The 56,147-nt window shown below is 71.3% G+C and carries 52 protein-coding genes and 2 tRNA genes (2 of these 54 cut by a window edge); 18 read left to right on the top strand and 36 right to left on the bottom strand.

From position 1 onward, the window contains the following. Positions 1 to 275 carry the 5' end (the start) of a PASTA domain-containing protein gene (locus IW249_RS09560; RefSeq protein ID WP_196920409.1) on the bottom strand. The gene continues 412 nt to the left of window position 1, outside the view, so the window shows 275 of its 687 coding nt (coding positions 1–275); the start codon lies at positions 273 to 275; its stop codon lies beyond the left edge, outside the window. Between the two features lie 123 nt (positions 276 to 398). On the opposite strand from IW249_RS09560, the gene IW249_RS09555 reads away from it, so the two are divergent. Then, positions 399 to 1,850, top strand: coding sequence for a hypothetical protein (locus tag IW249_RS09555; protein ID WP_196920408.1), 1,452 nt, complete (start codon positions 399 to 401; stop codon positions 1,848 to 1,850). Positions 1,851 to 1,903: 53 nt separating this feature from the next. Here the strand turns inward: IW249_RS09555 and IW249_RS09550 are convergent, their stop codons facing one another. Both IW249_RS09550 and IW249_RS09545 read right to left on the bottom strand, forming a co-directional pair. Next, positions 1,904 to 3,382 carry a glutamate-cysteine ligase family protein gene (locus tag IW249_RS09550; RefSeq protein ID WP_196920407.1) on the bottom strand — a complete coding sequence of 493 codons (1,479 nt, stop codon included), beginning with the start codon at positions 3,380 to 3,382 and terminating at the stop codon, positions 1,904 to 1,906. A 310-nt stretch (positions 3,383 to 3,692) separates the two neighbouring features. Then, entirely contained in the window at positions 3,693 to 4,274 is a 582-nt protein-coding gene (locus IW249_RS09545; protein WP_091396394.1) for a YceI family protein, read from the bottom strand. A 99-nt stretch (positions 4,275 to 4,373) separates the two neighbouring features. Between IW249_RS09545 and IW249_RS09540 the strand changes: the two genes are divergently transcribed. Continuing rightward, on the top strand, positions 4,374 to 4,892 hold the full coding sequence (locus tag IW249_RS09540; protein ID WP_196920406.1) for a MarR family winged helix-turn-helix transcriptional regulator: 519 nt from the start codon (positions 4,374 to 4,376) through the stop codon (positions 4,890 to 4,892). 224 nt (positions 4,893 to 5,116) lie between these two features. On the opposite strand, the gene IW249_RS09535 is transcribed toward IW249_RS09540, so the two are convergent. The 3 genes from IW249_RS09535 to IW249_RS09525 all read right to left on the bottom strand — a co-directional run bounded on the left by IW249_RS09535 (position 5,117) and on the right by IW249_RS09525 (position 10,664). Beyond that, positions 5,117 to 7,771: an ATP-binding protein gene (locus IW249_RS09535; RefSeq protein WP_196920405.1), complete on the bottom strand. Its 2,655-nt coding sequence runs from the start codon at positions 7,769 to 7,771 to the stop codon at positions 5,117 to 5,119. A 133-nt stretch (positions 7,772 to 7,904) separates the two neighbouring features. Then, the gene (locus IW249_RS09530) at positions 7,905 to 9,053 is read right to left on the bottom strand and encodes an acyl-CoA dehydrogenase family protein (RefSeq protein ID WP_196920404.1); all 1,149 of its coding nucleotides are present in this window, start codon (positions 9,051 to 9,053) and stop codon (positions 7,905 to 7,907) included. 78 nt (positions 9,054 to 9,131) lie between these two features. After that, positions 9,132 to 10,664, bottom strand: coding sequence for an acyl-CoA carboxylase subunit beta (locus IW249_RS09525; RefSeq protein ID WP_196920403.1), 1,533 nt, complete (start codon positions 10,662 to 10,664; stop codon positions 9,132 to 9,134). Positions 10,665 to 10,831: 167 nt separating this feature from the next. On the opposite strand from IW249_RS09525, the gene IW249_RS09520 reads away from it, so the two are divergent. Beyond that, positions 10,832 to 11,392 (top strand): snapalysin family zinc-dependent metalloprotease, encoded by a 561-nt coding sequence (locus IW249_RS09520; protein WP_196920402.1) that lies wholly within the window; start codon positions 10,832 to 10,834, stop codon positions 11,390 to 11,392. Between the two features lie 54 nt (positions 11,393 to 11,446). Here the strand turns inward: IW249_RS09520 and IW249_RS09515 are convergent, their stop codons facing one another. From IW249_RS09515 to IW249_RS09495, 5 genes are all read right to left on the bottom strand, one after another. Then, complete coding sequence (locus IW249_RS09515) at positions 11,447 to 12,367, bottom strand: hydroxymethylglutaryl-CoA lyase (RefSeq protein ID WP_196920401.1); 921 nt, start codon at positions 12,365 to 12,367, stop codon at positions 11,447 to 11,449. A gap of 179 nt (positions 12,368 to 12,546) precedes the next feature. Then, on the bottom strand, positions 12,547 to 13,884 hold the full coding sequence (locus IW249_RS09510; RefSeq protein ID WP_196920400.1) for an acetyl-CoA carboxylase biotin carboxylase subunit: 1,338 nt from the start codon (positions 13,882 to 13,884) through the stop codon (positions 12,547 to 12,549). A gap of 71 nt (positions 13,885 to 13,955) precedes the next feature. Beyond that, entirely contained in the window at positions 13,956 to 14,555 is a 600-nt protein-coding gene (locus IW249_RS09505) for a TetR/AcrR family transcriptional regulator (RefSeq protein WP_030331931.1), read from the bottom strand. A 101-nt stretch (positions 14,556 to 14,656) separates the two neighbouring features. After that, positions 14,657 to 17,533 (bottom strand): hypothetical protein, encoded by a 2,877-nt coding sequence (locus IW249_RS09500; protein WP_196920399.1) that lies wholly within the window; start codon positions 17,531 to 17,533, stop codon positions 14,657 to 14,659. Positions 17,534 to 17,535: 2 nt separating this feature from the next. Then, positions 17,536 to 19,323, bottom strand: a complete 1,788-nt coding sequence (locus IW249_RS09495) for an HSP90 family protein (protein ID WP_196920398.1) — start codon at positions 19,321 to 19,323, stop codon at positions 17,536 to 17,538. 121 nt (positions 19,324 to 19,444) lie between these two features. Here IW249_RS09495 and IW249_RS09490 point away from each other — a divergent pair, with 121 nt between their 5' ends. Then, positions 19,445 to 20,668, top strand: coding sequence for an MFS transporter (locus tag IW249_RS09490; protein ID WP_196920397.1), 1,224 nt, complete (start codon positions 19,445 to 19,447; stop codon positions 20,666 to 20,668). Here IW249_RS09490 and IW249_RS09485 read toward each other — a convergent pair. Next, positions 20,665 to 21,861, bottom strand: a complete 1,197-nt coding sequence (locus tag IW249_RS09485; protein WP_231392464.1) for an FAD-dependent oxidoreductase — start codon at positions 21,859 to 21,861, stop codon at positions 20,665 to 20,667. The two genes, IW249_RS09490 and IW249_RS09485, sit on opposite strands and share 4 nt — an antisense overlap. 67 nt (positions 21,862 to 21,928) lie before the next feature. On the opposite strand from IW249_RS09485, the gene IW249_RS09480 reads away from it, so the two are divergent. The 3 genes from IW249_RS09480 to IW249_RS09470 all read left to right on the top strand — a co-directional run bounded on the left by IW249_RS09480 (position 21,929) and on the right by IW249_RS09470 (position 24,319). Next, on the top strand, positions 21,929 to 22,510 hold the full coding sequence (locus IW249_RS09480; protein ID WP_196920396.1) for a TetR/AcrR family transcriptional regulator: 582 nt from the start codon (positions 21,929 to 21,931) through the stop codon (positions 22,508 to 22,510). A 70-nt stretch (positions 22,511 to 22,580) separates the two neighbouring features. Next, positions 22,581 to 23,129 (top strand): SigE family RNA polymerase sigma factor, encoded by a 549-nt coding sequence (locus tag IW249_RS09475; RefSeq protein WP_145791953.1) that lies wholly within the window; start codon positions 22,581 to 22,583, stop codon positions 23,127 to 23,129. Beyond that, positions 23,126 to 24,319, top strand: coding sequence for a hypothetical protein (locus IW249_RS09470; RefSeq protein WP_196920395.1), 1,194 nt, complete (start codon positions 23,126 to 23,128; stop codon positions 24,317 to 24,319). The genes IW249_RS09475 and IW249_RS09470 overlap by 4 nt, the downstream gene beginning before the upstream one ends. 98 nt (positions 24,320 to 24,417) lie before the next feature. On the opposite strand, the gene IW249_RS09465 is transcribed toward IW249_RS09470, so the two are convergent. The 4 genes from IW249_RS09465 to IW249_RS09450 all read right to left on the bottom strand — a co-directional run bounded on the left by IW249_RS09465 (position 24,418) and on the right by IW249_RS09450 (position 28,133). Next, positions 24,418 to 25,320, bottom strand: a complete 903-nt coding sequence (locus IW249_RS09465) for a sulfurtransferase (protein ID WP_196920394.1) — start codon at positions 25,318 to 25,320, stop codon at positions 24,418 to 24,420. Between the two features lie 96 nt (positions 25,321 to 25,416). Then, positions 25,417 to 26,787, bottom strand: coding sequence for a gluzincin family metallopeptidase (locus tag IW249_RS09460; RefSeq protein ID WP_196920393.1), 1,371 nt, complete (start codon positions 26,785 to 26,787; stop codon positions 25,417 to 25,419). Between the two features lie 129 nt (positions 26,788 to 26,916). Beyond that, positions 26,917 to 27,363 carry an imidazolonepropionase-like domain-containing protein gene (locus tag IW249_RS09455; protein ID WP_196920392.1) on the bottom strand — a complete coding sequence of 149 codons (447 nt, stop codon included), beginning with the start codon at positions 27,361 to 27,363 and terminating at the stop codon, positions 26,917 to 26,919. Positions 27,364 to 27,365: 2 nt separating this feature from the next. Beyond that, entirely contained in the window at positions 27,366 to 28,133 is a 768-nt protein-coding gene (locus IW249_RS09450; RefSeq protein ID WP_196924711.1) for an SGNH/GDSL hydrolase family protein, read from the bottom strand. 241 nt (positions 28,134 to 28,374) lie between these two features. On the opposite strand from IW249_RS09450, the gene IW249_RS09445 reads away from it, so the two are divergent. From IW249_RS09445 to IW249_RS09430, 4 genes are read left to right on the top strand one after another with little or no spacing between them, the layout of a single operon-like run. Beyond that, positions 28,375 to 30,144, top strand: a complete 1,770-nt coding sequence (locus IW249_RS09445) for a proline--tRNA ligase (RefSeq protein WP_196920391.1) — start codon at positions 28,375 to 28,377, stop codon at positions 30,142 to 30,144. Positions 30,145 to 30,201: 57 nt separating this feature from the next. Beyond that, positions 30,202 to 30,627 carry a CBS domain-containing protein gene (locus IW249_RS09440; protein WP_196920390.1) on the top strand — a complete coding sequence of 142 codons (426 nt, stop codon included), beginning with the start codon at positions 30,202 to 30,204 and terminating at the stop codon, positions 30,625 to 30,627. A gap of 35 nt (positions 30,628 to 30,662) precedes the next feature. After that, entirely contained in the window at positions 30,663 to 31,091 is a 429-nt protein-coding gene (locus IW249_RS09435) for a SufE family protein (RefSeq protein ID WP_112678084.1), read from the top strand. Between the two features lie 20 nt (positions 31,092 to 31,111). Beyond that, entirely contained in the window at positions 31,112 to 31,753 is a 642-nt protein-coding gene (locus tag IW249_RS09430; protein WP_196920389.1) for a DsbA family oxidoreductase, read from the top strand. 74 nt (positions 31,754 to 31,827) lie between these two features. Here IW249_RS09430 and IW249_RS09425 read toward each other — a convergent pair whose 3' ends face one another. The 6 genes from IW249_RS09425 to IW249_RS09400 form a co-directional block, all read right to left on the bottom strand. Then, positions 31,828 to 32,376: a YbaK/EbsC family protein gene (locus tag IW249_RS09425; protein ID WP_196920388.1), complete on the bottom strand. Its 549-nt coding sequence runs from the start codon at positions 32,374 to 32,376 to the stop codon at positions 31,828 to 31,830. Between the two features lie 95 nt (positions 32,377 to 32,471). Beyond that, complete coding sequence (locus IW249_RS09420) at positions 32,472 to 32,666, bottom strand: hypothetical protein (RefSeq protein WP_030331904.1); 195 nt, start codon at positions 32,664 to 32,666, stop codon at positions 32,472 to 32,474. 37 nt (positions 32,667 to 32,703) lie between these two features. Beyond that, positions 32,704 to 33,486, bottom strand: coding sequence for an SDR family oxidoreductase (locus tag IW249_RS09415; RefSeq protein WP_196920387.1), 783 nt, complete (start codon positions 33,484 to 33,486; stop codon positions 32,704 to 32,706). 69 nt (positions 33,487 to 33,555) lie between these two features. Beyond that, entirely contained in the window at positions 33,556 to 34,209 is a 654-nt protein-coding gene (locus IW249_RS09410; RefSeq protein ID WP_196920386.1) for a GAP family protein, read from the bottom strand. Between the two features lie 51 nt (positions 34,210 to 34,260). Continuing rightward, the gene (locus IW249_RS09405; protein ID WP_196920385.1) at positions 34,261 to 35,649 is read right to left on the bottom strand and encodes an MFS transporter; all 1,389 of its coding nucleotides are present in this window, start codon (positions 35,647 to 35,649) and stop codon (positions 34,261 to 34,263) included. 59 nt (positions 35,650 to 35,708) lie between these two features. Beyond that, positions 35,709 to 36,032 (bottom strand): hypothetical protein, encoded by a 324-nt coding sequence (locus IW249_RS09400; protein ID WP_372433034.1) that lies wholly within the window; start codon positions 36,030 to 36,032, stop codon positions 35,709 to 35,711. Positions 36,033 to 36,187: 155 nt separating this feature from the next. Here IW249_RS09400 and IW249_RS09395 point away from each other — a divergent pair, with 155 nt between their 5' ends. After that, positions 36,188 to 40,660, top strand: coding sequence for a cation-translocating P-type ATPase (locus tag IW249_RS09395; RefSeq protein ID WP_196920383.1), 4,473 nt, complete (start codon positions 36,188 to 36,190; stop codon positions 40,658 to 40,660). 12 nt (positions 40,661 to 40,672) lie between these two features. Here the strand turns inward: IW249_RS09395 and IW249_RS09390 are convergent, their stop codons facing one another. Both IW249_RS09390 and IW249_RS09385 read right to left on the bottom strand, forming a co-directional pair. Then, complete coding sequence (locus tag IW249_RS09390) at positions 40,673 to 40,975, bottom strand: hypothetical protein (protein WP_196920382.1); 303 nt, start codon at positions 40,973 to 40,975, stop codon at positions 40,673 to 40,675. A gap of 100 nt (positions 40,976 to 41,075) precedes the next feature. Continuing rightward, a complete protein-coding gene (locus IW249_RS09385) occupies positions 41,076 to 42,275 on the bottom strand; it encodes a DUF418 domain-containing protein (RefSeq protein ID WP_196920381.1) in 1,200 nt (399 codons plus the stop codon). A gap of 108 nt (positions 42,276 to 42,383) precedes the next feature. Between IW249_RS09385 and IW249_RS09380 the strand changes: the two genes are divergently transcribed. Next, the gene (locus tag IW249_RS09380; RefSeq protein WP_196920380.1) at positions 42,384 to 43,142 is read left to right on the top strand and encodes a TetR/AcrR family transcriptional regulator; all 759 of its coding nucleotides are present in this window, start codon (positions 42,384 to 42,386) and stop codon (positions 43,140 to 43,142) included. A gap of 99 nt (positions 43,143 to 43,241) precedes the next feature. Then, the gene (locus IW249_RS09375; protein ID WP_196920379.1) at positions 43,242 to 43,898 is read left to right on the top strand and encodes an MBL fold metallo-hydrolase; all 657 of its coding nucleotides are present in this window, start codon (positions 43,242 to 43,244) and stop codon (positions 43,896 to 43,898) included. A 138-nt stretch (positions 43,899 to 44,036) separates the two neighbouring features. Here the strand turns inward: IW249_RS09375 and IW249_RS09370 are convergent, their stop codons facing one another. Further along, positions 44,037 to 44,456: a CBS domain-containing protein gene (locus IW249_RS09370; RefSeq protein WP_196920378.1), complete on the bottom strand. Its 420-nt coding sequence runs from the start codon at positions 44,454 to 44,456 to the stop codon at positions 44,037 to 44,039. Positions 44,457 to 44,554: 98 nt separating this feature from the next. Here IW249_RS09370 and IW249_RS09365 point away from each other — a divergent pair, with 98 nt between their 5' ends. Further along, the gene (locus tag IW249_RS09365; protein WP_307788554.1) at positions 44,555 to 45,262 is read left to right on the top strand and encodes an SMI1/KNR4 family protein; all 708 of its coding nucleotides are present in this window, start codon (positions 44,555 to 44,557) and stop codon (positions 45,260 to 45,262) included. A gap of 7 nt (positions 45,263 to 45,269) precedes the next feature. Continuing rightward, positions 45,270 to 45,668 (top strand): hypothetical protein, encoded by a 399-nt coding sequence (locus IW249_RS09360; RefSeq protein WP_196920376.1) that lies wholly within the window; start codon positions 45,270 to 45,272, stop codon positions 45,666 to 45,668. Between the two features lie 74 nt (positions 45,669 to 45,742). Here the strand turns inward: IW249_RS09360 and IW249_RS09355 are convergent, their stop codons facing one another. The 7 genes from IW249_RS09355 to gyrB form a co-directional block, all read right to left on the bottom strand. After that, on the bottom strand, positions 45,743 to 46,213 hold the full coding sequence (locus IW249_RS09355; protein WP_196920375.1) for a hypothetical protein: 471 nt from the start codon (positions 46,211 to 46,213) through the stop codon (positions 45,743 to 45,745). Between the two features lie 158 nt (positions 46,214 to 46,371). Next, positions 46,372 to 46,447: transfer RNA gene (locus IW249_RS09350), tRNA-Ala, on the bottom strand. 42 nt (positions 46,448 to 46,489) lie between these two features. Continuing rightward, positions 46,490 to 46,618, bottom strand: a complete 129-nt coding sequence (locus IW249_RS34200) for a DLW-39 family protein (RefSeq protein WP_209444550.1) — start codon at positions 46,616 to 46,618, stop codon at positions 46,490 to 46,492. Positions 46,619 to 46,660: 42 nt separating this feature from the next. Next, positions 46,661 to 46,734, bottom strand: a tRNA-Ile gene (locus IW249_RS09345). Between the two features lie 151 nt (positions 46,735 to 46,885). Continuing rightward, on the bottom strand, positions 46,886 to 47,791 hold the full coding sequence (locus tag IW249_RS09340; protein WP_196920374.1) for a DUF3566 domain-containing protein: 906 nt from the start codon (positions 47,789 to 47,791) through the stop codon (positions 46,886 to 46,888). Between the two features lie 4 nt (positions 47,792 to 47,795). Further along, on the bottom strand, positions 47,796 to 50,318 hold the full coding sequence (gyrA, locus tag IW249_RS09335; protein WP_196920373.1) for a DNA gyrase subunit A: 2,523 nt from the start codon (positions 50,316 to 50,318) through the stop codon (positions 47,796 to 47,798). Between the two features lie 130 nt (positions 50,319 to 50,448). After that, positions 50,449 to 52,395 (bottom strand): DNA topoisomerase (ATP-hydrolyzing) subunit B, encoded by a 1,947-nt coding sequence (gyrB, locus tag IW249_RS09330; RefSeq protein ID WP_112583938.1) that lies wholly within the window; start codon positions 52,393 to 52,395, stop codon positions 50,449 to 50,451. A gap of 521 nt (positions 52,396 to 52,916) precedes the next feature. Between gyrB and IW249_RS09325 the strand changes: the two genes are divergently transcribed. Beyond that, complete coding sequence (locus IW249_RS09325; protein WP_196920372.1) at positions 52,917 to 53,471, top strand: hypothetical protein; 555 nt, start codon at positions 52,917 to 52,919, stop codon at positions 53,469 to 53,471. On the opposite strand, the gene IW249_RS09320 is transcribed toward IW249_RS09325, so the two are convergent. Then, on the bottom strand, positions 53,456 to 53,944 hold the full coding sequence (locus IW249_RS09320) for a MarR family winged helix-turn-helix transcriptional regulator (protein WP_196920371.1): 489 nt from the start codon (positions 53,942 to 53,944) through the stop codon (positions 53,456 to 53,458). The two genes, IW249_RS09325 and IW249_RS09320, sit on opposite strands and share 16 nt — an antisense overlap. Positions 53,945 to 54,070: 126 nt before the next feature. Here IW249_RS09320 and IW249_RS09315 point away from each other — a divergent pair, with 126 nt between their 5' ends. After that, on the top strand, positions 54,071 to 54,298 hold the full coding sequence (locus IW249_RS09315; RefSeq protein ID WP_091396532.1) for a hypothetical protein: 228 nt from the start codon (positions 54,071 to 54,073) through the stop codon (positions 54,296 to 54,298). A 9-nt stretch (positions 54,299 to 54,307) separates the two neighbouring features. Here the strand turns inward: IW249_RS09315 and IW249_RS09310 are convergent, their stop codons facing one another. The 3 genes in view from IW249_RS09310 to gnd are tightly spaced (at most 16 nt apart) and all read right to left on the bottom strand, a layout consistent with a single transcriptional unit that may run on beyond the window. Further along, entirely contained in the window at positions 54,308 to 54,913 is a 606-nt protein-coding gene (locus IW249_RS09310) for a DciA family protein (RefSeq protein ID WP_196920370.1), read from the bottom strand. Next, a complete protein-coding gene (gene recF, locus IW249_RS09305) occupies positions 54,903 to 56,036 on the bottom strand; it encodes a DNA replication/repair protein RecF (RefSeq protein ID WP_196920369.1) in 1,134 nt (377 codons plus the stop codon). The genes IW249_RS09310 and recF overlap by 11 nt, the downstream gene beginning before the upstream one ends. A gap of 16 nt (positions 56,037 to 56,052) precedes the next feature. Continuing rightward, positions 56,053 to 56,147, bottom strand: the final stretch of a protein-coding gene (gnd, locus tag IW249_RS09300) for a phosphogluconate dehydrogenase (NAD(+)-dependent, decarboxylating) (RefSeq protein ID WP_196920368.1). It continues 778 nt past the right edge of the window; 95 of the gene's 873 nt are visible here — the last part of the coding sequence; its start codon lies off the right edge, out of view — the gene reads right to left on this strand; the stop codon is at positions 56,053 to 56,055.

Below are 56,147 nucleotides of genomic sequence, written 5' to 3'. Positions count from 1 at the left end.
CCTTTCGTCGAGGTGGCGGAGGTCTGGACCGCCGACGGTGTCGGCCGTCCGCTGCTCGGTCGGGGTGCGGTGGCCCGGCTGGTCGCCGCGCCAGCCGTGGTCGCGACGGCCAGCGGATCACCGGAGGGTGTGTCATCCCCGCCAGCCAGTAACCAGCCACCGGTCGCACCGACGGCGGCGAGCAGCACCGCCGCCAACCCACCACCGAGCACGACGCTGGCCCGGCCCGCACCGCCACCGGCGGCATTCTGCTGGCCCGTGTTCGTGTCCGTCATAACGCCCACCGCCTCATCACCGGCGACCGTACCGCCCGCCGCCCAATCCGCCCGCACCGGCGGTCCACACCGGCGGGTCGTTGCGACTCGCCGCGCCGACGACGGGACGTTACGCTGCCCCGCATGGCCAGACAGGGCTGGGGAGTGTCGATCGCAACGGCGATCGGGGTCGCTGCCGGTGCGGGTGCGGCACAACTGGGCTTCGGCTACGGGCTCGGCGTCATCACCTGGACGCCAACCGATGCCGGTGCGACCGACACGGCCTGGGCGGACGGCCTCGCCTGGGCCACCTGGCTCGCCGCCAGCTCGACGGTGCTCGGCGCGGTCTGCGCGCAACGGCTGCACCAGCGGAACGCCCCGGCGAGGACCGCGACCTCTCCGGCGACCGCGACCGACGGTGTTTCCCGCCACGAGGGCCCGCAGCTCGGCGACCGGGCCCCGGAGCACGAAACCCCGGATGAGGGGGATGCACCGGCCGTCGAAGCGACCCGGCCGGGGGTGGCGGCAACACCACCACCGGTGGCCGAACCGCCCGTCCACGACGCGGGCAGCCTGCTGCGGCGGGTGACCCTGGCGCTCGGCGCCGGGTTGGGCGGGCTGGTCACGGTGCTGTTGATCGCCGTACCCGCCCGGGTCGCCGCTGGCGGGGACACCGACGCACCGCAACGGACGGCCGCCGTGCAGGCCACGCTGGGCATCCTGATCGGCGTCCTCGTCGCCATCTGGGCACTTCGCTCCCGAGCCGCCGCGGCCAACGTGACAACGACGGCCGCCTGGCTCTGGCTGCTCGCGGTGGTCTCGGTGATCGACGGGGTACGAGTCGGACGAGGGTTGACCGGCGCGCAACTCGGCACCTGGCAGTTCGACCCGGACCACGCCCGGTACTGGATCGGGGGCCAGCTCTACTGGCCCGGCGCGCTGCTGGCACTGGTGCCCGCGCTGCTGATCGGTGTGCTGGCCGCCCGTCGGTCCGCCCGCTCGGGCGGGCACCGCGTGGGTGCGGCGGCCTCCGGTGCGGCTGGCCCGGTGCTCGTCGCGCTCGCCTACCTGACCACCCTGCCGCACTGGTCGACGCTGGGCCCCGCGCAGCTGTCCACCCAGCTCGTCGCCCCGTACGCAGTGCTCGCCGGTGTCGGCGGTTCGGTGCTGGCCGCCCTCCTCGCCGAGCGGGCCGAGCGGAACCACGCGGCCGACCGAAGCCGCCCGGCCGACCGGAGTGCGGTCGGTCGGGACACGGTGGCCGATCCGGCCCCGGTCGCCGAGACCGACCCCCGGTCAGCGGTCGGCGGCTCGGCGGCCGGAACCCCAGCCCCGACGGCCGGCTCCACGGCCTCGACGACCTCGACGGCCGGAACCGCAGCGCGGCGCCGGAGAGCCGACGCCTCACCGCAGACGCCTCGGACGGGACCCCTGCCGGGCGAGGCCACCGCCGCACCGCAGGTGCCCGCCCCGCGCAAGGACCCGGACCTCACTGACAAGGACCGTCCCACCGAAGCGGCAACAGCGGAGAACCCGGCCCCAACCAGCCGGCCCACCCGAGCATCCCGCCGCGCCCCCCGCCCCACCACCGACTAACCCCCAGGGCCACCCCCACCCCGGATGGGGACGCGGTGCGCGAGTGGGGTGGGTCAGGTGGTTGGCCAGGTGTGGACGGGTTCGTTGGTGCGCTGGAGTTCGGCGTAGCGCGTGACCATGTGGTGCAGCGCGTCCGCCCGGTCCATGCCGTGGTGCCGCTCCGCCGCCCAGACCGCCTCGGTCTGCCAGACGGCACCGTTACGGCCGGTACGGCAGCGCTGCTCGATGATGCCGAGCAGCCGGTCCCGCTGCGCCGAGGCGACACCGAACCCGTCCAGGCCGGCGGCGGCGGTCGGCAGCAGTTGCTCCAGGACCAGTTTGGTGACCGGCACGTCGCCGAGCCCGGGCCAGTGCAGCGCGGCGTCGAGGCCACGTCGGGCGGCGGCGTGGAAGTTCTCCTCGGCGGAGCTGAAGGTGAGTTGGCTCCAGATCGGTCGATCGGCCTCGGCCAGACCGCGTACCAGCCCGAAGTAGAAGGCCGCGTTGGCCAGCATGTCCACCACCGTCGGACCGGCCGGCAGCACCCGGTTCTCCACCCGCAGATGGGGGCGGCCGTTCATGATGTCGTAGACCGGACGGTTCCACCGGTAGACAGTGCCGTTGTGCAGTCGCAGCTCCCCGAGCTGTGGCACACCGCCGGCGTGCAGCACCTCCACCGGGTCCTCGTCCTCGCAGATCGGCAGCAGCGGCGGGAAGTACCTGACGTTCTCCTCGAAGAGGTCGAAGATCGAGGTGATCCACCGTTCGCCGAACCACACCCGCGGCCGTACCCCCTGGGCCTTGAGCTCGTCCGGACGGGTGTCGGTGGCCTGCTGGAACAGGGCGATCCGCGTCTCGGCCCACAGTTGGCGGCCGTACAGGAAGGGGCTGTTCGCCCCGACCGCGACCTGCACCCCGGCGATGGCCTGGGATGCGTTCCAGTAGTCGGCGAAGCTGTCCGGGGCGACCTGGAGGTGGAACTGGAGGCTCGTGCAGGCGGCCTCGGGGGCGATCGAGTCGGTGTGTGTCCGCAACTGCTCGACGCCGCGGATGTCCAGCTCGATGTCCTCGCCCCGGGCGCCGACGATCTGGTCGTTGAGAACCCGGTAGCGCTCGTTGGTGGAGAGATTGTCCTCGACCAGGTGCCCCTCGGTGAGGGTGGGCAGGATGCCGACCAGGACGATCTTCGCGTCGGATCTGGCGGCACGTTCGTCGGCCCGGGAGAGGCTGCCGCGCAGGTCGTGCTCGTAGTCGGCGAAGCCGGTGCCCTCGATCAGTCGGGGCTCGGCGTTGAGTTCCAGGTTGAACTGCCCCAACTCGGTCTGGAAGAGGGGGTCCGCGATGTCGGCGAGGATCTCCTCGTTGCGCATCGCCGGCTCGGCGGCCGAGTCGACCAGGTTGAGTTCGATCTCCAGGCCGGTCATCGGCCGGTCGGCGTCGAAGCCGAAGTCGTCCAACATCAGGGCGAAGACGTCCAGACACCGCCGCACCTTCTGCCGATATCGGACGCGATCATCCCGGGTGAAGGCGCCCTCTGAGACGTCCCTGCCCATGTGTCCTCCCGACGGCCGGCGCGGTCGGGATCATGCCGTCCCGGAAGCGCTTTGTGAAGCATCCACGGTAAGAGCGCCCACCTGACCGGGGCCAGAGGCCGGCGGCGGTGATCCGGTGTCGGCCGGCGCGGACGCGCTCGTGGCGCCATCTGTACCCCGTCGGCGACCGGCTGGACCCAATGGCGGTGCGAACAACCCGTGACAATTACCACGAGTGGGAACGGCGAAGGGCCCGCGCCGACGTACGGCGCGGGCCCTTCGTACCGGATCACCGGGAGGATCCCCCTGACCCTCCGGCGATCCTCGAAGATCAGGCCTGACGGACGGCCTCGCCCTCGATCTCAATCTTGATCTTGCGGCTGACCAGCACGCCCCCGGTCTCCAGGGCGACGTTCCAGGTCAGGCCGAACTCCTCGCGGTCGATCTCGGTGCTCGCGGAGAAGCCGAAGATGTCCTGGCCGAACGGGCTGCGGCCGACACCCTCGAACTCCACCTCCAGCTCGACCGGGCGGGTGACGTCCTTGATGGTCAGCTCACCGGTGAGGACGAACTCGCCGCCGCGACGGGACTTGACCCCGGTGCTGCGGAACTCGAGCGTCGGGAACTTCTCGGCGTCCAGGAACTCGGGGCTGCGCAGGTGCGCGTCCCGGTCGGCCTGGGTGGTGTCGACGCTGGCGGCCTGAATGGTGGCGACGACCGACGACTGCAGCGGGTCCTCGGCGACGGTGATGGTGGCGGTCGCCTCGTTGAACTCACCGCGGACCTTGCTCACCATCATGTGCCGGGCAACGAAGCCGACCCGCTTGTGCGCCACGTCGAGCGCGTAGGTGCCGGCCGCCGGGATGGTGAGGCCGTCCCAGTCGCGGGTAACCGCATCGATGCTGCTGGTCATGCTGCTGTCCTCCAGGAGATTGTTTAGTAGCCCAACGACTGCTTGAGCAACTATAACTGCAACAACATTCCCCGTGTCAAGCACTGGTATGATGAACCAGTGACCAACGTCTTCGACGATCCCCGGATCACCGCCGTCGGCCTGCTCTTCGAGGCACACGCCGGGCTGTCAGCCCGGTTCAACGCCCAACTCGAGGAGCACGGGCTCTCCGCGGTCGAGTTCGAGGTCATCACCCGACTGGCCCGCTCGCCGGGCAACCAACTACGCATGACCGACCTCGCGGCGCAGACCTCCCTGTCGACCAGTGGAGTGACCCGGGTGGTGGACCGGATGGAGCGCGACGGGCTGCTCACCCGCCGGGCCTGCCCGAACGACCGGCGCAGCTCGTACGCGGTGGTCACCGCCGCCGGAATGCAACGCCTGAACGAGACGCTGCCCGGGCACCTGCAGATGATCGAGCAGTGGTTCACCGGGCAACTCGACCCCGAGGCGCTGGCGGCCCTCCTCGACGGGTTGCGCCGCGTCCGCGACGCCGCGCATCCGTGCGCCACCGCCGGCAGTGACGACGTCAGTCCGGAGCAGGTCGCGGCCACCGACGGCGCCACCCGTCGGCCCTGAGCAGCACCCGCCGCCGAGCGATGGCAGCGGCAGAAAGACCGGCAGAACTGGCCCGGCCAAGCTGGATTATTGGGTCCAAACCGACTTTCTGCCACCACACCCCTGGCAGGCTTCCTGCACCGGGGATCACCGGGGGGTGACGGCGCGGGCGATCAGCGAGGGGTAGCACCAAAGGGGGCTCTTCGCCCGCGCCACTCTCCCGTCGCGATCGGCGCGGGAGCAGGCTACTGAGCCGGTCCGCCCTGGGCGGCGATCAGCGCGTAGAGCAGGCCCGACTCCTGTGGCAACAGCCGGATGCCGTGCTCCGCACAGACCCGGTCCAGTCGATCGAGCACCGCCGGGTCCGCGGTGCTCGCGGCCAGTCCCACCAGCGCCTCCACCGCGTCGCGGCGATCCTGCCCCGCATTGTCGGCGGAGGCGGCGAACCACTCGGCAGCCAACTCCCGGTCACCCCGGTGCAGCGCCAGGTTCCCCTCGATCAGTGCACAGAGCCCGACCTCCGGCCCGCCCCAGGCCAGCGCCGCGTCGTCCCCGCGCGGTCGCGGCACTGTCGGCCGCGCCGGCACGGCCTCCCCGCCGCCGGCGCGCAGCTCGGTCAGCACCTCGGTCGCCTCCGCGACCCGCCCGTCCTGGGCGAGCGCCAGCCCGACGGTCCCGAGCACCCGACGGCGACGCCCGGGGTCACCCAGCTCGGACAGGGCGGCGATGGCCCGCCGGCCACGGTCGATGGCGTCCGCGTACCAGCCCTCCAGGCGGGCGACCTCGGCGCGATTGGCCCAGCCCAGCACCCGCAGTCGCTGCTCCCCACTCTCTGCGGCCAGCCGGTCCACCGCAGCGAGCCGCCGACGGGCCGCGGCCAGGTCGCCCGTGCGGATCTCGTGCCAGGCGAGGCTGTTCTGCGCCACCGCCAGGTCCCGGGTCCGACCGTTACGGGCGGCCAACCGCAGCAGCGCCTCGGCCTGTTCGCGAGCCTCGTCCTGCTGCCCGACCGAGATCAGCAGGGCGCCGAGCACGTTCCGCGCCTGCAACTCCCCTGTGACGTCGCCGGCCTGCCGGAAGGTGTCCAATGCCGCGCGGGCCGTCGACAGCTCTTCGGCGCCCGCACCGTGCTCAGCCGCGAGCCGGGCGACCCCGAGGGCGGCCCAGCCTCGCAGGAGAGGATCGGCATCGGCGGTCCTCGGGTCCGCCAGCAGCCGCCGCAGCCACTGCCGCCCGACCACATCACGTCCACGGAACCGCCACCAGCGGGTCAGGCAGGCCGCCAACCGCAGCGCGGTCAACGGGTCGTCGGTCGCCGCGTGGGCCAACGACGAGCTGATGTCACTGCTCATCTCGTCCAGCCGGTGCACCGCGTCGGGCAACCGTGGGCCGACCAGGTCGCTGGCGGTCCGGGCCACCAGGCGCGCGATGACCTCGGCATGTCGACGCCGGATGCAGGTCAGCTCACCCCCACCGGCTGCCTGCTCGATGGCGTAGTCACGAACCGCGTCGAGCAGCCGGAACCGGAACGACCCGGTTCCGCGTACGCTCAGCAGCCCCAACTCGACGAAGCGGTCCAACAGCGGAACCGGGTCGATCGCCACAGTGCCGTCCCGGTCGGCCTCGTCGGCGAGCATCTCCTCGGCCAACTCGACCGACCAGCGGTTACCGAAGACCGCCAACTGCCGCAGCGCGGCCTGCTCATCCGACGCCAACAGGCGGTAGCTGAACGCCACCGCGTCCCGCAGGGTGACCGCTACCGAGACCGCCGCACGGGTGTCGGGTCCGTTCGCGCGGCCGGTGAGCGCCTCCGGTGCGTCCCAGCCCGGGTGGGCGGACGCGTCGGCGGGGGTGGCCAGGTCGAGCACCCGGTCGCCGTACCGGTCGAGCAGTTCGGTGAGGTCGAGGAGCCGGCCGCGGGCGGCCATCAGCTCGATGGCCAACGGCAGCCCGCCCAACCGGCGCACCAACGCGGCGAGCGCCGGCAGCTCAGCGGGGGTGGGCGGCTCCCGGCGGACCTGCGCGAGCCGGGCGGTGAACAACGCGACAGCCGGCCACGCGTCGAGCTCGGAGTGCTCGGCCTCCGGTGGTGGCACGTCGAGCGGCGCTACCGGCCAGACCCGCTCACCGGGCAACCCGACCGGATGCCGCCCGGTGACCAGCACCCGCAGCGAGGGCAGTGCGCCGATCAACCGGTGCACTGTCGCGGCCACCGGGCCCGGGGCGCGCTCCACAGCGTCCACCACCAGCAACGTCGGCCGCCCGGCGAGCAGCGCCACGAGTTCGGACAGGCGCGCCACGCCGAGCACGGACATCGAGGCGGCGAGCACGTCCGGGCCGTCTGAGCCCTCGCCGACCAGCACCCCGGCGACGCCGGCCGGGTGGGCCGAGGCCACCAGGTGCGCCACCGACGTGGCCAGGGCGGTCTTGCCGACGCCGGCCAGCCCGACGAGGCTCACCAACCGGGGCCCCCGCTCCGCGGTCAGCATCCCGGCCAGTTCGGTGAGGTCGCGCTCCCGGCCGATCAACGCGACCGGCGGCGGGAGCGCGACCGACGGGTCGGCGGGTGCGGCCGCCGAGGTGGCGTTGCCGCCGACCCCGAACGTCGTCGAGGTGGCGTCTGGCGGGGCCGGTTCGGCACCGACGCCACGGGCCGCAGCAAGGAACGCCGCCCGGCTGGTGCCGGTCAGCGCCAGCGCCCCGGCGAGCAGTTCGACAGTGGTGCGTTGGGGCCGGATCGACCGGCCACGCTCCAGGTCACGCACCGTCCGCACACCCACCCCGGCCCGGGACGCCAACTCGGCCTGGGTGAGGCCGGCGGCGCGTCGATGCCCGCGGAGCAGCTCCGGCAGCGTGGTCCGTCCAGCCGGGCTCCGCGACCGGTCATGATCCGGAGTCATGGGCACGAAGAGTACGGATTGACTCCGACCGTCGGCAGTCGAACGTCGGGCTACTGACGCCCGCTCGCCGAAACCCGACAGCCGTACGGACAGTCCATCCGGGACGACCGGCCGATCAGTCCGGCTGGACCAGTCAGAGACCCAGATCCCGAGCGATGATCATGCGCTGCACCTCACTGGTGCCCTCACCGATCTCCAGGATCTTGGAGTCCCGCCAGAACCGGGCCACCGGGTACTCGTTCATGAAGCCGTACCCGCCGTGGATCTGGGTGGCCTCCCGGGCGTTGTCCACAGCGATGGTGCTGGCGTGCAGTTTCGCGATGGCGGCCTGCCGCTTGAACGGCTCGCCGGCCAGCATCCGCGCGGCGGCGTCGTAGTAGGCCAGGCGAGCGGTGTGGGCCTTCAGCTCCATGTCGGCGATCTTGAACTGGATCGCCTGGTTGGCGCCGATCGGCTGGCCGAAGGCGTGCCGCTCCTTCGCGTACTTGATCGACTCGTCGACACAACCCTGGGCGAGACCGACGGCCAGCGCGGCGATGGCGATCCGGCCCTCGTCGAGGATCCGCAGGAACTGCGCGAAACCCCGACCTCGGGCGCCGAGCAGGTTGGCGGCCGGCACCCGGCAGTCGTCGAAGGTCAGCTCGTGGGTGTCCGAGGCGGTCCAGCCCACCTTGGAGTAGCCGGGCGCGACGGTGAACCCGGGCGTGCCGGTCGGCACGATGATCGTCGACAGCTCCTTGGAGCCGTCCGCGTTCGTGCCGGTCACCGCGGTGACAGTGACCATGGCCGTGATGTCGGTCCCCGAGTTGGTGATGAACGCCTTCGAACCGTTGATCACCCACTCGTCGCCGTCCAGCACCGCCCGGGTCTGCGTGCCGGCGGCGTCCGAGCCGGTGCCCGGCTCGGTCAGACCGAAGCCGGCCAGCGCCTCACCGCTGAGCAGCCGGGGCAGCCAGGTCGCCTTCTGCTCCTCGGTGCCGAAGCGGTAGATCGGCATCGCGCCCAGCGAGACCGCCGCCTCCAGCGTGATGGCCACGCTGGAGTCGACCCGGGCCAACTCCTCCAGGGCCAGGCAGAGCGCGAAGTAGTCGCCGCCCATGCCGCCGTGCTCCTCGTCGAAGGGCAGGCCGAACAGACCCATCTTGCCCATCTGCCGGATCACCTCGTACGGGAAGGTGTGCTTCTCGTAGTGCTCGGCTATGACCGGGGCGACCACCTCGCGGGCGAATTCCCGCACGCTCTCGCGCAGCGCCGCTTGTTCGTCGGTGAGCCGGAAGTCCATCTCATCCTCCTGTAAGGACGGTCCGCCTCGGCGCTCGTGACGCCGGGAGCGGGTCGCTGTGCGGGCCTGAGTCGATGATCAGACCGGGGTGACGCCGTGCCGACGGCGGGAGAAGTGCCGATCCTTGGTACGCGCCGCCGCGAAACGACGGACCAGCTCGGTACGCAGGTCGTGCGGCTCGACGATGGCGTCCACTACCAGTTCGCTGGCGAGCCGGACGACGTCGATGTCCTGCTCGTACTCGGCGCGCTTGGCGGCGACGAAGGCGGCCCGCTCGTCCTCGTCGGCGATGGCGGCGATCTTGTTGGCGTAGACAGCGTTCACGGCGGCCTCGGCGCCCATCACGGCGATCTTCGCGGTCGGCAGCGCGATCGTGGCGTCCGGCTCGAACCCGGGGCCCGCCATCGCGTAGAGGCCGGCGCCGTACGCCTTGCGGACCACCACGCAGATCTTCGGCACGGTCGCCTCGGAGATCGCGGTGATCATCTTGGCGCCGTGCCGGATGATGCCCTGCTTCTCCACCACGCTGCCGACCATGAATCCGGGGACGTCGCTGAGGAACAGCAGCGGCACGTTGAACGCGTCGCAGAGCTGCACGAACCGGGTGGCCTTGTCGGCCGAGTCGACGAAGAGCACGCCGCCCTTGAACATCGAGTTGTTGCCGACCACGCCGACGACCTGACCGTCGAGACGGCCGAAGCCGATGGTCAGCTCCTTGGCCCAGAGCGCCTGGATCTCGAAGAACGAACCCTCGTCGAGCAGGCCCTTGACGTACCGCCGCATGTCGAACGCCTGCCGCTCGCTGGCCGGCACCAGCGCGGCCAGGTCGGCCTTCGCGGGCGCGGCGACCGCCGGCGCGGTCGGCGGCGCCTGCGTCCAGTTCGCCGGCAGGTACGACAGGTAGGTCTTCACGACGTCGAGCGCGTCGGCCTCGGTCTTGCAGAGGAAGTGCCCCACACCGGACTCGGTGGTGTGCACCTTGGCCCCGCCCATCGCCTCCAGGGTCGTCTTCTCACCGGTGACCATCTCGACCATCCGGTCGGAGCCGAGATACATGCTGGCGTTGCCGTCCACCAGCGCAACCACGTCGCAGAACGCCGGAATGTACGCCCCACCGGCGGCGCTCGGGCCGAACAGCGCACAGACCTGCGGGATCGAACCCGAGGCGCGGACCTGGTTCCAGAAGATCTTGCCGGCGCCGCGCCGGCCGGGGAAGAGGTCGACCTGGTCGGTGATCCGGGCACCGGCCGAGTCGACCAGGTAGACCATCGGCACGCCGGCGCCGTACGCCCGCTCGATGATCCTGATGATCTTCTCGACGGTGCGGGCGCCCCAGCTGCCGGCCTTGACGGTGGAGTCGTTGGCCATCAGACAGACCTGTCGACCGTCGATCGTGGCGGTGCCGGTCACCACGCCGTCGGCGGGCAACCCCTCGGCGAGCGCGTTGGCGTAGAGGCCGTCCTCGACGAACGAGCCCTCGTCGACCAGGAGCGCGACCCGCTCACGGGCGAAGAGCTTGCCCTTGGCCGCGTTGGCCGCGTGGTACTTGTCCGCGCCGCCGGACCGGGCCCGCTTGCGCAGCTGCTCCAGTGCCTCACCGTCGAGCGTCACGCCGACTCCTCCGCCATATGACCTGAACGATCGTTAGGCTAGCGCATGAGTACGACTGTCGGCGACCTACGAGCGAACCAGACGGTCGAGCCGAGAGCAAGACATTGAAAAACATGAATACTCATCGCTAGGCTCCTGGCACCCCTCCTCCCGGAATGGAGTCAGCGATGACCTCACGACTCAATCGGCTCGCGGTCGCGTTCCTCGCGACGGCACTCGCCACCCTCGGCGTCACGGTCGCCAACCCCGCGCCCGCGTCCGCCGCCATGACCATCTGCTACAACACCAGCCAGGCGGGCAGCTACGCCAGCGTCGCCAACCAGGCCGCCTCGATCTGGAACAACGCCACGGTCAACCTGACGCTCTCCGCCAACTGCGGCTCCAACCTGCGGATCTACCGGATCACCGGCGGCGGCTCGTACGCCGTGCGAACCAGCCTCGGCAACGGCCGGGTCTACATCGACACCCAGCAGGCCGCCCAGTACAGCGTGCTACGGATCATGACGCACGAGATCGGGCACATCCTCGGCCTGCCGGACAACTACAACGGAAACTGCGCGCTGCTGATGTCCGGCGGCAGCGCCGGCACCAGCTGCACCAACCCGTACCCGAGCACCGCCGAGGCGAGCCGGGTCAGCAACCTCTTCGCCGGCACGTTCAGCGCCACCGACCGCAGCGCGGACGTCTTCCGCGACAGCTGGCCGAGCGCGCTCACCCCGGTGAGCTGACCGACCTGGCAGGTGGAAGGGGCCGGCGCACGCGCCGGCCCCTTCGTCGCGTCCTCAGCTCGGCAACGGCGTCAACCGGGTACGCGGGCCGGCCCGCAGCACACCGGACGGCAGCTTCTTGCCGAGCAACTCCTCCGCCAACTCCGCCACCTCGATGAGCGCCGCCAGGTCGATGCCGGTGTCGATGCCCATGTCGTGCAGCATGTGCACGGCCTCCTCGGTAGCCAGGTTGCCGCTCGCCCCCGGCGCGTACGGGCAGCCACCCAGGCCGCCAACGCTGGCGTCGAACTCGGTCACCCCCAGCTCCAGCGCGGTCAACAGGTTGGCCAGCGCCGTACCCCGGGTGTTGTGGAAGTGCAGCAGCACCGGCACGTGCGCGTTGCGGTCGCGTACCGCTGTCAACAGCTCGCGGACCCGGCGTGGGGTGCCCATGCCGGTGGTGTCGCCGAACGCGACCCGGTCCGCGCCGTCGCGGACCACCCGGTCCACGATCCCCGCCACCCGCTGCGGGTCGATGTCCCCCTCGTACGGGCAGCCGAAGCTGGTCGCCACGATCACCTCGACCCGCGCCGACGCACCGTGCAGCAGGTCGATCAGCTCGGCGATGTCGTCAAGCGACTCGTCGGTGGACCGGTTGACGTTGCGCCGGTTGTGCGTGTCGCTGGCCGAGACCACCACCTCGATCTCGGTGAATCCGGCGGCGAGGGCCCGCTGGGCGCCCCGGGTGTTCGGCACCAGCGCGGAGTACCGCACCCCGTCGGCCTTCACCGCCCGCTGCCACACCTCGTCGGCGTCGGCCATCTGCGGAATCGCCCTGGGGTGCACGAACGACACCGCCTCGATGCGCCGTACGCCGGTGCCGGAGAGGGCGTCGAGCAGCCGCACCTTGGCGTCGGTCGGGATCGGGTCCTCGTTCTGCAACCCGTCCCGCGGCCCAACCTCACGAATGGAGACGGAATCTGGCAGTTGACTCATCGGTCACCTCGCTGTGACGTCGGATCGGGACAGCATGTCGGCCGCTTTGCTCTGCTGCCCTATGCGCGACGGTAACTGTCCGTCACCGAATAACCGCTGGCGCGTATAGGTAAGCAGAGCAAAGGGCGCGCGAACCAGTCTTGCCTCCCCGCCGGCACGACTGTCGACGGCCTGGCCGGTCAGCGCATGCGGGAGACGATTCCCGTGTCGTAGGCACCGGAGAGGAACTCGTCGTTGGTCAGCAGCTCGGCGAAGAAGGGGACGTTGTTCTTCGGGCCCTCGATCTGGAAGGCCGCGACGGCTGCCTTCGCGCGATCGAGCGCCTCGTCGCGGGTCGCGCCGCTGACGATCAGCTTGGCCAGCAGGCTGTCGTAGAACGGAGTGACCGTGTTGCCGTCGGTGTAGCCGGAGTCCACCCGGACACCCTCGCCCGTCGGCTCGACCCACGTCCTGATCACACCGGGACCGGGCAGGAAGCGCTTCGGGTCCTCCGCGTTGATCCGCATCTCGATGGCGTGTCCACGCGGAGTCAACGCGTCCGGGTCGAACGTCGGCGCCAACCCGGAGGCCACCCGCAACTGCTCCTCGACCAGGTCGACGCCGTAGACGTACTCGGTCACCGGGTGCTCCACCTGCAACCGCGTGTTCATCTCCAGGAAGAAGAACTCGTTCGTCTCAGGTTCGAGCAGGCACTCCACGGTGCCCGCGTTGCGGTAGTCGACCGCCTCGCCGGCCCGCACCGCCGCGGCCAGGAGCCGGGACCGCAGCTCCGGCGAGACCGCCGGCGACGGGGACTCCTCCACCAGCTTCTGGTTGCGCCGCTGCACCGAGCACTCCCGCTCGCCGAGCGCCACCACCCGGCCATCGGCCAGGCCGAGGATCTGCACCTCGACGTGCCGTACCCGGGGAAAGTACCGCTCGATCAACACCGAACCGTCGCCGAACATCCGCTCGGCGAACGCGCGCACCTTGTCGTACTCGGTGCGCAGCGCGGCCTCGTCGGCGGCCACGCCCATGCCCATGCCGCCACCGCCAGCGGCGGCCTTGACCATCACCGGGTAGCCGATCTCGGCGGCGGCCGTCACCGCCGCGCCCAGGTCGGCGGCCGGGTCGGTGGTGCCGGGCGCGACCGGAACACCGGCCGCCGCCATCAGGTTCCGGGCGTTGATCTTGTCGCCCATCGCGGTGATCGCGTCCGCGCCCGGTCCGACCCAGATCAGGCCGCTCGCCTCGACGGTGCGGGCGAAGTCGGCGTTCTCCGACAGAAAGCCGTACCCGGGGTGGATGGCCTGCGCACCGGTCTTCTTCGCGGCGGCGAGGATCGCCTCGGTGTTGCGGTAGCTCAGCGCCGGGTTCGGCGGGCCGATGAGGACCGCCTCGTCCGCCTCCGCGACGAACGGCAGGTCGGCGTCGGCCTCCGAGTGCACAGCGATCGCGCGGATGCCGAGCCGCTTGGCGGTCCGGATGATCCGGCGGGCGATCTCGCCCCGATTGGCGACCAGCAGAGACTCGATCATGTTTCCTCCCGGCGTCCGGATGGTGGGACGATGTCAGGGAATCATGACCGACACGGTTCTGACGAGTCGGCTCAGGCGAGCAGCGCGGCCAGGGTCGCGCCGCGCAGCAACTCGGCCCGGCGTCGCCGGTCCACCTCACCACCGAGGAACGGCGTCGAGTTCATCAGACCGAACGCGGCGTGCGCCAGCACCCGCGCCTCACCGTCGGGCATCCCCGGGTGCAGCGCGGTGAGCACCGTCACCCACTCCTCGACGTAGAGCCGTTGCAGGCGACGGATCCGCCGCCGCGGCTCCTCGGGCAGGCGGTCCAGCTCGTGCAGGTGCAACGCGATCACCGCCGGGTTGGCCAGCGCGAACTCGACGTGGAAGTCGATCAGCGACTCCAGCACTCCGCGCGGGTCGTCCGAGCGCCCGGCGGCGCGTTCCCGCCCGCCGGCCAGCAACCCCTCACTGACCGGGATCAGCGCGGCGGCCAGCATCGCCTCCTTGCCGGCGAAGTGGTGGTAGAGCGCCGGACCGGTGACCCCGGCGGCGGCGCCGATGTCGTCCATCGACACGCCGTGGTAGCCACGCGCCGCGAACAGACCTACCGCGATCTCCAGGATCTCGTCCTTGCGGGACCTGCGCCGGCCCGCACCCGCCGCACCCCGTGCCTGCTGCTCCACCGTCACCGGGCAAGCCTAGACCGCGAGGAGCCCGCGATGGTTGCCGGTCAGATCCGCCCACCCCGGGCCGGGCCGCCCCTGACCTGGCCAGGGGCGGCCAGCGAGGGTCAGTCGTCCTGGTCCAGGTCGTGCTCAGCACGTAACGCGGCAGCCTCCGTGGGCCGATCGAGCAGATCCAGCGCCCGAGCCAGCAGCCAGGCAGTCTGGCGGACCTGCCGCGATCCGGCCGGCAGCCCACCGACCACGCGGCGCAGCAGCGGTTCCGCCTCGGCCGGCCGGTCCAGGCGCAGCAGCAACTCACCGATGAGGGCCTCCACCTGGGCGGCCTCGCCGAACGCCTCGATCGACCGCAACCGGTCCGGCACCCCGGTGAGCCGACCCAGCGCCTCGTCCAGCCGTTCCTCCCCGGTGAGAACCCGCGCTCCGGCCTCGGCCGCCATCGCCAGCTCGTACGTCACCTGCGGCTCGGCCTGCCCGGCCAGCTTCGCCGCCAACCCGTCCACCACCTCGACGGCACGCAACGCCGCGTCCCGGTCGTCGGCCCAGAACCAGGCGTACGCCTCCCGTCGGCGCGCGCGCAGCTCGTCCACCGGCAGGTCACCGAGCCGGTACGCCTCGGCGGCGGCGACGAACCGCTCACCCGCCGCCGCGTCCCGGTCGGCGTCGTAGAGGATCCCGCCGGCCTCCTCCAGCACCTGCGCCCGGTGCGGAAGGTTGTCCGGCCCATCCAGGTTGCTGGCCAGCTGCTGCAACAGGGCCAACGCCGCGTCGGTCTCACCAAGCCCGGCGTAGACGCCGGCCAGCAGGTGCCGGCAGCGGTCGGCCTCCGCCTGGGCGCCCAACCGATCCAGACCGAGGATGGCCTCCTCGGCGACCTCGGCGGCCTCGGCGAGCCGGCCCACGATCCGGTACGCGTTCGCCAGCTCCCACCGCAGGAACGCGTCCCCCTCGGCGCCCCGCTCCACGCACAGCGTCACCGCCTCGACGAAGTCGTCCACCGCGTCGACGGCCCGGCCGGCCGACAACAACGCGCGGGCGCGAGCGACCCGGACCGGCAACTCCGCCTCCACCGGTGCCGCCTCCAACGCCTCGTCGCAGGCGGCCACCGCGTCCGCAGGATCGTCGACCAGCCGCGCGTAGGCCAGGCACGCGCCAGTGACCAGCTCGTCGACGCCCAACTCCCGACCGATCCGGCGTGCCTCGTCGACGGCGGCGCGGGCCTCCTCGACGCGGTCGGATTCCTCCAGCAGGTGCCCCCGGTGCAGCGCGATCCGCGCCGCCAGGTGCCGGTCGCCGCCCGCGTCGGCCGGCGCCCGGTCGAGCGCGGCGAGCGCGTCCGCCCACCGCTCGCGGTACAGCAGCGTCAACGCCACCCGCTCGTGTCCGGCCGTCCGCTGCCGGGCGTCGCCGAGCCGATCCAGGACCTCGGCCGCCTCTCGGGCCAGCCGTAGCCCTTCCTCGCTGTCCTCGTCGGAGCGGGTCAACAGCACACCGAGCCGCCCGGCGACCGTCTGGGCGGGCACCTCCGCGCCCGCCTCCCGGTACAACTCCAGCGCAGCCCGGTTCAGCGTGATCGCACCCTCGATGTCGTTTTCCTCGCCACGCTCCGACGCCCGCAGCGCCAGCCGGTGCGCGGCAGTGCGGGCGGGCAGCTCGGCGGAGCCGAACCGGTCGTCGAAGGCGGCCAGCGCCGCCCGGAAGGTGGCCCGGTCGTGCCGACCCCAACCCTGCTCCGCGAGGTCCAGCAGATCGTCCGGGCCGGCGTCGGCGGGCACGGTAACGGCGGGTCGTTCACCCTCACCGGGTCGCACGCGACCGGTAGAAGACGCCGGTGTGCCCGGCCCGGCGACCGGTTCGCCCCCGACCGGGCGGGCCGGGCGGCGGCGGACGCTCGCCGACAACGGCACATGGTCCCCGCTCGCCTGCACGGCGAGCCGACGGGCAACCCACTCCGACTGGTGGCTGGTGCCGTTACGGGCGTCGAAGCGGGCGGCCAGGCCGGTGGCGGTCTCGGCCAGCTCGTCCGCCAACGACGCCGCCGACACCTCAGCGGCCGGCCGGCCCTCGGCGGCCCGGCGGTACACGCTCGACGCGCCGGCCTGACGCAGCGCCGCGGCAGCCGCCGCCGCGAAGTGCATGGCGGCGGCCGGCGACGGCGGCCGGTCCAGCCAGTCCAGGTGCCGCTCGACCAGTTCCACCGCCCGCGCCTCGTTGCCGGTCAACGTGCAGAACTCGACGTGGTCGCCGATGTCCCACAGGTTGGCGAGGTTGCCGCGCAGCCGGCGGTACGCCTCCCGGTGCGCGTCCCGCGCCTCCTCGGCCCGCCCGGTCCGCAGGTACGGCAGGAGCAGCGCGGTGAGGATCGACTGCGGCTGCTCGTTGCAGTTGAGCCGGCCGGCGAGCACCGGCTCGGCCAGCTCCACCGCCTCCACGTCCCGCCCGGTGTCGGCGAGGTGTCCCACCTGGCTCGTGGGGTCACAACCGGCGCAGTCGGACAGGGCGTCGCGCGGGGTGGTCTGCCAGAGCCGGTACCAGTGCGCCGCGGCCTCGGCGTCGCCCACGTGGTCGGCGACCCGGAACCGGTGCTTGTGCACGGCCTGCAGGCTGTGCCCGCCAGCCCGGTAGCGGCGTTCCATGTCGTCCAGCACGGCGTACGTGCGGTCGAGCGGCACCTCCGGGAAGTTCAGCAGGCCGTTGATCATGTACTTGAAGTGCCAGAGCAGGTTGTGCAGGTGACGCTGGTGGTACGGCTGCGGGTCACTGTCGAACTCGGACAGACACCAGGAGAAGGTCACGAAGGACTTCGCCGGCTCGCCGCCGTAGATGTAGCCGGTGGTGGCCTGCATCCGGGTGACGAACGCGAGGTGCCTGTCGTCGGCGGCGTCCACCCGGCGCAGCAGCTGCTCCAGGGCGGCGATCTGCCCCGCCCCGTACGGCATGTCGGAGATGCCGCGCAGCACCCGCCACAGATCCTCGTCGCTCATGCTCACTCCCGTCCCGGAACAGCCCGGCCGAGCAGGCCGAGGAAGGAATCGTTCAGCAGCGCCGCGTCGGCGGCGCGGATCGGATGGTGGCCGAGCAGCAGCGCCTGCCCGTACAGCGCCTCGACGGCGAGCCCCACCAACTCCGGGTCGCCCAGCATGGTTACCCGGCGGACCAGCGGGTTGCGGTGGTTGAGCACCAGCTGCGGGCGGTCCGGCGGGGCGGTGGCGGCGAGCGCGTCGAGCACACCGCCCCACAGCTCGTCAGCCCGGTCCCGGCTGGCCGCGAGCTGGTCGTTGAACGCCGCCGAGCGGCTGACCAGGTAGAGCGCGGGCAGCGAGACCGGGTCGTACGCCCGGATGACCACCTCGCAGCCGGACCGCTCGACGGCCCGCTGCGCCGCCGCGAGGAACTGTCGCAGCGCCAACTCCACCTGCGGGTCGAGCGCGTCGAAGCGGGTGGTGAGGTCGCTCGGCTCCAGCCGCTCGATCAGCACCGAGCGGTCCACCACCGGCAGCCGCTCGATCAACTCGGTGTCGTACGTGTATCCGGCGTTGACCACCGCCAGGTCCTGCGCGGCGGCCACCGCGGCGAGCTGACGGAACTCGTCGAGACTCGCCGCGTAGCGGACCACGCCGTAGCGCTCCCGGAACTCGGCGAGGGTGAGCGTGCCGACGTTGGTGTCCATCGGCCACCACCTGTCGACCAGCCGGAGCATCTCGTCGTCGTGCAACGCCAGGGCCTTCACGCCGAGGTGGTGCACCTGGAGGAACTCGGCCAGCCGGTGCGGGTCGTGCCGGGCCAGCCGGACCAGCCAGCCGCGCACCTGGTCGCCGAGCGCCTCCCGGGTCGCCGTCAGCAGGGTGTCCTCGTAGAGGGCCTCCCGGCTGGCGGTCGGGCGCAGCTCGGTCGCGTCCACCACGCAGTGCGCGAAGAACGCCCACTCCGGCAGCAGCCCGTCGGCGTTCTCGGTGAGCAGCATCCGCTTGAGGTAGACGCGGTGCCCCGCCCGGGCCGCCGGGTTCACCGGGGTCGGCAGGATGACGGCGACACCGGTCAGCCCGGCCTCCGGCACGGCCAGCGGCAGGACGTCGAACGGGTCCACGCCGAGCGTCTCCCGGGCGTACCGGATCAACGCCGCGCGGTCCACCGGCGCACCCGGCGTGGTCGGCCAGGGCGGCTCCCCGGTGGTGGTGACGACGTCGCCGACGCGGACGGTGACCGGCAGCAGCGCGCCGAAGAGGCGGGCCAGGTCGGTGACGGTCGGGGTGGTGAACCACTGGTCCGCGTCACGGCGCGGCACCAGGGTGACAGTGGTGCCCGGTTCGGCGCGGGCCTCCTCCGGCGGGGCCACAGTCACGGCGTAACGGCCGTCGGCGTACCCGGTCCAGCGAACCGTGGGGTCGTCGCCGTGCCGGGTGAGCACCTGGATCTCGTCGGCCACCAGGAAGCAGGAGAGCAGGCCGATGCCGAACTGGCCGAGGAACTCGTGCCGGGAGAAGCCCAGCTCGTCGCGCTTCGAGCTGCGGCCGATGGTGGCCAACAGCTCGTGCACCTGCGCCTCGGTCAGGCCGATGCCGGTGTCGTGCACCCGTAGCGTGCCGTCGCCGGTGCTGTCCGGGGGTTCGATGCGTACCAGCGCCGGCGCGTCCGGCTCGACCCGGCGTCGGGCGGTGATCGCGTCCACCGCGTTCTGGAGCAGTTCGCGGACGTAGACCCGCGGGCTGCCGTAGAGGTGATGACTGAGCAGGTCGACCACGCCACGTAGGTCGACCTGGAAAGTGTGGTCCACGCCTGATGTCTCCCCGGTCCCGATGCCGGCGCTCACCGTACCCATGATCACCGACAGGCGCGGTCCCCTTTTCGCCCGGCGGCTTGACCCTCGACCGGGTCGAACCGGCACGGTCGCCGGCATGACTTCCTCCGCTCTGGGCCGGGACTTCCGGCTCCTGTGGTCCGCGGCCGTCTCGTCCCGGTTCGGGGACGCGCTGCGTACCCCGGCACTGGCCCTGTTGGCCGCGGCCGTGACCCGCGACCCGCGGATCATCGCGGCGGTCACGGTGGCCGGGCAGGTGCCGCCGCTGCTGTTCGGCCTGCTCGGCGGCGTGTACGCGGACCGGTGGGACCGCCGTCGGACGATGGCGGTGGTCGACGGGGTACGCGCGGCAGTGGTGGCGGCGCTGGCCGTTGTGGTCGCGCTCGACCGGGTCAATGTCCTGGTGTTGCTGGCGGCGGCGTTCCTGCTCGCCACCCTTGGCACTCTCTTCGACTCCGCCTCGTTCGCGCTGCTCCCCGCGCTGGTGCCGCCGGACGCGTTGCCCCGGGCGAACGGTCGGCTCCAGGCGGGGTCGGCGGTGGCGGGTGGCTTCCTCGGAGCGCCCGCCGCAGGTGTCCTGTTCGCCGTCGCCCCGGCCCTCCCGTTCGCCCTCGACGCCCTCACCTTCGCGGCAGCCGCCCTGCTGGTGCTGGCCCTCGGTCCGCCTCCCGCCATCACCACAGGGATGGAACGGCGGCGCGGCTCGGTGTGGAGCGAGATCGTCGAGGGGCTGCGCTGGCTGCGGGCGCACCGGACCCTGTGGCGGGTCACAGTGCTCACCGCCGCGAGCAACCTGGCGATCAGCGGAATCATGGCGGTGCTGGTGCTCTACGCGCTGGACGTGCTGCGGGTGCCGCCGGCCGGGTACGGGCTGTTCGCCGCCGCGGCCATCGTCGGGGGCGTGGTGGGGGCGCTCGGGGCGGGTCGGCTCGCCGCCTGGCTCGGTACGGTGCCGGCGCTGCGTGCGGTGCTGGCCGTGGAGACCGTGGCGCTGACCGGCTTCGCGCTGGCTCGGCATCCGGTGTCGGGCGGGATCGCGCTGGCCGTCTTCGCCGCCGGCACCGTGGTGTGGAACAGCCTGTGGGCGTCGTACGGGCAGCGGCAGGTGCCGGGCGAACTGCTGGGTCGGGTCGGTGCGGCCCAGCGGATGGTCGGTCTGCTCACCGCACCGCTCGGGGCGGCGCTCGCCGGGTTGGCCGCCTCGGCGTACGGCACGGTGCCGGTGACGGGCGCGGCGGCGGGGACGTTCGCGCTGGTCACCTTCGCCGCGTGGCGGACACTGCGGCCGGTCGCCCCCGCCGTGTTTAGCCCCGTGGCCTAACCCGGCGTCGGCTCCCGGTGCGACAGCCCGGACAGGCGCAGCGCGATGCGTCGACGGGCCGGTGGGACGGCGCCGAGCAGCCGGAGCAGCACGTCCCGGGCGGGGCGACGAGCCGGGGAGACGCTGGCCAACCTGGTCAGCCCGGCGGCGAAGCTCAGCACGTCCTCGGCCATCGGCCGCTGCCGGGCGGTGTAGTCGTCGAGCAGCGTCTTCGGGCCACCGTCGAGCACGTCCGCCACTGCGGTGCCGAGCGCGACGGCGTCGCAGATGCCGAGGTTCATGCCCTGCCCGCCGGCGGGGCTGTGCACGTGCCCGGCGTCGCCGGCCAGCAGCACCGGACCGGCTCGGAAGGTGTCGGCGATCCGGTGGTGCACCCGGAATCGGGAGCCCCAGAGCACCTCGGTCACCCGGTCGGGTCGTCGCGCCGGGCCGCGTTCGTCGAGCAGCGCCTGGAGGTAGGCGGCGTCCGGTTCGGCGGGGGCGGTCGCCACGGCGGCGACCAACCGGACCACCCCGCCGGGGAGGGGCGCCCAGACCAGCGGTCCGGAGCGGGCGAGGAAGAGCGCCGCCTCGTCGCGGGGCAGCACGCTGCGCACCCGCACGTCGGCGAGCACGAAGGACTCCTCGTCGCTGCTGCCGGTGAAGCCGATGCCGGCCAACTGCCGGACAGTGCTGTGCAGGCCGTCGGCACCGACCACGAATCGGGCGCGCAGCGCCTCGTCGTCCACCTGCGCGAGCATGCCGTCACCGGCGCGGCTCAGCCCGGTGAGCTGGCGTGACCGTCGTAGCTGGACACCGAGTTCGGCCAACTTCTCGGTGAGCACGGCCTCGGTGACCGCCTGGGAGACCAGCAGCGCGTAGGGGAAGCGGGACGGTAGCTCATGGAACGGCACCGACAGCAGCACCCTGTCCCGGTCGCGCACTGTGAAGCGCGGCGTCCGCACCGCCTGGGCGATCAGCGGCGCCGCGGCGTCGATCCGGTCCAGCACCTCCAGTGTGTACGCGTGCACGACGGCGGCGCGGGAGGTCGTCGGCGGCGCGGCCAACCGGTCCAGCACTGTCACCTCGACTCCGCGCCGGGCCAGTGTCAACGCGGTGGCGAGACCGGTGGGGCCGGCGCCCACCACTAGGACGTCGGTGTTCGTGGGCAGCATGGCCACCTCCAACAGACCGTTGCCAACACCTGTTGGCAAACACTTGTTGGCAACGCTAAGGCCCTGTTGATTGCGTGTCAACGGGTGTTGGCATACGGTCGTTGGCATGACCCCGTCCGACCAGTCGACCCAGCCCCGCCGCTCCGACGCCACCCGGGCGGCGATCCTGCGAGCGGCCCGGGAACGGTTCGCGGCGGACGGCTACGAGCGCGCCACGATCCGGGCCATCGCCGCCGACGCCCAGATCGACCCGTCGATGGTCATGCGCTACTACGGCAGCAAGGAGGGGCTCTTCGCGGCGGCGGCAGAGTTCGACCTACGCCTGCCCGACCTGACCTCGGTGCCGCCCGCCCACCTCGGTGAGGCGCTGGTCCGGCACTTCCTCGCCCGTTGGGAGGGCGACGAGACGCTGGTGGCGCTGCTGCGCGCCGCCAGCACCAACCCCGGCGCGGCCGAACGCATGCGAGGCATCTTCGCCGACCAGCTCACCGCCGCCGTGGCCACGTTCAACGGCGACCCGGCGCTGACCGCCCAACGAGCCGGCCTGGTGGCCAGTCAGATCCTCGGCCTCGCCTTCACCCGGTACATCGTCCGCCTGCCGCCCATGGTGGACACCACCCCGGACGAGCTGGTCTCCTGGATCGCGCCGACCCTTCAGCGCTATCTGACCGGAACGCCACCGAGCTGACCCAACCTTTTCCCCCCTCCCGTGCGTCTGCCAGATGACGCGTACACCGCGACGGCCGGGAGGGGGACGGATGGCGCCGACGAGAGACGACGGACGCGACGGCTACCTCGCCTTCGTGGAGAACCACCAGCACCGGCTGCTCCGCGCGGCCTACCTGATCTGCGGCAACCGGCACCAGGCCGAGGACCTCCTGCAGGACGCGCTGCTGAAGCTGGCGCTGCGCTGGTCCTCGGTCCGCGACGGCGACCCCTCCGCGTACGTGCGGGCCATCCTCTACCGGGACTCGGTGTCGTGGTGGCGTCGTCGACGGCGGGAATGGCTCAGCGCCGCTCCGCCGGACCAGGTGGCCCACGACCGGGACGGCGCGCTACGACTGACGATGCATGACGCGCTGGGCCTCCTGCCACCACGGCAGCGGGCCGTGCTGGTGTTGCGCTACTACGAGGACCTGACCGAGGTCGCCACCGCCGAGGCGCTCGGGGTGACCGTCGGCACCGTGAAGAGCCAGTGCCACGCGGCGCTGCGCCGACTCCGCGAGGTCGCTCCGGACCTCGCCCGCGATGCCCGACCGAGCCAGGGCTCGGCCGATCTGGCCAGCGGTCTGGAGGTGAACCCGTGAACGAGCAGGATCTGCGTCGACTGCTGACCATCAGCGCCGAGGACGTGCTGCCCAGCCAGCCCGCCACCGCCGGATGGGAGCGGGCTCGACGTACCCGGCGAACCCGGCGGTCCGTCGGATGGGTCGCCCTGGCGGTGGTGCTGGTCGGTGGTGGCACGGTGGCGGCACTGCGACCTCCCGCCGATCCAGCGCCGGTCCCTCCGGTCGGCCCCACGGTGACCCCGACCGTCGACCCCACCCACGCGGGTCCGGTGCAGAAACCGCCCGCCGAGCTGACCTTCCCGCCCGATCCGTTGGCCAAGCTCGGCGATCCGGCGACAGTGCCGCTCTCCGAGCGACCCGTCCAGCGGGCGCTGGCGCTGTTCCAGCCCTTGGACGAGGAGTATCACGCGAACGGCCCGGTCCGGGTGCTCGGCAACGACGGAGTGGTACGCAGCCTCGACGTGGTGACGCTGGCACCGACCCGGGACGCGAGCGGCAACGAGGCGCCCGCCGTGAAGCCGGGAGTGCTGTCGCCGGACGGCCGGTCGGCGGCGTTCGCGCAGACCAAAGAGCTGATCATGGTCGACCTCACCACGGCGGCCGTCCGCCGGATACCGCTCGACGGCTACCTGGAGCTGGTGGTGTGGGCGCACGACCGGGTGCTGGTCGGGGGCGACGACCGGACGTACGCGGTGGACCGGGTCACCGGGGCGGCCAGCACGATCGACGTGTCGACCTGGGAGCTGATCGCACCCGACCCGGCCGCCGGCCGCGAGGCCCCGTTGATCGACGTGTACGGCGAACGGACCAGCCTGAAGTTGCGCAGCCGGACCGCCCGGGAGGGCGAACTCCGCTCCGAACAGCCAATAAACGCCTCGGGGATGCCCTCGCCCTACCAGGTCAACGAGTTCTACGGCCGAGGCTGGCTGCACGGCGAACGGCTGGCCCGGGCGGCCTGGATCACCAACAGCGAGATCGACGGCGCCGAGGGGGCGGCAGTGCTGGACGCGCGGACCGGCGCCGTGCTCCACCTGCTCGACCTGGGCCGGGACCGCAGCAAGGGCTGCTGCGAGGTGCTGGGCTGGGACAACAAGGGCGCGGTGCTGCTCCGACTGGAACCGGCTGCCCTGGCCCGCTGGCACCCGGAGACCGGCGAGATCACCGGCATCGTCCGCGAGCTGCGCGGCGTGTTCTCGCTCGCTAGCTGACGAGGATCGGGTCGACTCGGGTTCCTTGATATCGCGGTGTCCCAGCTAGAGGGACGGCCCGACATCAGGGAACCCGAGTCGATCACACGAGGATCTGGTCAGGCGGCCAGGCCGCCGGGTTGGTCACCCTTGACGACTGGTGCCCGGACCAGGTTGCCCCATTCGGTCCACGAGCCGTCGTAGTTGCGCACCTGCGGGTAGCCCAGCAGGTGCCGCAGCACGAACCAGGTGTGGCTGGACCGCTCCCCGATCCGGCAGTACGCGATCACGTCGTCGTCGGGGCTCAGCCCGAGCTGGTCGGCGTAGATCGCCTTCAGCTCGTCGGCGGACTTGAACGTGCCGTCCTCGTTGGCGGCGGACTTCCACGGCTTGCTGACCGCGCCCGGGATGTGCCCACCTCGCAGCGCACCCTCCTGCGGGTAGTCCGGCATGTGCAGCGTCTCGCCGGTGTACTCGCTCGGCGACCGGACGTCGACAAGTGGCCGGCCGGAGGCGACGTGCGCCATGACCTGCTCACGGAAGGCCCGCAGCGGCGCGTCGTCACGGAGCGGCACCGGATAGTCGGCGCGCGGACGAGCCGGCTTGTCGCGGGTCACCTCGCGCCCCTCGGCGATCCACTTCTGCCGGCCACCGTCGAGCAGTCGCACGTCGGCGTGGCCGAACAGCGAGAAGACCCAGAGGGCGTACGCGGCCCACCAGTTGAAGTTGTCGCCGTAGAAGACGACAGTGTCACCCCGGCCGATGCCCTTCGCGGCACACAGCTCGGCGAAGCTCGTGGCGTCCAGGTAGTCCCGGGTGACCTGATCGTTCAGCTCCAGGTGCCAGTCGACCTTGACGGCACCGGGAATGTGACCGGATTCGTAGAGCAGCACGTCCTCGTCGGACTCGACGACGACGAGACCCTCGTCGCCCAGATGCTCGGCCAGCCACTCGGTGGTGACCAGCCGCTGCGGGTCCGCGTACGACTGGAGGCGGGGATCGGGATCGTTCGGCACAGACATGATCCCCAAGGTACGCCGGATCGCCCCCCACGACCGCTGTAACGGGGCCGGCCCACCACCCGCACGGGATGGTGGGCCGGCCGGCCGGTGGCTGGGTTACTGATCGCCGGCCTGAGCCGGGGTGCTCGGCGGCAGGTTGCCGACGAAGAAGATGAAGGACGCCGAAGTCGACTGGGTGCCGTTCCGGTCGATGCTTGAAACGGTGAGCATGGTCAGCCCGGCCTTCGTCGGCGTCCAGGTCACCGACGCGGTGCCGTCGGCCGCCGCGGCCACGGTGCTGGTCACCGTGTTGAAGCGATAGCTGTAACTGACCACGTCAGGCTGGCGTGGGGTGAAGGTGAAGACTCCGGGAACGCCCGGCCCCCCACTGGTGGCGCCCTGCCGATAGACAGTTGCGGTTATCTTCGGGGCGGTCGACAGCGCGAAGGTGCTCGTCGTGGTGGCGGTCACGCCGTCGGCGGTCACGCTGGTCACGGAGAGCGTCCGGTTGCCACCCCGGGTGGCGGTGACGGTCAGCGTGGCGGTGCCGTCGGCTGCGGCCTCCACCGTCTGCTCGGGGTCGCCGTCCAGCTGGAACCTGTAGCGGACCACCCCTGGCATCTGCGGCTGCACAGTGAACGTGGTCGGCACGCCGATCTCGGTGAGTCTGCCGGTGACGATCGGTGCGACGTCGCTGGCCCGGAATTCGTACCGCGCCTCGGGCGACCTGTTTCCGGCCGCGTCAAGGCTCTGCACCACGACGGTGCCGGGTCCCGCATCCGGGTGGAGCGTGACAGTGGCCGAGCCACCGGGCCGGTCGGCCGACACCGTGTGGACGCCGTCGCTGCCGAGCAGCTCGTACCGGAAGCCGACCGCGTCCGGGGTCGCCGCGGCGTCGAAGGTGAACTGACCGGGCAGCGCCGGGTGCCAGCCCTCGACGGGGAAGTCTGTGGAGGTGACGACCGGGGCGACCTCCGGGCCCTGGAAGTCGGTCCGGAGATGGCAGAGGCCGCTCCACTCGCCGGTCGCCTGGCTGTCCGTCGCCCGGACCTGCCACGCGTACACCCGGTCGTGCGTGAGCGTTTCCCGTTCGAAGAGGGCGCTCTCCCGATCGCCCTCACGGCCGTTGAACCCGAACCGCTCGATCCGGGCCGTCGGCTCGTCGACCGGCCAGAGCGCGAAGGTCGCGGTCAACAGGTCGGTGCCACCGGTCTCGTCGACGTCCGGGTCGTGCAGGACGGCGGAGAGCGCCAGGTCGTCGTTCTGCCACAACTGGTACGGCTCGGCCGTCGTGCACGGCTCGCCGGAGGTTTGCAACTCGGTCGGCGCACCCGGCGGCTGGTTGTCGCCGACGGAGAGCGCGTCGTCAGCTGCGGCCGGCGCGGCAGTGAGTGTGAGCGCCCCGGCGGCGACCGCGACGGAAAGCCCCATGGCCAGCAGTGCCCGGACCGGTCCTGCGGATGTCGTCGTGCCAGGTATGAGGGTCATCCCTCATCCACCTTTCCCCGATGTCCCCGCGTTCCGATCAGCGGGGGCAGGGGATGCTATCGAGGGCGGCGGACATCGGGCGACCCCGATTCGACAGACAAACTCCACAGTGGAGACGATTGGGCCTGTTCAGGCGCGGCGGTGGACGATCCGACCGGCGACCACTGTCACCAGGCAGGTGCCGTCGACGTCGTGCACCGCGAGGTCGGCCCGCCCGTCCGGACGTAGCGTCGGCGCCACGGCGGTGGGCAGCACCAGTAGGTCGCTGCGCTCGGCGGCGGCCCGCAGCGCCGGGTCGGCCAGGTGCTCCGCCAACACGGCGGTCACCCCGGTGCGCAGCAGCGCGTGCACCCGTTCGCGCGGGGTGGGCGCGGGCGGCAGCGGACCGTCGTGCAGCAGGCCCGGCCCCAGCGTGCCGGGCCAGCGGCGAACCCGAGCGCCGGCGTACCCCGAAGTCAGCTCGGCCAGCGGGCCGACGGCTTCGATCCGGTCGCCACTGACCAGCACGGCCTGTTCCGGCGCCGGCTCGCCGTCCCGCTCGCGGCGCAGCAGGGGCGCGGTGTGCAGGGTGAGCACGCTCAGTCGACGAGCGGGCCGAGTTGCGGACGCTTCGCCGTCACCGTGTCGCCGGACGACCGACCGGTCAGCCGCCGCTTCACCCAGGGAGCGAGGTGCTGACCGGCCCACCGCAGGTCGGCGGCGCGGGCGGCCAACCAGGGCGACGGTGCCGGGTGCGGCGGGACCATCAGCCACTCCTCGTCGCAACCAACCCCGAGGGCGTTCAACACCTGCCCAGCGACCCGCCGGTGGCCGGCCGGGGAGAGGTGCAACCGGTCGGTGCTCCAGAGCATCGGGTTGAGGAACGTGTCGTCGGCGTACAGGTCGACCATGATGGCGCCGTGCCGCTCGGCGGTCTCGCCGACCGCCTGGTTGAGCAACTGCACCCGGGGGGCGACGAGGCGTTGACCGGGCAGTCGGGCCATCACGTCCGCGAACCGGAAGAGGAGCACGTCCGCGCCACCCGAGCGCAGTTGCCGGACCACCTCGTCGAAGCGGGCGACCAGCGTGTCCGGGTCGAAGGTGCGCCGCAGCACGTCGTTGCCACCGGCCGCGAAGCTGATCAGATCCGGCTTCATCGCCACCGCGGAGGGCACCTGCTCGGCGACCACGCTGGGGAAGAGCCGGCCTCGGATGGCCAGGTTGGCGTAGCGGAAGTCGGGCCCCGCGTCGGCGGCGAGCCGGGTCGCCACCAGGTCCGCCCAACCCCGGAAGGTGCCGTCCGGGTACGCGTCGTCCATACCCTCGGTGAAGCTGTCCCCGACCGCGACAAAACTGCGCCAGCGCACCCGCGCCTCCCTCACGCCACTCGTTGCCTGCGGCGACCAGTCTGTCACCGCAGGCGCTGCGGACGGTGCCCCGATCCGGCGACGTGGCGGAGGTCATTGGCGGGCCGGATCGTCCGGTGCAATCGCGAGGTTGGGCCCCCGCCCGGTCGACCCTGCAACGGCGCCGATGGTTGCCGGCGTCGGGTCCGGTTCGGATCGAAATGGATCGCTCATCCTGCCGGACCGGCCGTAGGCTGCCCGGATGCTGCTACGCATGTCGACCCTGTTGCTGCGGACCCTGCGCGAGGATCCGGCGGACGCGGAGGTGCCGAGCCATCGGCTGCTGCTGCGCGCCGGCTACATCCGTCGTGCCGCACCGGGCGGCTACACTTGGCTGCCGCTGGGCAAGCTGGTGCTGGATCGGATCACCGAGGTGGTGCGGGGCGAGCTGATCGCGATCGGCGACCAGGAGGTGCACTTCCCGGCGCTGCTGCCCGCCGAGCCGTACCGGACCAGCGGCCGGTGGACGGAGTACGGCGACGACATCTTCACCCTCGCCGACCGGCGCGGCGCCGAGCACCTGTTGGCGCCCACCCACGAGGAGATGGCGGCGCTGCTGGTCAAGGATCTGTTCACCTCGTACCGGGACTTCCCGGTGACCCTGTTCCAGGTGCAGACGAAGTTCCGCGACGAGGCGCGTCCGCGTGCCGGGCTGCTGCGCGGCCGGGAGTTCCTGATGAAGGACGCGTACTCCTTCGACCTGGACGAGGCGGGGCTGCAGGACGCGTACGCACGGCATCGCGCCGCGTACCAGCGGATCTTCGACCGGTTGGGGTTGGACTACTCGGTGGTGCGGGCGATGTCCGGCGCGATGGGCGGTTCCGCGTCGGAGGAGTTCCTGGCGGCGACGCCGGTCGGCGAGGACACCTTCGTCGGCTGCACCTCCTGCGCCTACGCGGCAAACACCGAGGCGGTGGCCACCCGGGTGCCGAGCGCCGGTGACCCGAGCAGCCAGCCCGCCGCCGAGGTGCATGACACTCCGGAGACCCCCACGATCGCGAGCCTGGTGGAGTTGGCCAACGCGCGCCGGTTGGGCGGTCGGGACGGCTGGACCGCCGCCGACACCCTGAAGAATGTCGTGCTGTCCGTCCGCCAGCCGGGCGTCGACCGGGCCGAGCCCCTGGTGATCGGGCTGCCCGGTGACCGGGAGGTCGACCTGAAGCGGGTCGGTGCCGCGCTGCACCCCGCGCAGGTGACCGTCTTCGAGGAGTGGGCAGACCATCCGGAGTTGGTTCGCGGTTACATCGGGCCGCAACTGCTCGACAAGCTGGGCATCCGTTATCTGGTCGATCCTCGGGTGGTGACCGGGTCAGCCTGGCTGACCGGGGCGAACGAGCCCGGCCGACACGCGACCGACGTGGTGTGCGGACGGGACTTCACCCCCGACGGCACCATCGAGGCTGCCGACGTGCGCGCCGGTGACCCCTGCCCCGACTGTGCGGCGGGCGAGCTGACCATCCGGCGGGGCATCGAGATCGGGCACATCTTCCAGCTCGGTCGCCGCTTCACCGACGCCTTCGCTGTCGACGTGCTCGGGCCGGCCGGCAAGCCGGTCCGGCCGACAATGGGCTGCTACGGCATCGGAGTCTCCCGGGCGGTGGCGGCCGTCGCCGAGCAGCACCACGACGACCGGGGCCTGGTCTGGCCGGCGGCGATCGCGCCGTGTGACGTACACCTGGTGGTTGCGGGCAAGGGTCCGCAGCTCGACGCGGCGCTGGAGCTCGGCGGGCGTCTCGCCGCCGCCGGCCTGCGGGTGCTTGTCGACGACCGCACGCACGTCTCGGCCGGGGTCAAGTTCACCGACGCCGAGCTGATCGGCATCCCCCGGGCCGTCGTGGTCGGCCGCCGGCTCGCCGAGGGGTACGTCGAGCTGCGCGAGCGGGCCGGCGACGGGCGCACCGAGCTGCGGGTGGACGGTCTGGTGGAGCGACTCGTCCACGAGGTACGCCAGGAACGTGCGAGCCTGGTGTAGCGGCGGCGTCACGGGGTAGTGCAGTTGGATCGGGTGGAAACGTCTTCGGAGGCTCTCATGACCGGTTACCGGGTCAGTGACGTGATGACCAAGCAGGTCGTGTACCTGCCGGCCGAGACCACCCTGGACGAGGCTGCCAGGGTGATGAAGGAGGCCGACATCGGTGACGTGGTGGTCACCGACGGCGCCAGCCTCGCCGGCATGCTCACCGACCGGGACATCGTGGTGCGGGCCGTGGCGGAGAACAGCTCCCCGGCGGCCACCACCATCGGCTCGATCGTCACCCGCGAGGTCGTCATGATCGAACAGCACTGCACGGCGAGTGAGGCGGCGGCGCTCATGCGGGACCGGGGCATCCGACGGGTGCTCGTTTGTGACAGTGACCGCAAGCTGGTGGGGATCGTCTCCCTCGGCGACCTGGCCATGCAGCTCGACCCCACCAGCGCGCTCAGCGAGATCAGCGAGCAGTCGCCCACCGTCTGACCGGGGCCCCCGGGCGGCGGCGGTAGCCTCGACGCATGGCTGACATGCCGGCCCGACTGGCCGAGATCGTCGACGAGTTCGCCGCCGCGCCGCGCGACCTGGTGCTGGAGTTGCTCCTGGAGTATTCGGACGTGCTCCCGGCGCTGCCGGCGGGCACCGCGGAGCGCGAGGGCATGGAGCAGGTGCCCGAGTGTCAGACAGCGTTCTTCCTACGCGCCCGGGTGACCCCGGAAGGCACAGTGGAGACGCTCTTCGACTGCCCGCCGGAGGCGCCCACCACCCGGGCGTTCGCCGGGATCCTCGCCGAAGGGCTGGCGGGCGCGAGCGCCGAGCAGGTGCTGGCCGTGCCGGACGACCTCTACCAGCGCATGGGGCTGGCGCAGGCGATCAGCCCCCTGCGGATCCGCGGCGGCACGGCGATCCTGGGCCGTCTCAAGCGGCAGATCCGGGAACAACTCGGCTGACCACGAGGTTGCCACCGATCATGGAGATCGAGATCTACGCGGACGTCATCTGCCCGTGGTGCTACATCGGCAAGCGCCGCCTGGATGAGGCCCTCGCCAGCTACGAGGGCGAGGTGACGGTCCGCTACCGACCGTTCCAGCTCGACCCGTCGCCGGTGCCGCAGCCGCTTCCGCTGGTGCAGGCGCTGGCCGGCAAGTTCGGCGGCCCGGAGCGCGCCCGGCAGATGGTCGACCACGTGATCCAGGTCGCAGCGGCGGACGGCCTGCGGCTCGACTACGACCGCGCGGTGATCGCCAACACCTTCGAGGCGCACCGGCTGGTCGCCTGGGCGACCGAGCAGGGCAGGGCGGCCGACATGGTGGAGGCGCTCTACCAGGCGCACTTCAACCACGGGGTCGACGTCGGGTCGCGGGAGGCGCTGGCCACCCTGGCCGGTGAGATCGGCCTGGACGCGGCCGACGCGCGCCGGTTCCTCGACTCCGACGAGCGCGTAGCCGACGTCGCCGCCGACCTGGCCGCTGCCCGGGACCTGGGCATCACCAGCGTGCCGACCTTCGTGCTGGCCGGGAAGTACGCGGTCTCCGGCGCCCAGGAGGTGCAGACGTTGCTCGCCGCGCTCGCCGAGGTCGAGCAGCGCGAATCCGCAGCACACTCACACTGAGTCACCGACCGCCGGGCGTCCGGCATCGATGATCACGATGTTTCACGTGCAACAACATCGATACCGATGCCTGGTCAGGCCGGCCTGGCCAGCCCTTCGACCACCTGCGCTCCCGGCAGCGCGCCCAACGCCGGCCCCGGCAGCGCGATCTTGCTGTGCCGTACGCCGGACCCGACGATCACGTGCGGTGTGGCGACGACCCGCGCGTCCACGAGGATCGGCCACTGGGCCGGCAGCCCGATCGGGGTGATGCCGCCGTACTCCATGCCGGTCAACTCCACAGCGTCGGCCATCGGCGCGAAGCTCGCCTTGCGGACGTCCAACGCCCGGCGGGCCACCCCGTTCACGTCGGCCCGGGTGGTGGCCAGGACGATGCAGGCCGCGTAGCGGACCACGCCCTCGCGCTTGCCCGCCACCACGACACAGTTGGCCGACACGTCCAGCCCCACCTCGTACGCCGCGCAGAACGCCGCGGTGTCGGCGAGGTCGGCGTCGATCGGCGCGACCAGCACGTCGTTGACGTCCACCGGCGCTTCCGCCGGCCACTGCGCGATGGCCTCCGCGACCGGCGGGGCGAGCAGATCCAGGCGGGCGCGGGCCGGTTCGGTCTTCAGCGTTCCCATCACGGGTGCGATCCTCGCATCCGCCACGCTGAACCGCCCGGCGGCTCCCCGGGCCCCCGGCGACGACACCGGCCCGGGCCGGATCGATCCGGTGCTCAACTGCCGGCGAGGAAGGCGTTGTCGCGCATGAAGGAGCGGTCGCGGGCAGCCGCCAACTCCTCTTCGCGCTGGGCCTTGGCCCGTTGCAGCTCCAGATCCTCGAAGGCGTGCCGGACACCCAGCCGGATCACGCCGTAGAGGAAGACGAAGCCGAAGACGTAGAGGATCACCGTGGTGACGACAGCGAACATGACGTTACGGTAAGACGAACGTGAACCGTTGTTGCTCTCATTTCCGGCCGGTTCCCCCGTACGTGTCGGCCAGGTGGTCGGCAAAGGTGCGCACGCCCCGGGGCAGCGCCTCGGTGGTCAGACCACCGGCCCGCAGCTCGCGACCGAGTCGGCCGGGAATCCGCACCGGCAGCAACGGTCGGCGCGAGCCCCGGGCCGACCGCCACGCCCGGACGGCCTCGTCGAAGCGGAGCACCTGCGGCCCACCCAGCTCCTCGATGCCGCCCAACGGGCCGGCGACCAGTCGGGCCGCCAGCCGCGCCGCCACCTCGCCCGGGTCGACCGGTTGGGCGAGCACAGCCCGGTCCCCGATCACCGGGCCCAGCCGCGCGCTGGCCGTCAGCAGGTCGTCCAGGAACTGGGGAAACTGGGTGGCCCGCAGCACCGACCACGGCACCGCACCGGCAGCGATCACCTGCTCGGCGGCGAGCTTGTGGCGGTAGTACGGGATCGGCACCCGATCAACCCCGACGATCGAGATGTAGACGATGTGCCGCACCCCGGCCGCGCCGGCGGCCACCACCAGTCGGCGGGTGCCCAACACGTCCACCTGGTAGGTCTGCCGACCCCGAGGCGCGGACGCCAGGTGCAGCACGGCGTCCACCCCGGTCACCGCCCTGGTCAACCCGTCTCCGGTGGTCAGGTCGCTAACCACCCATTCCACGTCCGAGCCGGCGGGCGGACGGCGGCTGGTGGCCCGGACGCTGATCCCGTCGTCGCGCAACCGGCCCAGCACCGCCCGGCCCAGACTGCCGGACGCCCCGGTGATCAGAACCTTCATCTCGTCCTCCCACTCGCTTGACCTGAGCTTGACGAAACGGCACGGCATCCCGTGACGGCGTGCGGCGGCTCACCCCGACCGGATCAGGTCCAAGACGGTCAGCAACGCGAAGAACGCGATCACGAGCTCGTTGACGATCCAGGCGTGCCCCTCGGCCCATTCCCGCATCCGGGTCAGCACCCGGGCCGCCCTGTTCCCGAGCAGCAGCAACGCCAGCAGGGGCAGCGCGAGCAGGAGCACTGTGACCAACACGAACGGCACCAGGTGCCACCACGGCAGATCGTGTCGGGCCACACTCGCCCCGACGGTGGCCATGGTCAGGTCGTCGGTGGGCGTCGCCACGAAGAGCAGCGCACCCAGCCGCAGCGCCTGCGGCGCACCGGCGTGCTCGATGCTCCCCAGCCAGCGCGGCGGTCCGGAGCGGTCCCGGCGTACCCAGATCAGCACGGCCAGGATCACCAGCAGGGCCAGCACCACCAGGTCGATGGCGGGGCCGCGGTCGACCTTCCCGGCGACGGCGCTGGCGTCGGCGGCCACTCCGCCAACCAGCCGGGTCAACAACCAGGTCACCGTCACCCCGGCGGCGACCACCAGCCCCGCACCGGCGAGGAAGCCCAGCGACGCCGCCCGGGGCCGATCCGACGAGGCCAGGAAGACCGCCACCACCAACTGCGTCCCGGCGACCATGACCACGGCGAGCGGCAGCACGGTCAGGAAGTTCATCGCCCGCCATCCTTCCGGCACGAGCGGGTGGGACGCTGCCGAATCCGCGGATCACCCGGTGGGCCGCGCACCTCCGCCCACCACGACCCGTCCGGCCAGCAGCGCCCCGAGCAACGCCAGTCCCGCTGTCACCACGAGCGTCGTCGTGTAGCTGGCCGGGCCCGGCGCACTTCCCGCCGCCAACACGGCCCCGGTCAGCGCGAGCACCGTCGCCGCGAAGAGGGAGTCGCTCAGTTGCAGTGACGAGCTGTTGCGACCCTGCTCACCCGGTGCGGACAACTCCAGGGTGAGCACCGACAACGACGGATAGAGCAGCCCCATGCCCAGACCGGCGATCGCCCAACCGACCACGGCGACGGCCACCGGCAGCTCGGGCCGGACGGCCAGCGCCACAGTGGCGGTGCCGACAGTGATGCAGCTCAGCCCGGCACGCGGCAGGCTGGCCCGCGACGCCGGCACCGGAATGCGGCCCTGCAACCAGGAGCCCGCCGACCAGGCCAGCGCGCCGACAGTGAGGACCAGGCCGGCAGCGGTCGGCGAGAGGCCCCGTTCCCGGGAGAGCATCAGCGGGATGACCACCTCGGCGCCGACGAAGGCCGCCGACGCCAGGCCACGCAACCCCACCACGGTGGCCAACCCTCGCGCGGCCCGGAGGAACCCGGCCGGCAGCAGGCGCGGAGCACAGACCAGCAGGCCGATCACGGCGAACCCGACCAGCACCAGGGCGGTGGCGCCGCGCTGCTGTCCCCCGATGTGCAGCAGTGCGGCACTCACCGCGGCCCCGCACGCCCAACCGATCCGCGCGGCCGCACCGGCCGGCGGGCTCGTCGCCGCACTTCGGGCCAGCGACCGCAGGCCGGGATGGATCAGCAGCACCGCCGGCACGGCCACCGCCGGCACCGCCAGGAAGACCCACCGCCAGCCCAGGTACTGCACGATGAGGCCGGCAACCGCCGGCCCGACCAGCGACGGTACGACCCACGCCGCCGCGAACGCCGCGAAGATCCGCCGGTGCAGTTCCTGCGGGTACGCGTGCCCGACGATCACGTAGAGCGCCACCGAGAGCAGCCCGGAGCCGAAACCCTGCACGACCCGCCCGACGACAAGCGCGCTCATCACAGGGGCGGTCCCGGCGATCAGCAACCCGACCACGAACCAGGCGACGCCGTGCCACATCGGCCCCCGCGGACCCCGTGCATCGCACCAGATGCCGGAGACCACCATGGCCAGCACACCGGTGGCGAACGGGCCACCGAACGCGATCCCGTAGAGCGCCAGCCCGTCCAGGCTGCGCGCGACGGTCGGCATCGCCGTACCGACCGCCAACGCCTCGAACGCGAGGAGTGAGATCAACGCGACGCTGCCCACCGTCATCGCGCGCAACCGGGGTGCGAAGAGTCCCGGTGGGGCGGGTGCGGTGGTGACGGTTGTGCTCGGCATCGACCGAGCATGCGACTTCAACCCGGATTCAGGTCAACCGTCCGGTGACGCGGCTCTCGTCACGCGTCCTGCAGCGCCTCCCCGACGCCGCGCACCAATCCGGAAAAATGCTGGTCTGCCAGCAGGTGGCCGGCGGTGATCACCACGGCGATCGGCCACTCGATGACCTGTAGCGCGGCGAGCACCCCGAGCCCGGCGTAGTAGGCCACCTTGTCCGGTGGCGGCACCGCCACCTCGCCCAGCATCGGCAGTTGCACCCGCCGGTTGTACATCGTGACGTTCTCCCGTGAACCGTTGAGATGTCGCGTCAGCGTGCTCATGCCGGCCTCCCCGTGTCCGGTGATGCTCGTCGGTTTCCACGGCCCACCCCGTCCATGCGCCAGCGACTGCGGAAAATTCCGCCACCCAGGGGGCATAACGGATGGCAGGTCGGGAAGCCAGGCCGCCGGACGTGAGCGCGGTGGGAGGACGACATGGCCAAGGTCAGGACACGCGGCAACAGGGAGCCGGGCCGGCGCCCGTCCAGCCGTACGCCTCGATGACGGCGGCGGGTCGCGCTGCCGGCCGCATCCTGCCTTCCTTCGGCGTACCGCACCTGGTCGGCGAGGCGTCCCGGACCCTTGGCTCGGCCGCGACCCGGCTGGCCCGGTCGGCCGGGCTGACGCGGCGTCGGGTCTGGTCCCGACCGGGCCGGCACCACATCGAGGTGCACGGTGTCTGCCAGGACGGCGGGAACAAGCTGGCCCGGCAGGTGGAGGGCGCGCTGGAGCGGATGCCCGGGGTCGCCTGGGCCCGGGTCAACGCACCCTCCGGTCGCGTGGTGGTCGCCGTCCAGACGCCCGAGCCGACGTTGCGCGATCTGATCGCCACGATCGACCGCATCGAGCGGACCTGCGACCACGAACCCGACCCGGAGATCCCACCACCGCACCCACCGGAGGAGGGGCCGCGAACCCCGCGCACCCTCGGCGCGCTCGCCTCGGACGCGCTGGGCCTGACCATCTCGGCGGCCACCCGGGTCCTGCCGTTCGCGCCGCTGCCCGGCGAGGTGGCCGGCCTGCTCTCCGCAGTGGATCTTCAGCCGAAGCTGCACGAGTTCATCGGCAGGCGGCTGCGCTCCGACCCGCGCGCCGACATCCTGTTTCCGCTGGCCGAGGCGGTGGTGCAGGGCCTGACCGGCCGCTGGACGGGGATCGTCCTGGACGGCGCCCAACGGATCGTGCAGTGGAGTGAGGATCGGGCCCAACTCTCCGCCTGGGAGAAGGCCGAGCCACGGCTGACCGGCGACGCCGAACGGGCCACCGCCCGTTGGCCGGTGATCGAACGCCCCCAGCCGAAGCCGGACGGCCCGGTCGAGCGGTACATCAACCGGATGCTCGCGGCCGGTACGGCGGCCGGCGCTGCGGCGGTGCCCTTCGCCGGGCGCAAGCGGGCCGCCGCGCTGGGCCTGTCGGCGCTGCCGAAGGCGCCCGGCAGCGGGCGCGAGGGGTACGCGGCCCAGCTCGGGCGGATGCTGGCGCGGCGCGGCGTGATCGCGATGGACCGCAGTGTCCTGCGGGAGTTGGACCGGATCGACACGCTCGTGCTGGACGCCGCGGTGCTCGGCTCGGACCGGGGCGTACTGGCCGATCTGGCGCCAGCGCCGGACGCGGACGTCGACCAGGTGGCCGAGCGGGCCTTCGCGTTGTTCGACCCGGACGACCCCACAGCTTCCCGTACGGCGGACGGCTGGCGGCTCGGGCCGCTGGACCAGATGCCCGCGCACGACCCGGACACCATTCCGGACGCGGCACGGCTGCGCTCCGTCGGCGGCCAACTGCTCGGCCTCGCCCACGGTGACCGGCTCGCCGCCCTGTTGCGGGTCGAGCCGGAACCCGCGCCCGGCGTCGACGGCCTGCCGGCCGCCGCCCGGCACGCCGGCCTACGGCTGGTCGTGGCCGGCGGCGACGAGCAGCGGTACGGCTTCGCCGACGCGATGCTGCCCGGCGGGGACCAGTTGGCCGAGTCGGTACGCGCGTTGCAGCGCGACGGCGCGGTGGTGATGTTGGTTTCCGCGGATCGGAAGGCGCTCGGCGCGTCCGACTGCGGTCTCGGGTTCGCCGCGCCGGAGGAACTGCCGCCGTGGGGTGCGCACCTGCTGGTCGGTGCCGACCTGCGGGTGGTGGCCCTGGTGATCGAGGCGACCGGGGTCGCTCGGCGTACGGCCCAGCAGAACATCCGGTTGGCAATGGCCGGCACCGGTCTCGGGGCGCTGGGCGCGTTCACGGCCCCGCCGACCGAGCTGCCCGGCCGGTCGCTCGTCGCGGTGAACGGCGCGGCCGGGTTGGCCTTCGCGAACGGGGTCTGGCAGGCCCGCCGGTTGCACGACCAGTCGGACACCCCGGCGCCGGTCACGACCCCCTGGCACCTGATGCCCGTCGGCACCGTGCTCGACCACCTGCGCTCCAGCCCGGACGGTCTGGCCAGCGCCGAAGCGCAACGCCGACACGACGGCGCCGGCGGAAACGGCAGTGCCGGACCGGGGAGCGGAGGGCTGCTGCGTGCCTTCGTGGACGAGTTGTCCAACCCGCTCACCCCGGTGCTGGTGGCCGGGGCGGTGCTCTCCGCGTCGTTCGGATCGCTTGTCGACGCCGCACTCGTGGGCAGTGTCGTCGGTGGGTCCGCCCTGATCGGCGCTGTGCACGAACGCAACACGGAGAGGTCGCTGGCCGAACTCCTGTCCCGTTCGGCGGTGACCGCACGGGTCCGCCGCGACGGCACCGAGCAGGTTCTCGCCGCCGAGGACCTGGTCCTCGGAGACGTCATCACCCTTGAGCCGGGCGACTCGGTGCCCGCCGACTGCCGCGTCCTCGAGTCGGTGGGTCTGGAAGCGGACGAGTCGTCGCTGACCGGCGAGTCGTTGCCGGTCGCCAAGTCCAACCGACCGGTGGTGGCCGCCGCCATCGCCGACCGACACTCGATGCTCTACGAGGGCACCACCGTCGCCGCCGGGCACGGCACTGCCGTGGTGGTGGCGACCGGGTCGGACACCGAATCCGGCCGCAGCCTCGCCCTGGTCAAGCAGGACCCACCGGCCAGTGGAGTGGAAGCCCGGCTCGGCTCGTTGACCAGCGCCGCCATCCCGTTGGCGGCCGGTTCCGCGGTGGCGGTGGCCGGCGCGGGCCTGCTTCGGGGCGTACCCCTGGCCGAAACGGCGGCGACCGCCGCGAACCTCGCCGTGGCGTCGGTGCCGGAGGGTCTGCCGTTCCTGGTCAGCGCCGCGCAGCTGGCCGCGGCCCGGCGGCTGGCCGAACACGGCGCGTTGGTCCGCAACCCGCGCACCATCGAGGCGCTGGGCCGGGTGGACGTGCTCTGCTTCGACAAGACCGGCACCCTCACCGAGGGCCAGTTGCTGCTCGCCGGGGTCGGCGACAGCGTCGGCGACCGGTACGCGTCGCTGGACCGGTTGGACGATCGGCTCCGGATGACGCTGGCCGCTGCGCTGCGGGCCACCCCCGCCGCGAAGAAGCCGGAGGAGTTGGCGTTGCAGACCGACCGGGCGGTCCGGCGGGGTGCCGGGGAGGCCGGCGTCGTGGAGCAGACCGGTGCCGCCGGATGGCGGGCCGCCGGAGGGCTGCCGTTCGAGCCGTCCCGCGGCTACCACGCGAGCATCGGACAGACCGACGGTCACCTGCTGTTGAGCGTCAAGGGTGCTCCGGAGACGGTGTTGCCGCGCTGTTCGTCCCGACGCACCGACGGTCGTCAGGAGCCGCTGGACGATGCCGGCCGTGCGGAGCTGGAGCGGATGCTCGCCGACCGGGCCGGGGCGGGAAACCGGATCCTGGCCGTCGCGGAGTGCCCGGTGAACGACCCGAAGGTGACCGACGGGGACGTGCGAGGGCTGACCTTCGTGGGTTTCCTGGCCCTCGCGGACGGTGTCCGGGAGAGCGCCGCCCCGGCGGTCCGTCGGATCCGGCAGGCCGGCGTGCACACCATCATGATCACCGGTGATCACCCGGCCACCGCCGAGGCGATCGCGGCCACCATCAGCGAGCACGACGAACAGCGGGTGGTCACCGCCGCTGAACTCGACCAACTGGACGACGACGCGCTCGCCGAGCGGTTGGCCAACACCGATGTGGTGGCCCGCTGCACCCCGGCCCACAAGGTGCGGATCATCCAGGCGTTGCAGAAGTGCGGGCGGACCGTGGCGATGACCGGCGACGGTGCCAACGACGCCCCGGCGATCCGGCTGGCCGACGTCGGCATCGCCCTCGGCCAACGGGGCACCCCGGCCGCCCGGGCCGCTGCCGACCTGGTGGTCACCGACGACCGGTTGGAAACCATCATCGCCACCCTGATCGAAGGCCGGGCGATGTGGTCCTCGGTGCGGCATGCGCTCAGCATCCTGGTCGGCGGCAACCTCGGCGAGATCGCGTTCAGTGTGCTCACCGCCGCAGCGACCGGCCGTTCCGCGCTCACCGGACGACAACTGCTGCTGGTCAACCTGCTCACCGACCTGGCACCGGCGCTGGCCATCGCGGTCCGGCCACCCGAGTCGGACCGCACCGACGCTCTGCTGCGGGAGGGCCCGGACAAGGCGCTCGGCGAGAGCCTCACCAGGGAGATCGGGCTGCGGGCGGCAGCCACCACGCTGGGCGCGACAGCGGGCTGGACGTTGGCCCGCTACACCGGACGCCGGCAGCGGGCCGGCACTGTCGCCCTGGTCTCCCTGGTCGGCACCCAACTCGGGCAGACCATCCTGGCCGGCGGCACGAGCCCGGCAGTGCTGGCCTCCACTGCGGCATCGCTGGGCGTGCTCGTCGTGGTGGTGCAGACGCCGGGGGTGAGCCAGTTCTTCGGCTGCACCCCGCTCGGGCCGGTGGGCTGGACCATCGGGGCCGGTTCGGCGCTCGGCGCGACCTTCGCCAACGGCGCGCTCACGAAGCTTGTGGAACGCCTCCCGGAGGCCCGCCCCAACCGGACCGGCTCCGGTGCCGAGGCTGCTGCGGACGGTGGTTCCGTCGACTGACCGGCGGTGCCACTAGCGTGCCGGAAAGGCCTCCCGTGCCGGGCCCGACTCCGCCCAGCAGTGGCCGGCCCGAAACTCGACGCCCGGGACGTCGTCGACGAGTCGGCTGATGTCCGCGACGCTGGCCAGCGAGGTCGTCGGGTCGGCCCGCAACTCGTCAACGGCCGTGTCGAGGTCGTTCTCCTCGGTGGACCAGTCGATCCCGGCGGATCGCAGATCGGCGACCGCGTGACCGATCACGGCAGCCGGATCAGTGACCACCACGTCGACACGGCAGTACAGGTGCAGGATGACGGGCTCCGACTGTTCGTCCATCGGTGAATCATGGCGAGCGCGGTGCCGGGTGGAAAGCCGATTTCTCGGTGCTGGTGGTCCACCGACCCACCAGCACCGAGACGGCTTCCTGCGGCGACGATCAGGTCCGTGGCCGGTAGGTCAGGCGGCGCAGGACGATCTCGGCAGGGCCGGGCTGCCGGCGCTTGTCGAGCTGACGGGCGATCAGGACGGTGGTGAGCCAGACGGCCACCGCGATGATCAGACCGGTCACCGTGGGGCTACCGAACCGGTCGCCGAGGGCGAGCGTGAAGGGCGCCAGGAGGACGAGCCAGGCCACGGACTGGAACAGGTATCCCGACAGGGAACGCTGACCCAGGGCTGAGAGAGCGCCGACGACGGGGCCGGATCGGCTGGCTCCCAGGGCGATCAGGCCGAAGACGGCCACGTAGCCCGGTCCGGCGAACATGCCGCTGGCCCCGTGGAGCAGCAGCATCAGACTGGCGGCCGACTCGTCGACGTGCAGCCATCCGGCACTGACCAGGGCGGCCGGAAGGCCGCCGGCCACTGCGCCGCCGAGGCCGAGGACGGCGGTCCAGGTGAGCAGGGTCCGGTGCCGGGGCAACTCTTCGAGGACGCGGCGACGAGCGGCCCACATGCCCAGCCAGGCAATCATGATGAAGGGCAGGACGGTCAGCGTGTGCACCGGCCACTCGCCGAGGCGATCCAGCATGGACGCGACGTAATCGGGCGCGGCGAGAGAGTCGACGTGGCCCGACGGCAGCAGTGCCGACCCGCCCGACCCGCCGAGGATGCCGCTCACCACCATCGCACCGATGACCAGCACCTCGACCGCCGACAGCGCCCAGAGCACCAGCACGACGCGGTGGAACCTGTCGCCGCGGCGCAACAGCAACAGTGTCATCGCGATCCCGACGATCCCGTACGCGCCGAGGAAGTCGCCGTAGTACAGCAACGCGGCGTGCGCAAACCCGAACACGACCAGCCAAAAGTTGCGACGCAACAGCACGGCGCGGACCTGCTTCGGGGTCGCACCGGAGGCGTCATGGCGGCGGGCGAGTTGGACGAGGCCGTAGCCGAACATCACGGCGAAGACCGGATAGCCGCGGGCATGGACGAGCTCGAAGAGCAGGAAGTTGAGGCCGCGATCGACGCCTTCCGGGGTGGCGTCGAGGCCGGGCTCGCCGGCGAAGACGACTCCGGCGACGTTGGCCAGCGCGATGATCAGCAGCATCGCTCCCCGGGCCAGGTCGGGTGCGAGGGCCCGCTCGGCGCGCGGCACCGGCCCTCTCGAAGTCATCGGTGCGGTGTCGATGCTCATGGTTTTCTCCCCGTGACTCAGCTTTAGTTTCAGAGAGAAAGTATCAGACATACACTAATGCTGTCTGTCATGATGTGGACGTAACCTTCCGGGCGAACGTGGGAGCCCATGACCAGCGACGATTTCGTTCCGGTGCCGCTGCGCCGGCTGTGGGGAATGTCAGAGTCGTCGCATCTCGGACGGCCGGCGTCCCTCGACGTCAACGTGGTGGTGGCCGCAGCGGTCGAGATCGCCGACCGGGACGGGCTCGACGGGGTGACGCTTCCCAAGGTCGCCAAGAGCCTCGGCTTCACGAGCATGTCCCTCTACCGGCACGTCGGCTCCAAGGACGAACTGCTCACCCTCATGGCCGACGCCGCACTGGGCCCACCGCCGGACATCGCCGCCCCCGACTGGCGGGAAGGGCTGCGCAGGTGGGCCTTCGCGCACCGCGCGGTGCTTCAGCGTCGGCCGTGGCTGACGCGCGTGCCCGCCGCCGGACCACCCTCCGGGCCCCACCAGATCGCCTGGATGGAGGCCGCGCTGGCGATCATGTCCGGGACCCTCCTCGACTGGGCGCACAAGATCGGCGTGATGTCACTGATCAGCGGCTACGTGGTCCAGTCGGTACGGCAGTACAGCGAACTCGCCGACGGCAGGGCCGACGGCCAGGGCCAGGCCGACGCCGAACGCGACTACGGCCGGGCGCTGGCGCGACTCGTCAACCCCGACCGCTTCCCCGAGACAGCCCGGCTGTTCTCCTCGACGCTGTTCGAGGCGCCACCGTCCGACACCCCCGACGAGGCGATCGCCGACGCGGACTTCTCACTCGGGCTGGAGTTGATCCTCGACGGCGTCGCCGCCCAGATCGCGCGCTCCGACCCCTGACCCGCACACGCGTGCTCTGGTCGGCCCGTCAGCGGCGCCGTGAGCTGAGCCGCATGCCGACGGCTCACCGGGGTACCGGAGCCGGAGGAGGTGGGCACGATGGTGGAGCAACCGCAGGTGACGTTCATCGCAGAACTGGACGCTGTGGTCCTCTCCCACCTGCACGGCGACCACTTCGACCGGGTGGCCCGTCGGGAACTGGACCGCGAGCTGCCCATCGTCACCACCCCCGCGGCGGAACGAAAGCTGCGCCGCTGGGGCTTCCAGGCCGCCCAGGGCCTGCCGACCTGGTCGTCACGGGAGCTGCACCGCGACGGTACGACAGTGCGGCTGACCTCGATGCCCGGTCAGCACGGCCCCGGCGCGCTGGACCTGCTGATGCCCGACGTGATGGGCACGATGATCGACGTGGAACGCGCCGGGCGGCGGGAGTTCCGGCTCTACGTCACCGGCGACACCCTCAACCGGCCGCTACTCACCGCCATCCCAGAACGCTACCCGGACATCGACGCGATGCTGATCCACCTCGGCGGCACGAAGGTCGCCGGGATCCTGCTGACCATGGACGCCCGCCAGGGTGCGGACCTGGTGGAGCTGGTCCGTCCACAGCTGACAGTGCCGATCCACTACGACGACTACCCGGTCTTCCGCTCCCCGTTGGCGCACTTCGTCGACGAGGCCCGCCGCCGAGGTTGGGAAAAGCAGGTGCGCACCATCACCCGCGGCGAGACAGTCCCGCTCACAGAGCCCGTCTGACCGCGCAGCCGGTCCCGGCGGCCAGATGACAAGGATCGGTATCTCGTCCCGCCCCGACCTGCCGACACAGTTCGCCGGCCCACGCGAATCGCCGCCGCCCGGCGAACCGGCGGCGGCGATCATTGACAGGCGCGATGGTCAGCTGCGCTCGGAGATGGCCTCGATGAGGTCGCCCACGGGACGCTCCGGCAGGGAACGGGCCACGTCGGCGACGGCCACGATGCCCACCAACTCGTGGCCATCGATCACCGGCAGTCGGCGCACCTTGTGCTGCCCCATGGTGCGCAGGATCTGGGCCGCGTCGTCGTCCGCGCCGATCGTCAACGTCTCACCCTGAGCCAGCTCACCGGCCGTCACGTTGGCCGGGTCGCGACCCTCGGCCAGCACCTTCACCACGATGTCGCGATCGGTCAGCATGCCCTTGAGCCGATTGTCGTCACCGCAGATCGGCAGAGCGCCGACCCCCAACTCGGCCATCCGCTTCGCGGCCGACTTCAGGTCGTCCTGTTCGCGGACACAGGTCACGTCGTTCGTCATGATCTCGCGTGCCGTAGGCATTGGTATGACACCTCACTTCCGGGGGGTTGTTGCCGTTTCTCCTACCCCGGTCGGCGCCCGCCATGCCGCCGATAGGGCGGCCTTGTATCGTCCCGCCAGTGACGCGCTCCGACTGGTCAGATGTACGCGAACGGCTTGCGCGGCTGGCCGCTGCACCCGGTGCCCCTGACGTCTTTGGTTCTTCAACTCACCGTTGGCAACTTGAGCCGCCACTGAGTGCCGAGGAACTGGCTGAGGCAGAGACGCAGCTCCAAGTGGAACTGCCCAGCGAGTACCGCTCCTTCTTGCTGGAGGCCGGGCGGGGCGGTGCAGGGCCGACCTACGGGCTCTTCCCGATGCGTCGCCTAGACGGACGGTGGCAGTGGGAGGGTGACGGCGCCGATCTGACCGACCGGGACACGCTCAACCTTGCCTTTCCGCACCTCGAGGCGTTCAACCCTGCCGACGGTCTACCCGATCCGCCAGACGAAGAAGACTACGACTCGCCCGAGGAGTTCAACGACGCTGAGGACGCGTACTGGGAACAGCACGACGCCGTCGTCTTCAAGCCCGAGCATTCGGTTGGCCTGCTGTACCTGTGTCATCTCGGCTGCGCGCTGCGAGAGGCTCTCGTTGTCAGCGGTCCAGCACGCGGGCAGATGTGGGCGGACGACACCGCTGACGACGGTGGTTTCCGGCCGCTCCGCAACGACGACGGGACAACGCTCGGGTTCGACCGTTGGTATCGGCGCTGGCTGGAAGCGGCCGAAGGCCAGGTGTCACACGGCGTCCACGTTGAACACGCTACTGCGACGCCTGAACAATGATCTGACGATGGACGACAACCGCGTAGTGATGGCGATCGGCAAACACGAGCTGAGGTTGGGCGTTGACCCCGAAGGGAACTGGATAGTCCTCTCGACAAGCGACGGTCGCCAGTGGACACCAGACGAGAACATCCGGTCACTGCTGCCACTCTTGGAACGGCGCCACAAGGACGTCACGACCCTCAACACCGACCTGGTCTCCGCTCCGCCGCCTTGGGATGACCTTGTCCGTTACGCCCTGTCCTGCTGGTCCGACTACTGGGCGGGCCTCGCGCTCGGCTGGCTTGAGGACGGCTACCCAGCTGCTCCATTCCGCGACACGTTGCAGTCCCTCAAAGATGCGCCTGAACGTTCCTCGGCCATTCGGCACCGGGCGCTGCGGCTCTGCGAGTTGCCCAAGTCCTGAGCGGACCTTGCCCACAGCGCGCTCGCCCGCTCACGAGGCCTCCAAGCCTGCGGGCCTCTGAATCCCGTTGGGACCTACCTCAGGTAGGCGCGCTCATCCACGACGTAGGTTGGCTCCCCGAGGAACCTGTCGACAGAGACTTGACCGTGAGCGACATTCAGGGTGTCGAGTCGGTACGACCAGTCGCCGCCACAGGACCCGACAAACCGGTAGTTGATCTGCCAGCGCACCCACTCGCCGGGCTTCAGGAGCACAGCTGGTGGTCGGCGATGGCGCCGCGGCATCCCCCACGGTGACACGTCGAGCTGTACCCGAAGCCGCCCATCGACATGGCGCAACTGCACGCCGTCAACGGGCAACGCCAACTGGGTGGTGGAGTGCGGTCGGAACTCGTCGGACTCGCCTTGCAGGACTTCGTGAACGAGTGGTGCCGCTTCGGCGGGCAGCGCGAGTGCAACCGGCGCCGCGTTCCGCTGCGCCGCAGGTGGCCCACCCCGAGACTGTTTGGTCCACGACGTCCGCACCCACTGCACTACCGGCTCCATGCTGGCAATCTTCGGGACTCGGCAGACGTTCGGCAACGGAGAAGACCATCCGCCGTGCCGGCCTGAGAGTGAGAAGGAACGCCAACCCTTGATCGACTGCTGGGACGGCCTGACCGCTTGGCTGTACTCAGGACCGAGGGTCAACCCGGGGAAAGTGCTGGTGGAGCCCAGGGGACTCGAACCCCTAACCCCTGCCTTGCAAAGGCAGTGCTCTGCCAGTTGAGCTAGGGCCCCGTGAGTGGCCGCGGCGACGATCGCTCGTCGCCGGGCCGAACGTCAGCGGAGGTCGGGCGCGGTGGTCGCCTCGTGCCACAGGGCACGCTCGTCGTTCGACGCCTTGATCTTGTTGAACACGACGGCGGCCACACCGACGACGCCAGCCAGAATCAGCAGCTTCTTGAACATGGGGCGACCCCTCGCGCTCGACTACCGTCGGACGACATGCGGTGGGGCTAGATGGAATCGAACCATCGACCTCAGAGTTATCAGCTCTGCGCTCTAACCGACTGAGCTATAGCCCCGCGTTGCGACGAGCAAGATTAACCCATCCGCTCCGCTGGCCCCAAATCGGGGTCCGCGCCTGCGAGCCGGGTCCGTCGCCGCCTGCAAAACCTACCCGAGTACGGGACGCCGGAGCGACCGCATTCCGCGGTGCCCCGGCGTCCCGGTCACTCAGTCCCGCTCGGCGAGCGTCAGCTCGATCCCGCCGACCAGGTCGGCGCAGACGTTGTAGACGAACGCGCCCAGGGTGGCCAGCGCGGTGAACAGCACCACGTTGACCAGGCCGATCAGCGCCGAGCTGAGAATCACGCCCTTGGCGGTGATCTGGAAGCCGCTGGTGCTCTGGCCGCCGCCGGCGTTGACCAGGTCACTCAGGCTCTCGTTGACGCTCTGGAACACACCCATCGCGTCCAGCGCCAGGTAGAGCACCGAGGTGGCGACCACCACGACGATGAAGAGCACCACCGACACCGCGAACGCGAACTTCATCACGGACCACGGGTCGATCCGCTTCAGGTTCAGCCGGGCGCGTCGCGGTCCGCGGGAGGCGGCCGAACTGACCGACGTACGCGCCGCACGCACCGCGTCGCCGACGCGGGCGGCCCCGACGGCGGACGCGTTGCCGATCCCCGGTGGCAGGCCACCGCCGCTGGCCGGGCGGCCGGCTGCGGTGCCACGTGCCGCGTCCGGCTGGGTCATCCCGGGTGTGATCCGCGGCTGGGTGCCGGTGGACCCTGTCGAGGTCGCCTGACCCGGGCGGACACCGATCGGCTGGGTGGTCGCCGGACGGGCCGAGGGCGCCGCCGCCGGGCCCGGAGGGCTGGCGGCGGCCGACGTCGGTGCCTCGGCGCTGGACGCCTCGGTCTTGTCGCCGGACCCGCCGTCCTCGCCCGGCTGCTCCGGTGGGGGTGTCATACCGGGAGCCCTGGTGAACTTCGGGGCAGGCGCATCGGCGGGGACCGTCGCCCGGCCCACGGCCGCGCGGCCGGTCGCTGGTGTGCCGCCCTTGGCGGCCTCCTCGTCGACCGGTTTGGCCGAGGTCCCCGTGTTCCCCGACTTCGCCTGTGTCTCCGTCATTCAACTAGTCCTGTTCGTCAGGCTCGTCGGCATTGCGAGCAATCGCCACGATAGTCACGCCGTCCGGGAGGTCCATCAGCTTGACCCCCATTGTGTTCCGGTCACGCGTACGGCGTACAGGCTTCACCGGAGTCCGAATGACACCACCGTTGCTGGTGATCGCGAACAGCTCGTCGTCCGGATCGATCACCACCGCGCCAACCAGACCACCGCGCCGTTCGGTGATCTTCGCAGTCAACACGCCCTTACCTCCCCGGCCCTGCACCGGGTATTCCTCGATCGGGGTCCGCTTCGCGTATCCCCCGTTCGTGGCCACCAGAACGTCCAAACCATCCCGCACGACTTCCATGGCGAGCAGGACGTCGTCGTCCGTGAAGCGCATGCCGATCACGCCCGAGGTGGCCCGGCCCATCGGCCGCAGCGCCTCGTCCGAGGCGTTGAACCGAATCGCCTGTGCCTTCTTCGAGACCAGCAGCAGGTCGTTTTCCGGCGCAACCAACGCAGCACCGACCAGCTCGTCCTCATCGCGCAGGTTGATCGCGATGATGCCGCCGGAACGGTTGGAGTCGAACTCCTCGAGCCGCGTCTTCTTCACCAGGCCGTTCTTCGTGGCCAGTACCAGATAGGGGGCTACCTGGTAGTTCGGGATCTCAATGATCTGCGCTATCTGCTCGTCGGGTAGGAAGGCGAGCAGATTGGCCACGTGTTGGCCCTTGGCTACCCTACTGGCCTCCGGCAACTCGTACGCCTTGGCCCGGTAGACACGGCCCTTGTTCGTGAAGAACAAGATCCAGTCGTGGGTCGAGCAGACGAAGAAGTGGCTGACGATGTCGTCCTGCCGCAGCGTGGCGCCGCTGACGCCCTTACCGCCGCGCCGCTGGGAGCGGTAGAGATCGACCTTGGTCCGCTTGGCGTACCCGGTGCGGGTGATCGTGACGACCACGTCCTCGCGGGCGATGAGGTCCTCCATCGAGACCTCGCCGTCGAACGGGATGATCTGCGTCCGGCGGTCGTCGCCCCACTTGGTGACGATCTCGCCCAGCTCCTCGGAGACGATCTTCCGCTGCCGCTCGGGCTTGGCGAGGATGTCCTTGAGGTCGGCGATCTCGATCTCAAGCTTGGCCAGGTCGTCGACGATCCGCTGCCGCTCCAGGGCGGCGAGCCGGCGCAGCTGCATGTCCAGGATCGCCGTCGCCTGGATCTCGTCGATCTCCAGCAGCCGGATCAGGCCCTGCCGGGCGTCGTCCACTGTCGGAGAGCGCCGGATCAGGGCGATCACCTCGTCCAGCGCGTCCAGCGCCTTGCCCAGACCCCGCAGGATGTGCGCCCGCTCCTCGGCCTTGCGCAGCCGGAACGCGGTCCGCCGGCGGATCACGTCGATCTGGTGCTCGACGTAGTAGCGGATGAACTGGGCCAGGTTGAGCGTGCGCGGCACCCCGTCGACCAGGGCCAGCATGTTGGCGCCGAAGGTCTCCTGGAGCTGGGTGTGCTTGTAGAGGTTGTTCAGCACCACCTTCGCGACCGCGTCGCGCTTGAGCACCAGCACGATCCGCATGCCAGTACGACCGGAGGACTCGTCGCGGATGTCGGCGATCCCGGCGAGCTTGCCCTCCTTGATCAGCTCGGCGATCCGCTCGGCGAGGTTGTCCGGGTTGACCTGGTAGGGCAGTTCGCTGACGACCAGGCAGGGGCGTCCCCGCTTGTCCTCCTCGACCTCCACCACGGCGCGCATCCGGATCGAACCGCGACCGGTGCGGTACGCGTCCTGGATCGCCGTGGTGCCGACGATCAGGCCGTGGGTCGGGAAGTCCGGGCCCTTGACGATGCCGAGCAGGGCTTCGAGGGTGGTCTCCTCGTCCTCCTCCGGGTGCTCGAGGCACCACTGCACCGCCGCACCGATCTCCCGCAGGTTGTGCGGCGGGATCTTGGTGGCCATGCCGACCGCGATGCCCTCGGAGCCGTTCACCAGGAGGTTGGGGATCCGCGACGGCAGGATGGTGGGCTCCTTGGCCCGGCCGTCGTAGTTGTCCTGCAGGTCGACGGTGTCCTCGTCGATGTCCCGCAGCATCTCCATGGCGAGGGGGTCGAGCTTGCACTCGGTGTATCGCATGGCGGCGGCAGGGTCGTTACCCGGCGAGCCGAAGTTGCCGTTGCCGTCGACCAGCGGGTAGCGCAGCGACCAGGGCTGTGCCATCCGGACCAGCGCGTCGTAGATCGCCGAGTCGCCGTGCGGGTGGAACTGACCCATCACGTCACCGACGACGCGGGAGCACTTCACGTAGCCGCGGTCGGGACGGTAGCCGGAGTCGAACATCGCGTAGAGGATCTTGCGGTGGACCGGCTTGAGGCCGTCCCGGACGTCCGGCAGCGCGCGACCGACGATGACGCTCATCGCGTAGTCGAGGTAGGAGCGCTGCATCTCCACCTCGAGCCCGACCGGTTCGATCCGGTCGTGCGCGACCACCGCGGCGATGGCCTCGGCGGGGACCTCGGGCTCGTTCGGTGTGGACTCGGGAGAATCGGTCACTGTATACCCTTATCAGACTCAGAGTCGTTTTCGTGCTGTGGATAACGGCTGTGGATACCGGCCAAGCTGTGGATAACTCTGTGGACCGCCGGATCGGCCGGGCAGGGCCCGGCCGATCCGGCGCAGTCCGTCAGATATCCAGGAACCGCACGTCCTTGGCGTTGCGCTGGATGAACGACCGGCGCGCCTCGACGTCCTCACCCATCAGCACACTGAACAACTCGTCGGCGGTCGCCGCGTCGTCGAGAGTGACCTGACGCAGGGTACGCGTCGCCGGGTTCATTGTGGTTTCCCACAGCTCGGGATAGTTCATCTCGCCGAGGCCCTTGAAGCGCTGAATGTCGTCCGGCTTGGCGTTCGGCTTCTTCTGCTGGCGCAGCAAGATCAGACCGTCCCGCTCGCGGTCCGAGTACGCGTACTGGGCGTCGTCGCCCTTCTTGTTCCACTTGATCTTGTAGAGAGGCGGGGCGGCCAGGTAGACGTGCCCCATCTCGACCAGCGGACGCATGAAGCGGAACAGCAGGGTGAGCAGCAGCGTCTGGATGTGCTGGCCGTCGACGTCCGCGTCGGCCATCAGCACCACCTTGTGGTACCGCAGCTTCTCCATGTCGAAGTCGTCGTGGATGCCCGTGCCCAGCGCGGTGATCAGCGCCTGGACCTCGTTGTTCTTCAGCACCCGGTCGATCCGGGCCTTCTCCACGTTGAGGATCTTGCCGCGGATCGGCAGGATCGCCTGGGTCCGCGGGTCGCGACCCTGCTTGGCCGAACCACCGGCCGAGTCGCCCTCGACGATGAACACCTCGGACTCGCGGGGGTCGGTCGACTGGCAGTCGGCCAGCTTGCCCGGCATCGAGCCGGACTCCAGCAGCGACTTGCGTCGGGCCAGCTTGCGCGCCTGCTGCGCGGCGATCCGGGCACGGGCCGCCTGGGAGGCCTTCGTAATGATCATCTTGGCCTCGGCCGGGTTGCGGTCGAACCAGTCGACCAACCGGTCGTTGCAGACCCGCTGCACGAAGCTCTTCACCGGGGTGTTGCCCAGCTTGGTCTTGGTCTGGCCCTCGAACTGCGGGTTGGCCAGCTTGACCGAGATGATCGCCGCGAGCCCCTCGCGAATGTCCTCGCCGGAGAGCTTCTCGTCGCCCTTGAGCAGCTTCTTGTCGGTGCCGTACCGGTTGACCACGCTGGTCAGCGCGGACCGGAAGCCCTCCTCGTGGGTGCCGCCCTCGTGGGTGTTGATCGTGTTGGCGAAGGTGTAGACCGACTCGCCGTACGACTCGTTCCACTGCATGGCGATCTCGAGCGACATGCCCTCCTCCTCGGCCTCGAACTCGACCACTGTCTTGTGGATCGGGCTCTTGGAGGCGTTGAGGTGCCGGACGAAGTCCGCGATGCCGCCCTCGTAGTAGAAGGTGACCTCGCGCTGCCGGCCGTCCTCTTCCTCGGCCACCCGCTCGTCGAGCAGGTGGATGCGCAGGGCACGGTTGAGGAAGGCCATCTCCTGCAGACGCCGGTAGATGGTCTGGAAGTCGAAGTCGACGGTCTCGAAGACGTCCGGGTCGGGCCAGAAGGAGACCGCCGAGCCGGTGCGGTCGGTGGTCTCGCCCTTCTCCAGCGGGCTCGGCTTGGAGTTGGTGTAGTGCTGCCGCCACACGGAGCCGGACTTGTGGATCTCGACGAACATCTTGGTGGAGAGCGCGTTCACCACGGAAACACCGACGCCGTGCAGACCGCCGGAGACCGCGTACGCCTTGCCGTCGAACTTGCCACCCGCGTGCAGGATGGTCAACGCGACCTCGACACCGGGCTTCTTGAGCTTCGGGTGGAGGTCGACGGGGAAACCACGGCCGTTGTCGGTGACCCGGACGCCGCCGTCGGCGAGCAGCACCACGTCGATGGTGTCGCAGTATCCGGCCAGCGCCTCGTCGACCGCGTTGTCGACGACCTCCCAGACGAGGTGGTGCAGACCGCGCTCGCCGGTGGACCCGATGTACATACCGGGCCGCTTGCGAACCGCCTCCAGCCCCTCGAGAACGGTGATCGACTCTGCGCCGTACTCCTGCTTGTCCTGCGCTGCCACCCTCGGCCACTTTCTCGCGTCAGCCGCGCCGGTAGGGCGCGTCAGGCGCGGGTTCGGCGGACAGGACGCGACGTCGGCGCGTGGACCGGCACCGGAGACCTCCGGACAGCGGGTCGAACGCGCCGGTCGCCGCGGTTGCCCGCGGATCGCGATCGGCTCGACCCGACGTGGAGAATGAATCTGGGGCCACCGGCCCCGTCCCACTCCCGCACCGGGTCTTCGTCTCACTGTCAATCCTACTGTGCGCGGGGGACAGAACCACCACTCGGCACCCTCAGAGAGGCGGCTGAGAAGTCCATAGCCGGCAGAACCCCGCCGCCCACGACTCCCCCCACACGCCAAGCCCCCATCGCACGCGCCGCCCCGGAACGGGTTGACCCGCGGTCGGGCGGGTCGGGGGTCGCGGCCGAAGCGTCAGTGCCGTACGTTTGCGGCGCCCCGGAACCAGCCTTGATCTTTACCGGTTGGAACCGGGACGATCGACCCGATCGACCCGACACGTGCTCTTTAAGAGGTGACAGATGGGGCTGGACAACGTCGCGGTGCACTGGCCGCGGACCGGCCGCTTCTACGATCCGGTCGCGCCGGCCGAGTTCGTCGACTTCGGCGAGATCGTCGACCTGCCGCGCATCTCCGCGCCGACAGCGGCGCTGGCCGAGCTGATCGCGAAGACCGGCACCATCCGGGCGACCGCGTACACCGAGTTGGTGGATCTCCTGCTCGGCCTCGAAGGTGTGTTGTACGCCACAGACGCCGCCGCCGAGGACGAGGACCCGGTGATCGACCCGGACGGCTGCTCCTGGATCGCCAGCGGCATCGAGCGGTTCGTGGCCGCGCACCGCGCGAACGGCGAGGCTGTCACCTTCGAGTCGGTGAGCACCGTGCTGCGCTCCCTGCTCGGCGACGGTCGGTTGGCCGAGCAGCAGCTGCGCTGGCTGGAGAGCCGGCTCGACGCTCTGCGCGACGAGCGCGGCGACCCGCCGCAGTGGAACTTCACCTGCGCCGAGCTGGGCGTGCTGGCCGCGTTCTACCGGCGCTGCGCCGAGCGCGGGTTCGCCGTCTACGCCGACGCCTGAGCCGCCGGGTCGGTCTCCGGGGCGGCCGGCCGGTTGGCGGCCGAGATCAGCTGCGTGAGCACCGCGTGCAGGTGTTGCAGGTCCTCGACGGGCAGCCCGAGCCGCTGCACGATCGCGGCCGGGATCAGCTCGGCCTGACTCCGCAGCGCGGCACCGCTGGTGGTGAGGGTGACGGCGAGGCTGCGCTCGTCGCTCGGGTCGCGTTCCCGGCGCAGGTAGCCGGCCGCCTCAAGCCTTTTGAGCAGGGGTGACAGCGTGCCCGGGTCGAGCTGGAGCAGTCGGCTGAGGTCGCGGCCGGACAGCGGCGCGTGCTGCCAGAGCGCCAACATCACCAGGTACTGCGGGTGGGTCAGCCCCATCGGCTCCAGCAGCGGCCGGTAGACGGCCACCACGCTGCGCGCGGCGACCGAGAGGGCGAAGCAGACCTGCTGCTCCAGGGCCAGCGGGTCGACGCCGTCCGGTCGTTCGCTCATCGGTTGCCCTCTCTCCGCACGGTGACTATCGTACCGATCATTGGTACACCAACCATTGGTGTCCCAACGGTCTGCTCGGGGCGACGGGCGAGAACCAGCGAGGCGACGCGGGAAAGAGGGCGGCAGATGAGCGAGGACGGCGCGATCACCAGGGCCCCGGGCGAGGGCGGCCGACTGATGCGGTGGGCCTTCCGGCACCTCGCCGGCCCGGCCGAGGGTGTGCAGGGCGCGGTGCAGGGCGGCTCGGCCGAGGCCCGCGAGGCGTGGAAACGCGACCTGGCCGAGCGCAAGCGGTTCACCCGGGAGCAGCGGGAGCGCAAGCGGGCAGCCCGCGAGGCCGACCGGCGCGGCTGAACGGCCGGCTCAGCCGTACGTGTCGCGAGGGCCCCGACCACGGACCCGACGTGGGCCCTTCCCCCAGGAGGGCGCGGCCGGGCCGTGGATGTGCAGCTTGCGCACCACGTTGTGACCGACCTCGCTGGCGATCTGCTTGAGCAGCGAGCCGGCGAGCAGCCGCAGCTGGGTGGCCCAGGCGGTCGAGCGCGCCTCCACTGTCAGCTCGCCGTTCTCCAACTTCACCGGGCGGCTGTTCTGCGCGACCTCAGCGCCAACGACCCGCTCCCAGGCGCCGAACACGGTTGCCTCGGCCGCCGGCTGCTGCCAGCCACGCGCCTTCACCAGCCGGTTCAGCACGGCGCCGAGCGGCTGCGGATCGCGCGGGTCCGGACCAGGGCCGGAGTAGCCGCGCAACCGTCGCCCCGACCCGGCGGCAGCGTCGCCACTGCCGGGAGTACGCCGGGCGCGGGCCGCCGCCTGCCGTCGGGACAGCGCCGCGTCGAGCACCGCCCGGGCCAGCTCCGGCCCGCTGGCGGCCGCCGCCGGCTCACCGCCCGCCGGCTCCGACTTCGGAGTACGCGCAGCCGGGGCCTCGCCTGCCGCTGGCCGATCGGTGCCTGGCTTATCCGACACGGCGTACCGTCCCTTCGCCGACCTGGTAGCGGGTGCCGCGCAGAGCGGCCGGCACGTCATCGTCCACCGCACAGGTCACCAGCAGCTGACTCGCCCCGCCGACCAGCTCCGCCAACCGCTCCCGGCGGCCGGTGTCCAACTCCGCGAAGACGTCGTCGAGCACCAGCACCGGCTCGATGCCGTCGGCGCGCAACAGGTCGTACCCGGCCAGCCGCAACGCGAGCGCGAACGACCACGACTCGCCGTGGCTCGCATACCCCTTGGCGGGCAGCGGGCCGAGGCTCAGGGCCAACTCGTCGCGGTGTGGGCCAACCAGGGTGGTGCCCCGCTCGATCTCGGCGGAGCGGGACGCGGCCAGGGCCGCCGTCAGCGCCTCGGCCAGCACCGCCCGGTCGGTGGTCGGCTCGGCCAGCTCGATCGAGGGTCGGTAGGTGATGCCCGCCGCACCCCGACCGGCGGCCACCGCGTCGTACGCCTTGGCCACGTGCGGGGTGAGTGCGGCCACCAGCTCCAGCCGGCCGGCGAGCAGCTCCGCGCCGTGCTGGGCCAGGTGGGTGTCCCAGACCGCGAGGGTGCCGAGGTCGCCACCCCGGGACCCACCGGTCTTGCGGGCCAGGTACGCGGTGCGCAGCAGGGCGTTGCGCTGCTTGACGACCCGCTCGTAGTCGGCCCGCACGCCCGCGTACCGGGGCTGCCGGTTGACCAGCAGGTCGTCCAGGTAGCGGCGGCGTTCGGCCGGGTCGCCCCGGACCAGCTCGAGATCCTCCGGGGCGAAGAGCACCAGCCGGAGCGCCCCGAGCACGTCCCGGGCCCGCCGCGCCGGTGAGCGGCCCAGCCGGGCCCGGTTGGCCTTGCCGGGCACGATCTCCAGCTCGACCAGGAGCTCGCGGCCGTCATGCACCACCGCGCAGCGGATCACCGCGGACGTGGCGCCCATCCGGACCAGAGGGGCGTCGGTGGCGACTCGGTGTGAGTCCAGGGTCGCCACGTAGCCCAGCGCCTCGACGAGGTTGGTCTTGCCGACGCCGTTGGCGCCGATCAGGACGTTCGCCCCCGGTTGGAGGTCGACGGCCACCCGCTCGTACGAGCGGAAGTCGACCAGTTCCAGCCGGTGAACGTACACAGGTTGTGGATACCGCTCAGCGCTTGTGGACGGCGTGGCCACCGAACTGCTGACGCAGCGCGGAGACGGCCTTCATGGCGGGTGAGTCGTCCTGCCGCGAGGCGAACCGGG

The sequence above is a fragment of the Micromonospora vinacea genome (genome assembly GCF_015751785.1).
Taxonomy (GTDB): Bacteria; Actinomycetota; Actinomycetes; order Mycobacteriales; family Micromonosporaceae; genus Micromonospora; species Micromonospora vinacea.
The sequence above is the reverse complement of the archived record's forward strand: the minus strand, read 5'-3'. Positions and strand labels throughout refer to the sequence as shown.

Coding starts and splice junctions, on each gene's coding strand:
- IW249_RS09555 (WP_196920408.1), top strand. CDS start 399: ATGGCCAGACAGGGCTGGGGAGTGTCGATCGCAACGGCGATCGGGGTC.
- IW249_RS09550 (WP_196920407.1), bottom strand. CDS start 3,382: ATGGGCAGGGACGTCTCAGAGGGCGCCTTCACCCGGGATGATCGCGTC.
- IW249_RS09545 (WP_091396394.1), bottom strand. CDS start 4,274: ATGACCAGCAGCATCGATGCGGTTACCCGCGACTGGGACGGCCTCACC.
- IW249_RS09535 (WP_196920405.1), bottom strand. CDS start 7,771: ATGACTCCGGATCATGACCGGTCGCGGAGCCCGGCTGGACGGACCACG.
- IW249_RS09530 (WP_196920404.1), bottom strand. CDS start 9,053: ATGGACTTCCGGCTCACCGACGAACAAGCGGCGCTGCGCGAGAGCGTG.
- IW249_RS09520 (WP_196920402.1), top strand. CDS start 10,832: ATGACCTCACGACTCAATCGGCTCGCGGTCGCGTTCCTCGCGACGGCA.
- IW249_RS09515 (WP_196920401.1), bottom strand. CDS start 12,367: ATGAGTCAACTGCCAGATTCCGTCTCCATTCGTGAGGTTGGGCCGCGG.
- IW249_RS09510 (WP_196920400.1), bottom strand. CDS start 13,884: ATGATCGAGTCTCTGCTGGTCGCCAATCGGGGCGAGATCGCCCGCCGG.
- IW249_RS09500 (WP_196920399.1), bottom strand. CDS start 17,533: ATGAGCGACGAGGATCTGTGGCGGGTGCTGCGCGGCATCTCCGACATG.
- IW249_RS09490 (WP_196920397.1), top strand. CDS start 19,445: ATGACTTCCTCCGCTCTGGGCCGGGACTTCCGGCTCCTGTGGTCCGCG.
- IW249_RS09480 (WP_196920396.1), top strand. CDS start 21,929: ATGACCCCGTCCGACCAGTCGACCCAGCCCCGCCGCTCCGACGCCACC.
- IW249_RS09475 (WP_145791953.1), top strand. CDS start 22,581: ATGGCGCCGACGAGAGACGACGGACGCGACGGCTACCTCGCCTTCGTG.
- IW249_RS09465 (WP_196920394.1), bottom strand. CDS start 25,320: ATGTCTGTGCCGAACGATCCCGATCCCCGCCTCCAGTCGTACGCGGAC.
- IW249_RS09460 (WP_196920393.1), bottom strand. CDS start 26,787: ATGACCCTCATACCTGGCACGACGACATCCGCAGGACCGGTCCGGGCA.
- IW249_RS09445 (WP_196920391.1), top strand. CDS start 28,375: ATGCTGCTACGCATGTCGACCCTGTTGCTGCGGACCCTGCGCGAGGAT.
- IW249_RS09440 (WP_196920390.1), top strand. CDS start 30,202: ATGACCGGTTACCGGGTCAGTGACGTGATGACCAAGCAGGTCGTGTAC.
- IW249_RS09435 (WP_112678084.1), top strand. CDS start 30,663: ATGGCTGACATGCCGGCCCGACTGGCCGAGATCGTCGACGAGTTCGCC.
- IW249_RS09430 (WP_196920389.1), top strand. CDS start 31,112: ATGGAGATCGAGATCTACGCGGACGTCATCTGCCCGTGGTGCTACATC.
- IW249_RS09425 (WP_196920388.1), bottom strand. CDS start 32,376: ATGGGAACGCTGAAGACCGAACCGGCCCGCGCCCGCCTGGATCTGCTC.
- IW249_RS09420 (WP_030331904.1), bottom strand. CDS start 32,666: ATGTTCGCTGTCGTCACCACGGTGATCCTCTACGTCTTCGGCTTCGTC.
- IW249_RS09415 (WP_196920387.1), bottom strand. CDS start 33,486: ATGAAGGTTCTGATCACCGGGGCGTCCGGCAGTCTGGGCCGGGCGGTG.
- IW249_RS09410 (WP_196920386.1), bottom strand. CDS start 34,209: ATGAACTTCCTGACCGTGCTGCCGCTCGCCGTGGTCATGGTCGCCGGG.
- IW249_RS09405 (WP_196920385.1), bottom strand. CDS start 35,649: ATGCCGAGCACAACCGTCACCACCGCACCCGCCCCACCGGGACTCTTC.
- IW249_RS09395 (WP_196920383.1), top strand. CDS start 36,188: ATGACGGCGGCGGGTCGCGCTGCCGGCCGCATCCTGCCTTCCTTCGGC.
- IW249_RS09390 (WP_196920382.1), bottom strand. CDS start 40,975: ATGGACGAACAGTCGGAGCCCGTCATCCTGCACCTGTACTGCCGTGTC.
- IW249_RS09385 (WP_196920381.1), bottom strand. CDS start 42,275: ATGAGCATCGACACCGCACCGATGACTTCGAGAGGGCCGGTGCCGCGC.
- IW249_RS09380 (WP_196920380.1), top strand. CDS start 42,384: ATGACCAGCGACGATTTCGTTCCGGTGCCGCTGCGCCGGCTGTGGGGA.
- IW249_RS09375 (WP_196920379.1), top strand. CDS start 43,242: ATGGTGGAGCAACCGCAGGTGACGTTCATCGCAGAACTGGACGCTGTG.
- IW249_RS09370 (WP_196920378.1), bottom strand. CDS start 44,456: ATGCCTACGGCACGCGAGATCATGACGAACGACGTGACCTGTGTCCGC.
- IW249_RS09360 (WP_196920376.1), top strand. CDS start 45,270: ATGGACGACAACCGCGTAGTGATGGCGATCGGCAAACACGAGCTGAGG.
- IW249_RS09355 (WP_196920375.1), bottom strand. CDS start 46,213: ATGGAGCCGGTAGTGCAGTGGGTGCGGACGTCGTGGACCAAACAGTCT.
- IW249_RS34200 (WP_209444550.1), bottom strand. CDS start 46,618: ATGTTCAAGAAGCTGCTGATTCTGGCTGGCGTCGTCGGTGTGGCCGCC.
- IW249_RS09340 (WP_196920374.1), bottom strand. CDS start 47,791: ATGACGGAGACACAGGCGAAGTCGGGGAACACGGGGACCTCGGCCAAA.
- IW249_RS09325 (WP_196920372.1), top strand. CDS start 52,917: ATGGGGCTGGACAACGTCGCGGTGCACTGGCCGCGGACCGGCCGCTTC.
- IW249_RS09320 (WP_196920371.1), bottom strand. CDS start 53,944: ATGAGCGAACGACCGGACGGCGTCGACCCGCTGGCCCTGGAGCAGCAG.
- IW249_RS09315 (WP_091396532.1), top strand. CDS start 54,071: ATGAGCGAGGACGGCGCGATCACCAGGGCCCCGGGCGAGGGCGGCCGA.